This is a genomic window from Streptomyces sp. NPDC054866 (assembly GCF_053610745.1).
On the sequence record NZ_JBSGZA010000003.1, the window covers coordinates 168494 to 226164 of the forward strand.

At 69.6% G+C, this 57671-nt stretch carries 48 protein-coding genes (2 of these 48 running past the window's edge); 31 read left to right on the top strand and 17 right to left on the bottom strand.

Annotated features, from left to right (window positions below; translation table 11 throughout):
- From ACWGI2_RS16145 to recQ, 15 genes are all read left to right on the top strand, one after another.
- Positions 1–113, top strand: the final stretch of a protein-coding gene (locus ACWGI2_RS16145; protein ID WP_003992243.1) for an NADH-quinone oxidoreductase subunit A. 247 nt of this gene lie to the left of the window's left edge; only the last 113 of its 360 coding nucleotides appear in the window; the start codon falls outside the window, past its left edge; it ends in the stop codon at positions 111–113.
- A 21-nt stretch (positions 114–134) separates the two neighbouring features.
- Positions 135–689, top strand: a complete 555-nt coding sequence (locus tag ACWGI2_RS16150) for a NuoB/complex I 20 kDa subunit family protein (protein WP_160506582.1) — start codon at positions 135–137, stop codon at positions 687–689.
- Positions 686–1432: an NADH-quinone oxidoreductase subunit C gene (locus tag ACWGI2_RS16155; RefSeq protein ID WP_453397506.1), complete on the top strand. Its 747-nt coding sequence runs from the start codon at positions 686–688 to the stop codon at positions 1430–1432. Before ACWGI2_RS16150 ends, ACWGI2_RS16155 begins: the two co-directional genes overlap by 4 nt.
- Complete coding sequence (locus ACWGI2_RS16160) at positions 1432–2766, top strand: NADH-quinone oxidoreductase subunit D (protein ID WP_453695940.1); 1335 nt, start codon at positions 1432–1434, stop codon at positions 2764–2766. The genes ACWGI2_RS16155 and ACWGI2_RS16160 overlap by 1 nt, the downstream gene beginning before the upstream one ends.
- 41 nt (positions 2767–2807) lie before the next feature.
- A complete protein-coding gene (gene nuoE, locus ACWGI2_RS16165; RefSeq protein ID WP_453696743.1) occupies positions 2808–3614 on the top strand; it encodes an NADH-quinone oxidoreductase subunit NuoE in 807 nt (268 codons plus the stop codon).
- On the top strand, positions 3614–4975 hold the full coding sequence (gene nuoF, locus ACWGI2_RS16170; RefSeq protein WP_160506586.1) for an NADH-quinone oxidoreductase subunit NuoF: 1362 nt from the start codon (positions 3614–3616) through the stop codon (positions 4973–4975). The genes nuoE and nuoF overlap by 1 nt, the downstream gene beginning before the upstream one ends.
- Complete coding sequence (locus ACWGI2_RS16175; protein WP_453695942.1) at positions 4972–7485, top strand: NADH-quinone oxidoreductase subunit G; 2514 nt, start codon at positions 4972–4974, stop codon at positions 7483–7485. The genes nuoF and ACWGI2_RS16175 overlap by 4 nt, the downstream gene beginning before the upstream one ends.
- Positions 7485–8867, top strand: coding sequence for an NADH-quinone oxidoreductase subunit NuoH (gene nuoH, locus ACWGI2_RS16180; RefSeq protein WP_453397502.1), 1383 nt, complete (start codon positions 7485–7487; stop codon positions 8865–8867). The genes ACWGI2_RS16175 and nuoH overlap by 1 nt, the downstream gene beginning before the upstream one ends.
- Positions 8860–9534 carry an NADH-quinone oxidoreductase subunit NuoI gene (nuoI, locus tag ACWGI2_RS16185; protein WP_453695944.1) on the top strand — a complete coding sequence of 225 codons (675 nt, stop codon included), beginning with the start codon at positions 8860–8862 and terminating at the stop codon, positions 9532–9534. Before nuoH ends, nuoI begins: the two co-directional genes overlap by 8 nt.
- Entirely contained in the window at positions 9531–10346 is an 816-nt protein-coding gene (locus tag ACWGI2_RS16190) for an NADH-quinone oxidoreductase subunit J (RefSeq protein WP_453695945.1), read from the top strand. Before nuoI ends, ACWGI2_RS16190 begins: the two co-directional genes overlap by 4 nt.
- Positions 10343–10642, top strand: coding sequence for an NADH-quinone oxidoreductase subunit NuoK (gene nuoK, locus ACWGI2_RS16195; protein ID WP_016640174.1), 300 nt, complete (start codon positions 10343–10345; stop codon positions 10640–10642). The genes ACWGI2_RS16190 and nuoK overlap by 4 nt, the downstream gene beginning before the upstream one ends.
- A 14-nt stretch (positions 10643–10656) precedes the next feature.
- Entirely contained in the window at positions 10657–12552 is a 1896-nt protein-coding gene (gene nuoL, locus ACWGI2_RS16200) for an NADH-quinone oxidoreductase subunit L (protein WP_453695946.1), read from the top strand.
- 5 nt (positions 12553–12557) lie between these two features.
- Positions 12558–14129 carry an NADH-quinone oxidoreductase subunit M gene (locus ACWGI2_RS16205; protein ID WP_453397499.1) on the top strand — a complete coding sequence of 524 codons (1572 nt, stop codon included), beginning with the start codon at positions 12558–12560 and terminating at the stop codon, positions 14127–14129.
- Positions 14126–15790, top strand: coding sequence for an NADH-quinone oxidoreductase subunit NuoN (nuoN, locus tag ACWGI2_RS16210; RefSeq protein ID WP_453397498.1), 1665 nt, complete (start codon positions 14126–14128; stop codon positions 15788–15790). The genes ACWGI2_RS16205 and nuoN overlap by 4 nt, the downstream gene beginning before the upstream one ends.
- A gap of 167 nt (positions 15791–15957) precedes the next feature.
- Positions 15958–17898, top strand: coding sequence for a DNA helicase RecQ (recQ, locus tag ACWGI2_RS16215; RefSeq protein WP_453695948.1), 1941 nt, complete (start codon positions 15958–15960; stop codon positions 17896–17898).
- 109 nt (positions 17899–18007) lie between these two features.
- Here recQ and fahA read toward each other — a convergent pair whose 3' ends face one another.
- Positions 18008–19303 (bottom strand): fumarylacetoacetase, encoded by a 1296-nt coding sequence (fahA, locus tag ACWGI2_RS16220; protein WP_453695949.1) that lies wholly within the window; start codon positions 19301–19303, stop codon positions 18008–18010.
- A 194-nt stretch (positions 19304–19497) separates the two neighbouring features.
- Between fahA and ACWGI2_RS16225 the strand changes: the two genes are divergently transcribed.
- Both ACWGI2_RS16225 and ACWGI2_RS16230 read left to right on the top strand, forming a co-directional pair.
- Positions 19498–20754, top strand: coding sequence for a carboxylate--amine ligase (locus ACWGI2_RS16225; RefSeq protein WP_453695951.1), 1257 nt, complete (start codon positions 19498–19500; stop codon positions 20752–20754).
- A 57-nt stretch (positions 20755–20811) separates the two neighbouring features.
- Positions 20812–22014 carry an FAD-dependent oxidoreductase gene (locus tag ACWGI2_RS16230; RefSeq protein WP_453695952.1) on the top strand — a complete coding sequence of 401 codons (1203 nt, stop codon included), beginning with the start codon at positions 20812–20814 and terminating at the stop codon, positions 22012–22014.
- A gap of 68 nt (positions 22015–22082) precedes the next feature.
- Here ACWGI2_RS16230 and ACWGI2_RS16235 read toward each other — a convergent pair whose 3' ends face one another.
- The 3 genes from ACWGI2_RS16235 to ACWGI2_RS16245 form a co-directional block, all read right to left on the bottom strand.
- On the bottom strand, positions 22083–23465 hold the full coding sequence (locus ACWGI2_RS16235) for an SUKH-3 domain-containing protein (protein ID WP_453695953.1): 1383 nt from the start codon (positions 23463–23465) through the stop codon (positions 22083–22085).
- Positions 23462–28093, bottom strand: coding sequence for a DUF6531 domain-containing protein (locus ACWGI2_RS16240; RefSeq protein WP_453695955.1), 4632 nt, complete (start codon positions 28091–28093; stop codon positions 23462–23464). The genes ACWGI2_RS16235 and ACWGI2_RS16240 overlap by 4 nt, the downstream gene beginning before the upstream one ends.
- Positions 28094–28277: 184 nt before the next feature.
- On the bottom strand, positions 28278–28652 hold the full coding sequence (locus tag ACWGI2_RS16245) for a hypothetical protein (protein WP_453695957.1): 375 nt from the start codon (positions 28650–28652) through the stop codon (positions 28278–28280).
- A gap of 167 nt (positions 28653–28819) precedes the next feature.
- On the opposite strand from ACWGI2_RS16245, the gene ACWGI2_RS16250 reads away from it, so the two are divergent.
- The gene (locus ACWGI2_RS16250) at positions 28820–29674 is read left to right on the top strand and encodes an HAD family hydrolase (RefSeq protein WP_453695958.1); all 855 of its coding nucleotides are present in this window, start codon (positions 28820–28822) and stop codon (positions 29672–29674) included.
- Here ACWGI2_RS16250 and ACWGI2_RS16255 read toward each other — a convergent pair.
- The gene (locus tag ACWGI2_RS16255; RefSeq protein ID WP_453695960.1) at positions 29671–31659 is read right to left on the bottom strand and encodes a CocE/NonD family hydrolase; all 1989 of its coding nucleotides are present in this window, start codon (positions 31657–31659) and stop codon (positions 29671–29673) included. The genes ACWGI2_RS16250 and ACWGI2_RS16255 overlap by 4 nt on opposite strands.
- Positions 31660–31678: 19 nt before the next feature.
- Complete coding sequence (locus tag ACWGI2_RS16260) at positions 31679–33193, bottom strand: peptide MFS transporter (RefSeq protein WP_453695961.1); 1515 nt, start codon at positions 33191–33193, stop codon at positions 31679–31681.
- A gap of 253 nt (positions 33194–33446) precedes the next feature.
- On the opposite strand from ACWGI2_RS16260, the gene ACWGI2_RS16265 reads away from it, so the two are divergent.
- From ACWGI2_RS16265 to ACWGI2_RS16285, 5 genes are all read left to right on the top strand, one after another.
- Positions 33447–34457 carry a polyprenyl synthetase family protein gene (locus tag ACWGI2_RS16265; protein ID WP_453397488.1) on the top strand — a complete coding sequence of 337 codons (1011 nt, stop codon included), beginning with the start codon at positions 33447–33449 and terminating at the stop codon, positions 34455–34457.
- Between the two features lie 145 nt (positions 34458–34602).
- Positions 34603–35559, top strand: a complete 957-nt coding sequence (locus ACWGI2_RS16270; protein WP_453695963.1) for a CHRD domain-containing protein — start codon at positions 34603–34605, stop codon at positions 35557–35559.
- A gap of 249 nt (positions 35560–35808) precedes the next feature.
- Complete coding sequence (locus ACWGI2_RS16275; RefSeq protein WP_453695965.1) at positions 35809–37071, top strand: LolA family protein; 1263 nt, start codon at positions 35809–35811, stop codon at positions 37069–37071.
- A gap of 91 nt (positions 37072–37162) precedes the next feature.
- Entirely contained in the window at positions 37163–38128 is a 966-nt protein-coding gene (locus tag ACWGI2_RS16280; RefSeq protein WP_453695967.1) for an ABC transporter ATP-binding protein, read from the top strand.
- Positions 38115–39029, top strand: a complete 915-nt coding sequence (locus tag ACWGI2_RS16285; RefSeq protein ID WP_453695969.1) for an ABC transporter permease — start codon at positions 38115–38117, stop codon at positions 39027–39029. Before ACWGI2_RS16280 ends, ACWGI2_RS16285 begins: the two co-directional genes overlap by 14 nt.
- 3 nt (positions 39030–39032) lie before the next feature.
- Here ACWGI2_RS16285 and ACWGI2_RS16290 read toward each other — a convergent pair whose 3' ends face one another.
- The 4 genes from ACWGI2_RS16290 to ACWGI2_RS16305 form a co-directional block, all read right to left on the bottom strand.
- Positions 39033–39629: a flavodoxin family protein gene (locus tag ACWGI2_RS16290; protein ID WP_453695971.1), complete on the bottom strand. Its 597-nt coding sequence runs from the start codon at positions 39627–39629 to the stop codon at positions 39033–39035.
- Positions 39630–39740: 111 nt separating this feature from the next.
- Positions 39741–40682 (bottom strand): M28 family metallopeptidase, encoded by a 942-nt coding sequence (locus tag ACWGI2_RS16295; RefSeq protein WP_453397482.1) that lies wholly within the window; start codon positions 40680–40682, stop codon positions 39741–39743.
- A 110-nt stretch (positions 40683–40792) separates the two neighbouring features.
- Positions 40793–42334, bottom strand: coding sequence for a hypothetical protein (locus ACWGI2_RS16300; RefSeq protein ID WP_453695973.1), 1542 nt, complete (start codon positions 42332–42334; stop codon positions 40793–40795).
- 171 nt (positions 42335–42505) lie between these two features.
- A complete protein-coding gene (locus ACWGI2_RS16305; protein WP_453695974.1) occupies positions 42506–43372 on the bottom strand; it encodes an AraC family transcriptional regulator in 867 nt (288 codons plus the stop codon).
- A 100-nt stretch (positions 43373–43472) separates the two neighbouring features.
- Here ACWGI2_RS16305 and ACWGI2_RS16310 point away from each other — a divergent pair, with 100 nt between their 5' ends.
- Positions 43473–44333, top strand: coding sequence for an NAD(P)H-binding protein (locus ACWGI2_RS16310; protein WP_453695975.1), 861 nt, complete (start codon positions 43473–43475; stop codon positions 44331–44333).
- 100 nt (positions 44334–44433) lie between these two features.
- Here ACWGI2_RS16310 and rarD read toward each other — a convergent pair whose 3' ends face one another.
- The gene (rarD, locus tag ACWGI2_RS16315; RefSeq protein WP_453696744.1) at positions 44434–45363 is read right to left on the bottom strand and encodes an EamA family transporter RarD; all 930 of its coding nucleotides are present in this window, start codon (positions 45361–45363) and stop codon (positions 44434–44436) included.
- Between the two features lie 244 nt (positions 45364–45607).
- A complete protein-coding gene (locus ACWGI2_RS16320) occupies positions 45608–46468 on the bottom strand; it encodes an SDR family oxidoreductase (protein WP_453695977.1) in 861 nt (286 codons plus the stop codon).
- 91 nt (positions 46469–46559) lie between these two features.
- On the opposite strand from ACWGI2_RS16320, the gene ACWGI2_RS16325 reads away from it, so the two are divergent.
- Positions 46560–46931: a winged helix-turn-helix transcriptional regulator gene (locus tag ACWGI2_RS16325; RefSeq protein WP_453397476.1), complete on the top strand. Its 372-nt coding sequence runs from the start codon at positions 46560–46562 to the stop codon at positions 46929–46931.
- A 49-nt stretch (positions 46932–46980) separates the two neighbouring features.
- Here ACWGI2_RS16325 and ACWGI2_RS16330 read toward each other — a convergent pair whose 3' ends face one another.
- The 5 genes from ACWGI2_RS16330 to ACWGI2_RS16350 all read right to left on the bottom strand — a co-directional run bounded on the left by ACWGI2_RS16330 (position 46981) and on the right by ACWGI2_RS16350 (position 53854).
- Complete coding sequence (locus tag ACWGI2_RS16330) at positions 46981–48063, bottom strand: 2-oxoacid:ferredoxin oxidoreductase subunit beta (RefSeq protein ID WP_453397475.1); 1083 nt, start codon at positions 48061–48063, stop codon at positions 46981–46983.
- Positions 48056–49987: a 2-oxoacid:acceptor oxidoreductase subunit alpha gene (locus tag ACWGI2_RS16335; RefSeq protein ID WP_453397474.1), complete on the bottom strand. Its 1932-nt coding sequence runs from the start codon at positions 49985–49987 to the stop codon at positions 48056–48058. The genes ACWGI2_RS16330 and ACWGI2_RS16335 overlap by 8 nt, the downstream gene beginning before the upstream one ends.
- Before the next feature lie 268 nt (positions 49988–50255).
- Positions 50256–50915, bottom strand: a complete 660-nt coding sequence (locus ACWGI2_RS16340; protein ID WP_453397653.1) for a LuxR C-terminal-related transcriptional regulator — start codon at positions 50913–50915, stop codon at positions 50256–50258.
- A gap of 221 nt (positions 50916–51136) precedes the next feature.
- Entirely contained in the window at positions 51137–52495 is a 1359-nt protein-coding gene (locus ACWGI2_RS16345) for a sensor histidine kinase (protein ID WP_453397473.1), read from the bottom strand.
- Between the two features lie 147 nt (positions 52496–52642).
- The gene (locus ACWGI2_RS16350; RefSeq protein WP_453695978.1) at positions 52643–53854 is read right to left on the bottom strand and encodes a sensor histidine kinase; all 1212 of its coding nucleotides are present in this window, start codon (positions 53852–53854) and stop codon (positions 52643–52645) included.
- Between the two features lie 185 nt (positions 53855–54039).
- On the opposite strand from ACWGI2_RS16350, the gene ACWGI2_RS16355 reads away from it, so the two are divergent.
- The 6 genes in view from ACWGI2_RS16355 to ACWGI2_RS16380 are tightly spaced (each overlapping or abutting the next) and all read left to right on the top strand, a layout consistent with a single transcriptional unit that may run on beyond the window.
- Positions 54040–54429, top strand: coding sequence for an NADH-quinone oxidoreductase subunit A (locus ACWGI2_RS16355; protein ID WP_266863289.1), 390 nt, complete (start codon positions 54040–54042; stop codon positions 54427–54429).
- Entirely contained in the window at positions 54420–55097 is a 678-nt protein-coding gene (locus tag ACWGI2_RS16360; protein ID WP_453695980.1) for an NADH-quinone oxidoreductase subunit B, read from the top strand. Before ACWGI2_RS16355 ends, ACWGI2_RS16360 begins: the two co-directional genes overlap by 10 nt.
- Positions 55094–56086, top strand: a complete 993-nt coding sequence (locus ACWGI2_RS16365; protein WP_453695981.1) for an NADH-quinone oxidoreductase subunit C — start codon at positions 55094–55096, stop codon at positions 56084–56086. The genes ACWGI2_RS16360 and ACWGI2_RS16365 overlap by 4 nt, the downstream gene beginning before the upstream one ends.
- Complete coding sequence (locus ACWGI2_RS16370) at positions 56083–57051, top strand: NADH-quinone oxidoreductase subunit H (protein ID WP_160506617.1); 969 nt, start codon at positions 56083–56085, stop codon at positions 57049–57051. Before ACWGI2_RS16365 ends, ACWGI2_RS16370 begins: the two co-directional genes overlap by 4 nt.
- Positions 57051–57611, top strand: a complete 561-nt coding sequence (locus tag ACWGI2_RS16375) for a NuoI/complex I 23 kDa subunit family protein (protein WP_160506618.1) — start codon at positions 57051–57053, stop codon at positions 57609–57611. The genes ACWGI2_RS16370 and ACWGI2_RS16375 overlap by 1 nt, the downstream gene beginning before the upstream one ends.
- A protein-coding gene (locus tag ACWGI2_RS16380; RefSeq protein WP_453695982.1) for an NADH-quinone oxidoreductase subunit J family protein crosses the window boundary here: on the top strand, positions 57608–57671 show its 5' end (the start). 572 nt of this gene lie beyond the right edge of the window; 64 of the gene's 636 nt are visible here — the first part of the coding sequence; its start codon is at positions 57608–57610; its stop codon lies beyond the right edge, outside the window. The genes ACWGI2_RS16375 and ACWGI2_RS16380 overlap by 4 nt, the downstream gene beginning before the upstream one ends.

The window sequence follows — 57671 nt, forward strand, 5'->3', positions numbered from 1 at the left end:
TCACCTTCGACGCCCTTGGGATTTTCGGGCTCGTGGAGATGCTGCTCTTCGTGCTCACCGTCTTCGTCGCGTACGCGTACGTATGGCGGCGCGGCGGCCTGGAATGGGACTAAAGGTCTGAGGGGCCAAAGAGCATGGGACTCGAAGAGAAACTGCCGAGCGGTTTTCTGCTGACCACCGTCGAACAAGCCGCGGGCTGGGTGCGCAAGTCATCCGTCTTCCCCGCGACCTTCGGCCTCGCGTGCTGCGCCATCGAGATGATGACGACGGGGGCCGGGCGTTATGACCTGGCCCGCTTCGGCATGGAGGTCTTCCGCGGTTCACCGCGCCAGGCCGACCTGATGATCGTGGCCGGGCGTGTGAGCCAGAAGATGGCGCCGGTCCTGCGGCAGGTCTATGACCAGATGCCCAACCCCAAGTGGGTCATTTCCATGGGGGTTTGCGCTTCATCGGGCGGGATGTTCAACAATTACGCGATTGTGCAGGGTGTGGATCACATTGTCCCTGTTGACATCTATTTGCCCGGCTGTCCGCCGCGGCCCGAGATGCTGATGGACGCCATCCTCAAGCTCCACCAGAAGATCCAGGGCGGAAAGCTCGGGGTCAACGCCGAGGAAGCGGCCCGCGAGGCGGAGGAAGCGGCCCTCAAGGCGCTCCCCACCATCGAGATGAAGGGGCTGCTGCGGTGAGCGACGCGCACGACGAGCACCGAAACGGGAACGCGAACGGGAGCGCGAACGGCAACGGCGTTCCCGCCCCCCGCGACGAGGCAGGCAAGGTCATCGGCGTCCGCAAGGGCATGTTCGGCGCCAACAACGGCGGCGACACGTCCGGTTACGGCGGGCTCGTGCGGACGGTCACCCTGCCGGGTGCCTCCGCGCGCCCGTACGGCGGCTGGTTCGACGAAGTCGCGGACGAGCTGGAAGGCGCCCTGGAAGAGCAGGGGCTGCTTCCGGAGAACGCGATCGAGAAGACGGTCGTCGACCGTGACGAGCTGACCTTCCACATCGCGCGCGAGCACCTCGTCAGGGTCGCCCAGACCCTGCGCGACGACCCGGCCCTGCGCTTCGAGCTCTGCACGGGCGTCTCGGGGGTGCACTTCCTGGAGGACAAGGGCCGCGAGCTGCACGCCGTCTACCACCTGCGCTCGATCACCCACAACCGCCTGATCCGGCTCGAAGTCAGTGCCCCTGACGCCGATCCCCACGTCCCCTCGCTGGTCGCGGTCTATCCGACCAACGACTGGCACGAGCGCGAGACGTACGACTTCTTCGGCCTGATCTTCGACGGTCACCCAGCCCTTACGCGGATCATGATGCCGGACGACTGGCAGGGCTTCCCGCAGCGCAAGGACTACCCCCTCGGCGGCATCCCCGTCGAGTACAAGGGCGCCCAGATCCCGGCTCCGGACCAGCGGAGGTCGTACAGCTGATGTCTGCCACTCAGGGAACTTCCCACGCTTCTGCCCGTGAGACGACCGAGGGGACTGTATATACAGTCACCGGCGGCGACTGGGACGAGGTCGTCCAGTCCGCGGCCCGGTCCGACGACGAGCGCATCATCGTCAACATGGGGCCGCAGCACCCCTCCACCCATGGTGTGCTCCGGCTCATCCTGGAGATCGAGGGCGAGACCGTCTCCGAGGCCCGCTGCGGCATCGGCTATCTGCACACGGGCATCGAGAAGAACCTCGAATACCGCACCTGGACGCAGGGCACGACGTTCGTCACGCGCATGGACTATCTGACGCCGTTCTTCAACGAGGCGGCGTACTGCCTCGGGGTCGAGAAGCTCCTCGGCATCGAGGACCAGATCCCGGACCGCGCGTCGATCATCCGCGTGCTCCTGATGGAGCTCAACCGGCTCTCCTCGCACCTGGTGTGCATCGCCACCGGCGGCATGGAGCTGGGCGCGACGACGATCATGATCTACGGCTTCCGCGATCGTGAACTCGTTCTCGACATCTTCGAGCTGATCACCGGCCTGCGCATGAACCACGCGTACATCCGGCCCGGCGGACTCGCCCAGGACCTGCCCCCGGGCGCGGTGGACCAGATCCGCGAGTTCGTGAAGAAGATGCAGAAGAACCTCGGCGAGTACGACAAGCTCGCCACCGGGAACCCCATCTTCAAGGCCCGTATGCAGGACGTCGGCTATCTCGACCTCGCGGGCTGCATGGCACTCGGCGCCACGGGGCCCGTCCTGCGCTCGGCCGGTCTGCCGCACGACCTGCGCAAGTCGCAGCCCTACTGCGGCTACGAGAACTACGAGTTCGACGTGCCGACCGCCGACACCTGCGACTCCTACGGACGCTTCCTGATCCGCCTGGAGGAGATGCGCCAGTCGCTGCGCATCGTCGAGCAGTGCCTGGACCGCCTGGAGCCGGGCCCGGTCATGGTCGGCGACAAGAAGATCGCCTGGCCCGCGCAATTGGCGCTCGGCCCGGACGGATTGGGCAACTCGCTCGATCACATCAAGAAGATCATGGGCACCTCCATGGAGGCCCTGATCCACCACTTCAAGCTGGTGACCGAGGGCTTCAGGGTCCCGGCCGGGCAGGCGTACACCGCGGTCGAATCGCCCAAGGGCGAGCTCGGGGTGCATGTCGTATCCGACGGCGGCACCCGCCCCTACCGGGTCCACTTCCGCGACCCGTCCTTCACCAACCTCCAGGCCATGGCGGCGATGTGCGAGGGCGGCCAGGTCGCTGACGTCATCGTCGCCGTCGCGTCCATCGACCCCGTGATGGGAGGCGTCGACCGGTGACCACCACCCCTTCCCAGCAGGGCGCGGGCGTCAGCCTCGGCATGCCCCAACTCCCCGCCCCCGACTACCCGGCCGACGTACGGGCCAGGCTCGACGCGGACGCCAAGGAGGTCATCTCCCGCTACCCGGACTCGCGGTCCGCGCTGCTCCCGCTGCTGCACCTGGTGCAGTCGGAGGAGGGCCACGTCACGCGCACGGGAATGGCCTTCTGCGCGGAGGTGCTCGGCCTGACCACCGCCGAGGTCACCGCGGTCGCGACCTTCTACACGATGTACCGGCGCAAGCCCTCCGGTGACTACCAGGTCGGCGTCTGTACGAACACGCTCTGCGCCGTCATGGGCGGCGACGCGATCTTCGAGTCGCTCCAGGAGCACCTGGGCGTCGGCAACGAAGGCACCACGGAGGACGGCAAGGTCACGCTGGAGCACATCGAGTGCAACGCGGCCTGCGACTTCGCTCCCGTCGTGATGGTCAACTGGGAGTTCTTCGACAACCAGACTCCCGAGACCGCCAAGCGGCTCGTCGACGACCTCCGCGCGGGCGTGCAGGTCGAGCCGACCCGTGGCGCCCCCTTGTGCACGTACAAGGAGACGGCCCGGATTCTGGCGGGCTTCCCGGACGAGCGTGCCGGCGCCGTCGAGGCGAGCGGCGGCGCGGGCCCGGCCTCGCTGATCGGACTGCGCCTCGCCAAGGGCGAGTTGCCGCAGCCCAGGGTGGTCCACCCACGCACCGGCGGTCCGCAGGACGAGGCGCCTGCCGAGCACCTCAGCTCGCACGACGCACCGCAGGAGACCTCGGCATCCGACCCGGCCCACCCGGCCGGACCCACCGCCGAGGAGGGGGAGTGATGACCTTGGCAGCCGAGATCGACCACGAGACGAGCCCGGAGAAACTGCTCGCACCGGTGCTTTCGGCGTTCTGGGACGAGGAGAAGTCCTGGACGCTGGACACCTACCGGCGGCACGAGGGGTACGAAGGCCTCCGCAAGGCCCTGGCCATGGCGCCGGACGACCTCATCGCGTACGTGAAGGACTCCGGTCTGCGCGGGCGGGGTGGCGCGGGATTCCCCACCGGAATGAAATGGCAGTTCATTCCGCAGGGAGATGGAAAGCCGCACTATCTAGTTGTCAACGCCGACGAATCGGAGCCGGGGACCTGCAAGGACATCCCGCTCCTCTTCGCCAATCCGCATAGCCTCATCGAGGGCATTGTGATCGCCTGTTACGCGATCCGCTCGTCGCATGCCTTCATCTACCTGCGCGGTGAAGTCGTCCCCGTGCTCAGGCGGTTGCACGAGGCCGTGCGTGAGGCGAAAGAGGCGGGATTCCTGGGCGAGAACATCCTGGGCAGCGGACTCGACCTCGAACTCACCGTGCACGCGGGCGCGGGCGCGTACATCTGTGGTGAGGAGACCGCGCTGCTCGACTCGCTCGAAGGCCGCCGTGGCCAGCCGCGACTGCGTCCCCCTTTCCCTGCCGTCGCGGGCCTCTACGCATGCCCCACTGTTGTCAATAACGTCGAGTCCATCGCGTCGGTTCCCGCGATCCTGAATCGCGGAAAAGACTGGTTCAAGTCGATGGGGAGCGAGAAGTCCCCCGGCTTCACGCTCTATTCGCTGAGCGGCCACGTCACGAGCCCCGGCCAGTACGAGGCCCCGCTCGGCATCACCCTGCGCCAGCTGCTCGACATGAGCGGCGGGATGCGGGCAGGACACCGGCTCAAGTTCTGGACGCCGGGCGGGTCTTCGACGCCGATGTTCACCGACGAGCACCTCGACGTCCCGCTGGACTACGAGGGCGTGGGCGCCGCCGGGTCGATGCTCGGCACGAAGGCCCTGCAGTGCTTCGACGAGACGACGTGCGTGGTGCGGGCGGTCACGCGCTGGACCGAGTTCTACGCCCACGAGTCCTGCGGCAAGTGCACGCCCTGCCGCGAAGGGACGTACTGGCTGGTGCAGTTGCTCCGTGACATCGAGGCCGGCAAGGGCGTCATGTCCGACCTCGACAAGCTGAACGACATCGCCGACAACATCAACGGCAAGTCCTTCTGCGCTCTCGGTGACGGCGCCGCGTCGCCGATCTTCTCCTCGCTCAAGTACTTCCGCGAGGAGTACGAGCAGCACATCACCGGCAAGGGCTGCCCCTTCGACCCGGCCAAGTCGACTCTCTGGGCCGACAGGCCCTCCGCACATTCGGAGGTGAACGCATGACAGTGACCACCAACAGCGCTCCCTCCGGAGGGGGCGAGGCGGCGGTTCCGCCGGAAGACCTCGTGTCGCTGACGATCGACGGCATCGAGATCAGCGTCCCGAAGGGGACGCTGGTGATCCGGGCCGCCGAGCTCCTCGGCATCGAGATCCCGCGCTTCTGCGACCACCCGCTGCTCGACCCGGCGGGCGCCTGCCGGCAGTGCATCGTCGAGGTGGAGGGCCAGCGCAAGCCGATGGCCTCCTGCACCATCACCTGCACCGACGGCATGGTCGTGAAGTCGCAGCTGTCCTCGCCGGTCGCCGAGAAGGCCCAGCGCGGTGTGATGGAGCTGCTCCTGATCAACCACCCGCTGGACTGCCCGGTCTGCGACAAGGGCGGCGAGTGCCCCCTGCAGAACCAGGCGATGCAGGTCGGCGACACGGACTCCCGCTTCGAGGGCAAGAAGCGGACGTTCGAGAAGCCGGTGCCGATCTCCACGCAGGTGCTTCTCGACCGTGAGCGGTGCGTGCTGTGCGCGCGCTGCACCCGGTTCTCGAACCAGATCGCGGGCGACCCGATGATCGAGCTGATCGAGCGCGGCGCGCTCCAGCAGGTCGGCACGGGCGAGGGCGACCCCTTCGAGTCGTACTTCTCCGGGAACACCATCCAGATCTGCCCGGTCGGCGCGCTGACCTCGGCGGCGTATCGCTTCCGCTCGCGTCCCTTCGACCTGGTGTCGTCGCCGTCGGTGTGCGAGCACTGCGCGGGCGGCTGCGCGACCCGCACCGACCACCGGCGCGGCAAGGTCATGCGGCGCCTCGCGCAGGACGACCCCGAGGTCAACGAAGAGTGGGTCTGCGACAAGGGGCGCTTCGGCTTCCGTTACGCGCAGAAGCCGGACCGGCTCACCACGCCGCTGGTGCGCAACGCGGAGACGGGTGAGCTGGAGAAGGCCAGTTGGCCCGAGGCCCTCGAAGCCGCGGCCACCGGGCTCGCCGCCGCGCGCGGCCGGGCCGGCGTGCTGACCGGTGGTCGTCTCACCGTCGAGGACGCCTACGCGTACAGCAAGTACGCGCGCGTGGCGCTCGACACGAACGACATCGACTTCCGCGCGCGCGTGCACAGCAGCGAGGAGGCCGACTTCCTCGCCGCCCGGGTCGCGGGCCGGGGCCGGGATCTAGACGGCGCCGGAGTCACGTACGCGGAAGTGGAGAAGGCGCCCGCGGTCCTGCTCGTCGGCTTCGAGGCCGAGGAGGAGGCGCCCGGGATCTTCCTGCGCCTTCGCAAGGCCTGGCGCAAGCACGGCCAGCGGACGTTCTCCCTCGCCACACACCAGACCCGTGGCCTGGAGAAGGCGGGCGGCACGCTGCTGCCCGCGGCTCCCGGCACCGAGACGGAGTGGCTCGACGCCCTCGCGGGCGGGGCCGGACTTGAGGGCGACGGCGCCAAGGCGGCCGAGGCGCTGCATGCTTCGGGCGCGGTGATCCTGGTCGGCGAGCGTCTTGCCGCCGTGCCGGGCGGGCTCACCGCAGCCGTACGGGCCGCGTCCGCGACCGGTGCGCGGCTGGTGTGGATTCCGCGCCGGGCGGGGGAGCGCGGTGCCATCGAGGCCGGTGCGCTGCCCTCGCTGCTTCCCGGCGGGCGTCCGTCCACCGACCCGCGCGCGCGGGACGAGGTGGCGGCCGCCTGGCGCGTCGCCGAACTCCCGCACCGCTACGGCCGTGACACCGGACAGATCATCGAGGCCGCGGCGACCGGCGAACTGGGCGCGCTCCTGATCGCGGGTGTGGAGGTCGCCGACCTTCCCGACCCGGCACGCGCGCGTGAAGCACTCTCCGAGGTCGGGTTCCTGGTCTCGCTGGAGCTGCGGCCCAGTGAGGTCACCGAGCACGCCGACGTCGTACTCCCCGTGGCCGCGGTCGCGGAGAAGCCCGGCACCTTCCTCAACTGGGAGGGCAGGGCGCGGATGTTCGACGCCGCGCTGAAGCCCGACCACATGACGCGCACGCTGGCCCCGACGGACGCGCGCGTGCTGCACATGCTGGCCGACGCGGGGGACGTACACCTGGGGCTGCCCGACCTGGCGACGGCCCGGCGCGAGCTCGACCGGCTCGGCGGCTGGGCGGGCACGCACGCCACCGACCCCGTGGAGACGGCAGCTCAGCCGCCGAGGCCCGCCTCCGGAGAGGCCGTTCTCGCGGGGCACCGGCTGCTGCTCGACCAGGGCCGCCTCCAGGAGGGCGACGAGGCACTGGCCGGTACGCGGCACGCCGCGGTCGCCAGGCTCTCCGCGGCCACCGCCGCCGAGGCCGGCGTCAAGGACGGCGACGTCCTTGCCGTCACCGGCACGGCGGGGGCCACGGAACTGCCCCTTGTGGTCACCGAGATGCCCGACCGCGTGGTGTGGCTGCCGCTGAACTCGACCGGGGGAGGCGTCACTTCCGACACCGGTGCGCGCCCCGGCGACCTCGTCCGCATCGGCCCGGCGCTCCTGCCGGAGCCCTCTGAGGCCCCGGAGGTGACGTCGTGATGCACCACATGGTGCCGCTTGCGGCGGAAGACCTGTCCATGTTCGGCCGTGACCCGTGGTGGCTCGTCGCCGTCAAGGCGGTCTTCTGCTTCGCGTTCCTGATGGTGACGGTGCTCTTCTCCATCGTGTGGGAGCGCAAGGTCGTCGCCTGGATGCAGCTGCGCATCGGCCCGAACCGGCACGGCCCCTGGGGCATGCTGCAGTCCCTCGCGGACGGCATCAAGCTGATGCTCAAGGAAGACGTGATCGTCAAGCGCGCGGACAAGGTGGTCTACGTCCTCGCGCCGATCGTCGCGGCCATCCCGGCCTTCATGGCCATCGCGGTGATCCCTTTCGGCCCCGCGGGCAACGAAATCTCGATCTTCGGCCAGCGCACGACGATGCAGCTCACCGACCTGCCGATCGCGATGCTCTACATCCTCGCGGTCGCCTCGGTCGGCATCTACGGCATCGTCCTCGCGGGTTGGAGTTCCGGATCCACCTATCCGCTCCTCGGCGGTCTTCGCTCCTGCGCGCAGATGATCTCGTACGAGATCGCGATGGGCGCCGCGTTCGCCTCGGTGTTCCTCTACTCCGGGTCGATGTCGACCTCGGCGATCGTGGAGGCGCAGGCCGACCGGTGGTACGTCCTGCTGCTCCCGGTCTCGTTCCTGATCTACATCGTGACGATGATCGGTGAGACCAACCGCGCCCCGTTCGACATGCCGGAGTCCGAGGGCGACCTGGTCGGCGGCTTCAACACCGAGTACTCGTCGATCAAGTTCGCGCTGTTCATGCTCGCCGAGTACGTCAACATGGTCACCGTCTCGGCGGTCTCGGTCACCCTCTTCCTGGGCGGCTGGCGGGCCCCGTATCCCATCAGCACCTTCTGGGAGGGCGCGAACCACGGCTGGTGGCCGATGCTCTGGTTCGTGATCAAGGTCCAGCTGCTGCTGTTCTTCTTCATCTGGCTGCGCGGCACGCTGCCACGCGTCCGCTACGACCAGCTGATGAAGCTCGGCTGGAAGGTCCTGATCCCGGTCTCGGTCGTCTGGCTGATGCTCGTGGCGACGGTCAGGGCGATGCGGAACGAGGAGTACGACTTCACCTCGATCGCGCTCTATGTGGGCGGCGGAGTCATCGCGCTCCTGTTGCTCTCCGTCGTCGTCGACATCTTCCGCGACAAGCGCGAGAAGGAAGTGGCGGCACGATCCGAGAGCGCGGAGCCGGTCGCCTTCGACCCGATGGCGGGCGGATTCCCGGTCCCGCCGCTGCCCGGACAGAGCCTGCCGCCCGTACCGCGACGACGCCCGCGCCAGGAGCGGGAGTTGATTGTCAGTGGTGGGCCGGATACTCAAAGTGACGGAACCCGAAGTGACGGAAAGGAGGCGTCCGATGGCTGAGTCGAAGAAAGAGCCGCACCGCGAGCCACACCACGAGTCGAACCAATCGAAGCAGGGGTTCCAGAACCCCGTCGCAGGCTTCGGCGTGACCTTCAAGGCCATGTTCAAGAAGCGGCTGACCGAGCAGTATCCGGAGCAGGAGAAGACCACCGCTCCCCGCTTCCACGGCAGGCACCAGCTCAACCGCCATCCGGACGGCCTGGAGAAGTGCATCGGCTGTGAGCTCTGCGCCTGGGCCTGCCCCGCGGACGCGATCTATGTGGAGGGCGCGGACAACACCGAGGAGGAGCGCTACTCCCCGGGCGAGCGGTACGGCCGCGTCTACCAGATCAACTACGCCCGCTGCATCCTGTGCGGTCTGTGCATCGAGGCGTGCCCCACGCGCGCGTTGACGATGACGAACGAGTTCGAGCTGGCCGACAGCAGCCGCGAGAAGCTCATCTTCACCAAGGAGCAGCTGCTCGCGGGCCTGGAGGAAGGCATGGTCGAGTCACCGCACTCGATCTTCCCGGGCACGGACGAGCAGGACTACTACCGCGGTCTGGTGACGGAGGCCGCGCCCGGCACGGTGCCCCAAGTGGCCCTCTCCAAGGGGGAGACGCCCCAGGAGGCCGCCTCCACCTTCGGGGAAGACGAGCCCGCGTCGGGGAAGGTGATCAACCGATGACGCAGCTCGCCGCCTACACCACGTCCACCGGTGAGGCCGTCCAGTTCTGGGTGCTCGGCACGGTCGCCGTGATCGGCGCCCTGTGCACGATCCTCATGAAGAAGGCCGTGCACAGCGCGCTCTGTCTCGCCGGCACCATGATCATCCTGGCGGTCTTCTACCTCGCCAACGGCGCGTACTTCCTGGGCATCGTCCAGGTCGTCGTCTATACGGGCGCGATCATGATGCTCTTCCTCTTCGTGGTCATGCTCGTCGGTGTCACCGCCGCCGACTCCCTGAAGGAGACCATCAAGGGGCAGCGCTGGCTGGCCGGCCTCTGTGGCTTCGGCTTCGCCATCCTGCTCTTCGCGGGCATCGGGAACGCCTCGGTGAACGAATTCGCCGGACTGAGCAAGGCGAACGCTGGCGGCAACGTGGAGGGCATCGCCGAGATCATCTTCACGAAGTACGTCTTCGCGTTCGAGATCACCGGCGCGCTGCTCATCACCGCCACCGTCGGCGCGATGGTGCTCACCCACCGCGAGCGCACGGAGCGCGCCAAGACGCAGCGCGAGATGTCCGAGGAGCGCGTGCGCGGCAAGCACCTGCCGCCGCTGCCCGCCCCCGGTGTCTACGCCCGGCACAACGCCGTGGACATCGCGGGCCTGCTCCCCGACGGCACCCCATCCGAGCTCACGGTCAACAAGACGCTGCGTGAGCGCGGCCAGATCCGCGATGTGTCGGACGAGGCGCTCGACGACCTGCGGGCCCTCGAACAGCGCTCCACGGAGCGTCTCGAGCGGTCGCCCAAGTCCGAGGAGGCGTCGAAGTGAATCCGGTCAACTACCTGTATCTCGCGGCGCTGTTGTTCGCGATCGGCGCCACCGGCGTGCTGATCAGGCGGAACGCGATCGTGGTGTTCATGTGTATCGAGCTGATGCTCAACGCGTGCAACCTCGCCTTCGTCGCCTTCTCCCGGCTGCACGGCAATCTCGACGGCCAGATCATCGCCTTCTTCACGATGGTCGTCGCCGCGGCGGAAGTCGTGGTCGGCCTCGCGATCATCGTGTCGCTGTTCCGCTCCCGTCACTCGGCCTCGGTCGACGACGCCAGCCTGATGAAGCTGTAAGGGGTCGCTGAAAAGTGGAGAACCTGATCGCGCTGCTCGTAGCGGCGCCTCTGCTCGGAGCGGCCGTACTGCTGTGCGGCGGGCGGCGGTTGGACCGTGTGGGCCACTGGCTCGGCACGCTGCTCGCGGCCGCATCCTTCGTCGTCGGCGTCGTGCTCTTCGCCGACATGCTGGGCAAGGGCGCCGATGAGCGCTCCCTGTCGCAGCACGTGTTCAGCTGGATTCCCGTGGAGGATTTCCAGGCGGACGTCGCCTTCCAGCTGGACCAGCTGTCGATGACGTTCGTCATGCTGATCACCGGTGTGGGCACCCTGATCCACATCTACTCCATCGGGTACATGGAGCACGACGAGCGGCGCCGCCGCTTCTTCGGCTATCTGAACCTGTTCCTCGCGGCGATGCTCATCCTGGTCCTCGCCGACAACTACCTGCTCTTGTACGTCGGATGGGAGGGCGTGGGCCTCGCCTCGTACCTCCTGATCGGCTTCTGGCAGCACAAGCCCAGCGCGGCCACCGCCGCGAAGAAGGCCTTCCTGGTCAACAGGGTCGGCGACATGGGCCTTTCGATCGCCATCATGCTGATGTTCACCACCTTCGGGACGTTCGCCTTCGGGCCTGTCCTGGAGGCCACGGGTGAGACGTCGGAGGGCAAGCTGACGGCCATCGGCCTGATGCTGCTGCTCGCGGCGTGCGGCAAGTCGGCCCAGGTGCCGCTGCAGTCCTGGCTCGGTGACGCGATGGAGGGCCCGACCCCGGTCTCGGCCCTGATCCACGCGGCGACGATGGTGACCGCGGGCGTGTACTTGATCGTGCGCTCCGGAGCGATCTTCAACGGCGCCCCGGACGCGCAGTTGGTCGTCACCGTCGTGGGCGCGGTCACGCTGCTCTTCGGTGCGATCGTCGGTTGCGCGAAGGACGACATCAAGAAGGCGCTCGCCGGGTCGACGATGTCCCAGATCGGGTACATGATCCTGGCCGCGGGCCTCGGCCCCATCGGCTACGTCTTCGCGATCATGCACCTGGTGACGCACGGCTTCTTCAAGGCCGGGCTCTTCCTCGGGGCCGGTTCGGTCATGCACGGCATGAACGACGAGGTCGACATGAGGAAGTACGGCGGCCTCAGGAAGTACATGCCGGTCACCTTCGTGACCTTCGGTCTCGGCTATCTGGCGATCATCGGCTTCCCCGGTCTGTCCGGCTTCTTCTCCAAGGACAAGATCATCGAGGCGGCGTTCGCCAAGGGCGGCACGGAGGGCTGGATCCTCGGCTCGGTCGCGCTGCTCGGCGCCGCGATCACCGCGTTCTACATGACACGCGTAATGATCATGACCTTCTTCGGTGAGAAGCGCTGGCAGCCGGATGCGGACGGCCATGAGCCGCACCCGCACGAGTCGCCCAGGTCCATGACGATCCCCATGATCGTGCTCGCCTTCGGGTCGGTCTTCGCGGGTGGCTTCTTCAGCATCGGCGACCGCTTCATGCACTGGCTCGAGCCGGTCACCCACCACGACCACGGCGACTCTCCGCTGAGCGCCGCCACGGTCACGGGCGCCACCATGGTGGTCCTGATCATCGGTGTGGGCCTCGCCTACGTCCAGTACGGCCGCCGTCCCGTCCCGGTCACCGCCCCGCGCGGTTCGCTGCTCACCCGGGCCGCCCGGCGCGATCTCCTCCAGGACGACTTCAACCACGTCGTCCTGGTCCGCGGCGGAGAGCACCTCACCCGCTCCCTGGTCTACGTCGACCACACCCTGGTCGACGGAGTCGTCAACGGCACGGCGGCCTCGGTCGGCGGGTTCTCCGGACGGCTGCGCAAGATGCAGAACGGCTATGCCCGCTCCTACGCGGTCTCGATGTTCGGCGGCGTTGCGGTACTCATCGCCGCGACCCTGCTGATGAGGGCGGTCTGATACCGATGTCCTTTCCTCTGCTGACAGCGACGGCGGCCCTGCCCGCGGTCGGCGCGATCGTCACGGCGGCCGTCCCGGCCGCCCGGCGCACCGCCGCCAAGTGGCTCGCGCTGCTCGTGTCGCTCGCCACGCTCGCGCTCGCCGTGACCGTGCTCGTGCGGTTCGACCCCGACGGGGCCCGCTATCAACTCACCGAGTCCCGCTCGTGGATCGCGGAGTTCGGGGTGCGGTACGAACTCGGCGTGGACGGCATCGGTGTCGCCCTCATCGCGCTCACCGCCCTGCTGATCCCCTTCATCATCCTGGCGGGCTGGCACGACGCCGACCCCCTGGAGACGAAGTCCTCGCGCTGGCGGCCGACTCAGGGCTTCTTCGCCCTGATCCTGGCCGTCGAGGCGATGGTGATCCTCTCCTTCGAGGCCACCGACGTCTTCCTCTTCTACATCTTCTTCGAAGCCATGCTCATCCCGATGTACTTCCTCATCGGCGGCTTCGGGGACCGCGCCCACGCGGGCACGGACGAGAACGCCTCGGCGCAACGCTCGTACGCGGCCGTGAAGTTCCTCCTCTACAACCTGGTCGGCGGCCTCATCATGCTGGCCGCGGTCATCGGGCTCTACGTGGTGGCGGGGAACTTCTCGCTCCAGGAGATCACCGAGGCGCGGGCCAACGGCACCCTGGAGATGGCGACCAGTACCGAGCGGTGGCTGTTCCTCGGCTTCTTCTTCGCCTTCGCGGTGAAGGCGCCGCTGTGGCCGCTGCACACCTGGCTGCCGAACGCGATGGGCGAGGCCACGGCCCCGGTCGCCGTACTGATCACGGCGGTCGTCGACAAGGTCGGCACCTTCGCGATGCTGCGCTTCTGCCTCGGGCTCTTCCCCGAGGCGAGCAAGTGGGCGACGCCGGTCATCCTCGTGCTCGCGCTGATCAGCATCATCTACGGGGCGCTGCTCGCGGTCGGCCAGCGCGACATCAAGCGCCTGGTGGCGTACGCGTCGATCTCGCACTTCGGGTTCATCATTCTCGGCATCTTCGCGATGACCTCGCAGGGCCAGTCCGGCGCGACGCTCTACATGGTCAACCACGGGATCTCGACCGCCGCCCTGATGCTGGTGGCCGGCTTCCTCATCTCGCGGCGCGGCTCGCGGCTCATCGCGGACTACGGAGGAGTGCAGAAGGTCGCCCCGGTGCTCGCGGGCACCTTCCTGATCGGCGGTCTCGCGACGCTCTCGCTGCCGGGTCTCGCGCCGTTCGTGAGTGAATTCCTGGTCCTGGTGGGCGCGTTCGCGCGTTATCCGGTGGTCGGGATCATCGCCACCATCGGCATCGTGCTCGCCGCGCTCTACACCCTCGTCCTCTACCAGCGGACGATGACGGGCCCGGTGAAGCCGGAGGTCTCGGCCATGCCGGACCTGCGGGCGCGTGAACTCGTGGTCGTCGCACCGCTGATCGCGCTCCTGATCGGCCTCGGTGTCTACCCGAAGCCGCTCACCGACCTGGTGAACCCGGCGGTCAAGCACACCATGTCCGACGTACAGCAGAAGGACCCGAAGCCCGACGTGGAGGCGGCCAAGTGAGCGCATCAGCCGTCCACAGCCTGTGGACAATGGCGTCGGCCGCGGCGCCCCAGGATCAGATCGACAAGATCGACACTCCCACGATCGAGTACGGGCAGCTGTCACCGACGTTGATCGTCATCGGCGCGGCGGTCCTCGGGATCCTCATCGAGGCCTTCGTACCGCGCAAATCCCGTTATTACGCGCAGGTGTTCGTGGCGGTCGTCGCCCTCACCGCGGCCTTCGCCGCGGTGGTCGGGCTCGCCGCCACCGGGTACGGCACGACGAAGGCCAAGATCGCGGCGATGGGGGCGATCGCGGTCGACGGACCCGCGCTCTTCCTCCAGGGCACGATCCTCCTGGCGGGCCTCGTCGCGATCTTCACCTTCGCCGAGCGGCGGCTCGACCCGGTGGCGCACGGCAAGCGGGTGGACTCGTTCGCCGCGCAGGCCGGATCGACGCCGGGCAGCGAGGGCGAAAAGGCCGCCACGAAAGCCGGGTTCACCACCACCGAGGTGTTCCCGCTGGCGCTCTTCGCGATCGGCGGGATGCTCGTCTTCCCGTCGGCGAACGACCTCCTGACGCTCTTCATCGCCCTTGAGGTCTTCTCGCTGCCGCTCTATCTCCTGTGCGCGCTCGCCCGCCGCAAGCGCCTGATGTCGCAGGAAGCCGCCGTCAAGTACTTCCTGCTCGGCTCGTTCTCCTCGGCGTTCCTGCTCTTCGGGATCGCCCTCCTCTACGGGTACGCGGGCTCGGTGTCGTACGGCACGATCGCCAAGGTCATCGACGGCAGCGTCCAGGAGGTCAACCCGGCGCTCGCCGACACGATGGGCAACGACGCGCTGCTCCTGATCGGCGCCGCGATGATCGTCATGGGTCTGCTCTTCAAGGTCGGCGCGGTGCCGTTCCACATGTGGACCCCGGACGTGTACGAGGGCGCGCCCACCCCGGTCACCGGCTTCATGGCCGCGGCGACGAAGGTGGCCGCCTTCGGCGCGCTGCTCCGGCTCCTCTACGTGGTCCTGCCGGGCCTCCGCTGGGACTGGCGGCCCGTGATGTGGGGCGTCGTGATCCTCACGATGCTGGCCGGCGCGATCGTCGCGATCACGCAGACCGACATCAAGCGGCTCCTCGCGTACTCCTCGATCGCCCACGCGGGCTTCATCCTCGCTGGTGTCATCGCCATGACACCGGACGGCATCTCGTCGGTCCTCTTCTATCTGGGGGCCTACTCCTTCGTGACGATCGGCGCGTTCGCGGTGGTCACGCTGGTGCGGGACGCGGGCGGCGAGGCCACGCACCTGTCGAAGTGGGCGGGGCTCGGGCGGCGCTCGCCACTGGTCGCCGCCGTCTTCGCGGTGTTCCTGCTCGCCTTCGCCGGCATTCCGCTGACCTCCGGGTTCTCCGGAAAGTTCGCGGTGTTCAAGGCGGCGGCGGAGGGCGGCGCCGGTGCCCTTGTCGTGGTCGGTGTGATCTCGTCCGCGATCGCCGCGTTCTTCTACATCCGCGTGATCGTGCTCATGTTCTTCAGCGAGCCGAAGGCGGACGGCCCGACCGTCGCCGTGCCCTCGCCGCTGACCATGACGGCGATCGGCGTGGGCGTCGCGGTGACGCTGGTCCTTGGCGTGGCCCCGCAGTACTTCCTGGATCTGGCGAACCAGGCGGGGGTCTTCGTCCGGTAGCTGGTTCGTCGATCTGTTCTACTCGCCGCCGCCCGGCACCCCGTCCGACAAGGGTGCCGGGCGGCGGCCTGTGGATAACTGTGAGGGGTGTCGGTGGGGAGCCCTATCGTGGAGGCAGTGGTCGAAGCGCGACGCACGGGGGCAGGGCGATGGATGGGATCGATGGCATGAGTGAGGTGGCCGTACCGAGCGCGGTGGCGGAGAGTGACGCCCTGCGGACGCTGCACCGCGTCTTCGGGTATGACGCGTTCCGCGGTGAGCAGGAAGCGATCATCGAGCATGTGGTCGCGGGCGGGGACTCCGTCGTACTGATGCCGACCGGTGGCGGCAAGTCGCTCTGCTATCAGATCCCGGCCCTGGTGCGGCCCGGCACCGGCGTGGTGATCTCGCCCCTCATCGCGCTCATGCAGGACCAGGTGGACGCGCTGCGGGCACTCGGCGTGCGGGCCGGGTTCATCAACTCCACGCAGGACTTCGACGAGCGGCGCGTGATGGAGGCCGAGTTCCTCGCGGGGGAGCTCGACGTGCTGTATCTGGCGCCGGAGCGGCTTCGCCTGGAGGGGACGCTCGATCTGCTCTCCCGCGCCAAGATCTCCGTCTTCGCGATCGACGAGGCGCACTGCGTCGCGCAGTGGGGCCACGACTTCCGCCCCGACTATCTGGCGCTCTCCCTGCTCGGCCAGCGCTGGCCCGACGTGCCGCGGATCGCCCTGACGGCGACGGCGACGCACGCCACGCACCGGGAGATCACCGAGCGGCTCGGCATGCCGGACGCCAAGCACTTCGTGGCGAGCTTCGACCGGCCCAACATCCAGTACCGCATCGTGCCGAAGGCCGAGCCGAAGAAGCAGCTCCTGTCCTTCCTCAAGGAGGAGCACGCGGGCGACGCGGGAATCGTCTACTGCCTCTCGCGCAATTCGGTCGAGAAGACCGCCGAGTTCCTGTGCAAGAACGGCATCGAGGCCGTGCCGTACCACGCGGGTCTGGACGGCGGGACGCGTGCGAGGCACCAGTCCCGCTTCCTCCGCGAGGAGGGCCTGGTCGTCTGCGCCACGATCGCCTTCGGCATGGGCATCGACAAGCCGGACGTCCGGTTCGTCGCCCACCTCGACCTGCCGAAGTCGGTCGAGGGGTACTACCAGGAGACGGGCCGCGCGGGGCGTGACGGCCTGCCCTCCACGGCCTGGATGGCGTACGGCCTGCAAGACGTCGTCCAGCAGCGGAAGATGATCCAGGGCAGCGAGGGCGACGAGGCGTTCCGCCGCCGGGCGGCCTCACATCTGGACTCGATGCTGGCGCTGTGCGAGACGGCCCAGTGCCGCAGGGCCCAGCTCCTCACGTACTTCGGCCAGGACGCGGACGGCTCGTCCTGCGGCAACTGCGACACGTGCCTCACACCCCCGGAGACCTGGGACGGCACGGTCCCGGCCCAGAAGGTCCTCTCCACGATCGTGCGGCTCCAGCGTGAGCGCGGTCAGAAGTTCGGCGCGGGCCAGATCATCGACATCCTGCTCGGCAAGAAGACCGCCAAGGTCATCCAGTTCGACCACGACCAGCTCTCGGTCTTCGGCATCGGCGAGGAACTCGCGGAGGCCGAATGGCGGGGCGTGGTGCGGCAGTTGCTCGCGCAGGGTCTCCTTGCGGTCGAGGGGGAGTACGGCACGCTGGTCCTGACCGAGGAGAGCGGTTCCGTCCTCGGCCGGGAGCGGGAGGTGCGGTTGCGCAAGGAGCCGAAGAGGCCCGCCGCGGCGAAGGCCCCGAAGGGGGAACGGAAGGCGAAGGCCGCTGCGGCCGTTGCCGAGCTGCCTCAGGAAGCGGTGCCGGTGTTCGAGGCGCTGCGGGCGTGGCGCGGTGCGCAGGCCAAGGAGCTGGGCCTCCCGGCGTACGTGATCTTCCACGACGCCACGCTCCGGGAGATCGCCACGCTGCGACCCACGTCCCTGGCGGAGCTGGGCGGGGTCAGCGGCCTCGGCGAGAAGAAGCTGGCGACGTACGGGGAGGGCGTGCTGGAGGTCCTGGCGGAGCTGGACGGCACGGCTGCTCCGGCGCCGACCGAGGCTCCGGCGCCTCCTGAGGAGGAGTGGCCGGAGCCCCCGGAGGACTTCTGAGACCGGGCCCCGAAGGGGCGCGGGGAACTGCGCGCCCAGCCACGACGGTGGTGCGGACGAACCCGGTGCACGAGGGGCCGGGGGTGACTCCACCCCCGGCCAAGCAGTACTAGCGAGCCGAGGCGACCCTGCCAGAAACCTCGCCGAGGCCCACCCGGGTCCCGTCCGGGCCCGGGGCCCACGCCGTCAGCGTGACCTCGTCACCATCCTCGAGGAACGTCCGCTTCCCGTCCGGAAGGACAAGAGCGTCGCGGCCGTTCCAGGTGATCTCGATCAGGGAGCCGTACTGCCCCTCGGAGGGGCCGCTCACCGTGCCCGAGCCGTACAGGTCGCCCGTGCGCAGGGACGCGCCGTTCGCCGTCATGTGGGCCAGCTGCTGGGCGGCCGTCCAGTAGACGGTGGAGAAGGGGGGCTCGGAGATGACGTGGCCGTTCAGGGCCACGGTGATGCGCAGGTCGTAGCCGCCGGGCTCGTCGGCGACGGACTCCGCCGAGTCGTCCAGGTAGGGGAGGAGTTCGTGTGTGCGCTCCGGAGGGGCGACCCGCGCCGCGTCCAGGGCCTCCAGGGGGGTGATCCACGCCGAGACCGAGGTGCAGAAGGACTTGCCGAGGAAGGGCCCGAGGGGCACGTACTCCCAGGCCTGGATGTCGCGCGCGGACCAGTCGTTGAGGAGGGTCAGCCCGAAGACGTGCTCCCGGAAGTCCGCGAGCGGCACCGGAGTGCCGAGCTCCGACGGCGTACCCACGACGAAGCCGACCTCGGCCTCGATGTCGAGGCGGACGGAGGGTCCGAAGACCGGCGCCGTCTCCGCGGGAGCCTTGCGCTGCCCTGTCGGGCGTACCACTTCAGTCCCGGAGACCACAACGGTGCCGGACCGGCCGTGGTAACCGATGGGCAGGTGCTTCCAGTTGGGGGTCAGCGGGGACGGTGCGTCCGGGCGGAAGATCTGCCCCAGGTGGGTCGCGTGGTGCTCGGAGGCGTAGAAGTCCACATAGTCCGCGACCTCGAAGGGGAGGTGCAGCGTGACCGCGGACAGGGGGTGCAGCAGGGGGCGCACGACCTCGCGGTGCGCCGGGATCGTCACCCACGCGGTGAGCGCGCGTCGCACATCGGACCATGCCGTGCGGCCCGCGGCGAGCAGCGGGTTGAGCGTGGGCCTTGCGAGCAGCGAGACATAGGGCGAGCCGAGCGCCGCGGCAGCTGCGCCCGCGTCGAGGACATGATCACCGAGTCGTACGCCGACCCGGCGCTCCGCGGCCCCGGCGGCGTCCCCGGCCAGGGAGAACACGCCGTACGGGAGATTGTGCGGCCCGAAGGGATCGCCCTCCGCGAGAGCGAAGGGGTCGCCTACGGAGCGGACGGAAGGGTCGCTCCCGGCCGGATCGAGCGGGGTGTGCTCGGACATGCGTACCTGCCTCGCTTTCCATATGGGTGTGCCACACGTTACGTGGGAACCTCCGGTTGGGGCAGTGTCTAAAGAGTTCGCAATGTCCGAATAAACCTTGCTGGAGTGGTCAGTTCCGGCTTAGCGTCCTTTTGGGGGACGCGGACGGGGTGGGTCCGGGTCATACGGAGGGACACGTGGGGGGACCCGTGGCCATGAGGAATGACAGCGTGCCCTTCGCGGTGGACCGTGAGGTGCCCGGCCTGATCGTGAAGTTCGGCAGTTATCCGCTGCACCACGGCGGTGTGGGAGCGATCCGCAGCCTCGGGCGGCTCGGCGTGCCCATGTACGCGATCACGGAGGACCGTTACACACCGGCCGCGGCCTCCCGCCATCTCACCGGCGCCTTTCCCTGGCCGACCACCGGGGCGGAGGAACCGGAGCGGCTCGTCGACGGGATGCTGCGCGTCGCGCGCCGCATCGGCAGACCCACGGTCCTGATCCCGACCGACGAGGAAGCGGCCGTCCTCATCGCCGAGCACCAGGAGCCGCTGAGCGGGGCGGGGTTCCTCTTCCCCCGCGTGGAGCCGGAGTTGCCCCGCCGCCTCGCCAGCAAGCAGGGCCTGCACGAGCTGTGCGTCGAGCACGGCATCGCCTCGCCTGCCGCGTCCTTCCCCGAAAGTTACGGGGACATAGAGAAGTTCGCCGCCGATGCGGCCTTCCCTGTGGTCGCCAAGAACCGCGAGGCGTTCACGCGCCGCTCCCGGCCCGCGGTGAACGGGACGACGCGCATAGAGACCCTTGAGGGCCTGCTCGGCCTCGCCCGTGACTGGGGCGAGCGGCCCGGCGTGATACTCCAGGAGTATCTGCCGCGGGAGCAGGCCGAGGACTGGATCGTGCACGCGTACTTCGACGCGGATTCGGAGCCGCGCGCGCTGTTCACGGGCGTCAAGGTGCGCTCCTGGCCGCCGCACGCGGGAATGACGGCGAATGCGTACGTCGTCGACAATCCGGAACTCGCGGACCTCGCCGCACGTTTCATCAAACAGATCGGCTTCACCGGCGTCATCGACCTCGACCTCCGCTTCGACCGGCGCGACGGTCAGTACAAACTGCTCGACTTCAACCCCCGCATGGGCGCGCAGTTCCGGCTCTTCGAGAGCGAGTCCGGGATCGACGTCGTCCGCGCGATGCACCTGCACCTGACCGGCCGCCCGGTTCCCGAGGGGGAACAGCGCGCCGGCCATCGGTACATCGTGGAGAACATCGACCTGCCCGCTCTCCTCGCCTACCGCCGCAGTGGTTACACGACGCCGCACGCGCCCCCGCACGCGAGCGGCACGGAACTGGCGTGGCTTGCGGCGGACGACATGAAGCCGTTCTTCACGATGCTCGCGCGGTTCGTGCGGCCGGGCGCGAAGCATCTGTACCAGCTGTGGCGGACCAACCGCCGCGGCAGCACGACCAGTTAATACTGCTCCACCACGAAGTAGGCACACGCGGTAAGTGACGTCCTGGGGAGGGACTTCGTGATCCATCCAGTAGCAGTCATCGGGGCGGGGCCGTTCGGCCTGTCCACCGCGGCCCATCTGCGGGCCCGGGGCATTCCGGTGCGGGTCTTCGGCGACCCGATGGTGAGTTGGCGCGCGAACATGCCCGCGGGCATGCTCCTGAAGTCGACCCCCGTGGCCTCGAACATCGACGCGCCGCAGCGCGGCCACAACCTCGTCGACTACTGCGACGCGGCGGGCATACCGCGCCTGGTCACCGACGAGGACATCATCCCGGTCGAGACCTTCGTCGGCTACGGGGAGTGGTTCAAGGAGAAGCTCGTGCCCGACCTGGAGCAGGTGCGGGTGGTGTCGGTCGACCGCAGGGGCACGGCGGGCTTCGACCTGAAGCTGGACTCCGGCGAGCAGTTCACCGCCCGCGCGGTGGTGGTCGCGACCGGCCTCTCGGGCCTGGCGCAGCTGCCGCCCGCGCTCGCCGCCGCCGTGCCGGACGGGCCGACCCCCACAGGGCCCGTCTCGCACAGCTCGCAGCACAGCGACCTGTCGCGGTTCGCGGGGCGTGAGCTGATCGTGGTCGGCGCGGGGCAGTCGGCCCTGGAGACGGCCGCGCTCGCCGCCGAAGCGGGCGCGAACGTACGGGTGGTGGCGCGCGGCAAGGGATCGGTGGCCTTCGGGGCGCCTCCGTGGGAGCAGCCGAAGCTGCGCCCCGAGTCGCCCTTCGGCCGCGCCTGGTCGCTGTACGCGATCAGCTACTACCCCCACCCGTACCGCTATCTGCCCCCGCAGGCCCGCCACTTCCTGGTCCGCCGCATCCTCGGCCCGCTGGGCGCGTGGTGGCTGCGCGAGCGCTTCGAGGGCAAGGTCGAGACGCGCGAGGTCCGCCGCCTCATATCGGCGGACATCCGGGACGGCAGCCCCGTCCTGCGCCTGGAGACCCTGGGCGGCCGAATCCGCGACCTCTCCGCCGACCACGTCATAGCGGCGACGGGCTACCGCGTGGACATCGCCGCGATGGACTTCCTGGGCCCGGCCCTCCGCGCCCGCCTGGCGGTGAGCCGAGGCACACCGAAGCTGGGCCCGGGCTATGTCTCATCGATCCAGGGCCTCTACTTCACGGGCCTTCCGGCGGCGGCGTCGTACGGCCCGGTGATGCGCTTCGTATGCGGCACGGAGTTCGCTTCGCCGCGGTTGGCGGGGCATTTGGGGCGGGCGCACGGCTGAGGGTCGGCGGCTAGGAGAAGGGAAGGCGTCGTCGGCTCACCGCCACGAAGATCAACGGTGGCGTCCTCCTAGCGGACGCCTTCGATGAGCTTTTCCAGAGCCCTGTCACCGTTCTCCGCGATGAACTGCACGCTGTCCATGCCCACATGGACCGCCCCGTCCGCGGCCATGCCGAGGTAGGTGACACCGCGGCCGGTGTCACCGATGGGGTAGAGGTAGACCCCCGCTTGTTCGCCGAGGTCGTCGAAGATCTCGCAGTCCCACTTGGCCACCAGTGGATCGAGGCGGAACGGAGAGCGGGGCGCCGTCCGCCCCGGGCCCTTCTGGTTGATCTCCAGGCCGCCGAACTCACGCAAGAAGTTCCTCGCCGCCTCGTGCATCTCGAAGTCCTCGTCGGCTTCGTGGAGCGTGCGCTCCCACGTCTCGGTGGAGACCGACCGGCCGGGGTACCAGCCGGCGAGCCGCAGAACGCGGTCGGTCTCCGCCGACCACCGTCGCCCGATCTCCGCGCTCAGGTCGTGCTCAGGGCTGTGCGGGAGCACGAGGTCGTCCCCGGCCGGGACGAACGGCAGCGGGGCGTCGGTGCGGCGCTCCATGACGAGCTTTTCCAACGCCTCGTACCCGCTGTCCGCGAGGTGCTCGACGCCGTCGGAGACGATGCGGACGGTGCCGTCCGCCGCGATGCCAAGGAGGCTCTCCCCGCCGTCGACCTCTCCGACGGGAGTCAGACCCGCGTACGCCTCGCGGCTCTTCCCGGAGGCCGTGAGCGGGTCGAACCGGAAGGGTGACTGGGGCATGATCGGACCCGGCGTCCACTCGTCGGTCCGCAGCCCGCCGAACTCGGCGAGGAACACCCGGGCCGCGTCGTGCACCTCGCATCCGAGCTCGCGCAGCGCGTCCTCCCAGCCCGACGTCGGCACTCGGCGGCCGGGATGCCAGCCACAGGACCGCAGGACGCGCTTGGTCAACGGGGACCAGCGGGTGTGCAATGCGTCCTCGGAGCCCGGCACGCCTTCCTGGGCGCGGGTGCGGCTGCCCGTGACGAGCCTCTCCAGCGCCTCGTCAGCCGAGGACGCGAGCGGCCAGACGCTGTCGCGGCCGAGATAGACCGTTCCGTCGGTGGCCATGCCCAGGGCGTCACCGCGATCGTCACCGCCGAGGGGGTACAGATACGACGGGGCATCCGGTTCGCCACCCGGCACGTCAAAGACCTTGTCGTCCCACTGAGCGGCGAGCGGGTCGCACCGGAACGGACCCGTGGCCGTCTCGACCACCAGGTCCCCGAATTCGGCCAGGAAGCGTCGCGCGGCCTCGTGCATCTCGAAACCGCCGCGCCCGCGCAACGTACGCAAGTAGTCCTCGGTGGGCACCGAGCGGCCGGGGGACCAGCCTGCCTTCCGTAGCGCGTGATCGGTCTCCTCGGACCAACGCTGCCGGCGTTCATCGCTCATGCCCAGTCCGCTCCTCTGACCCCGAGTTCGTCGAGCACATGCTTGCACGAGTCGCAGATGGGCTTGGGGGTCTGGTGTGCGGCATTCCCCGCGGCACGGACGTTCACAGCGGCCATCACACCACCCCGGGGATCGACGCCCGCCTTCATGGCGTTCGACAGAGCCTCGGCCTCACCGCACTTCCCGTGCTGGTTACCCGCCCGGAGATTCTCCGGCACACGGTCGTACGCGGCCCTGATGTCGGGGTGCAGGTCGTGCTGCACGTCGGGGCCGCCCTTGGCGTTGGCCCCGGTGAAGGGTGTGTTGTGTCCCGGCACCGAAAGCCCCGCCGCACTGGTCGGCCTGGTCTTCTTGCTCGCACCCGTCGGTGCGTCCTGTTCCTCCTGGGCCCGCCTCTTGGCGGCGTCCTTGGCCGCCGTCTCACAGTCCGGGGCGAGCCCCAGCGGGTCCACTGCGGTGAACGGATTCGGCACGTACGCACGCGGGTTGGGGCCGGGAGCCAGACCGAGCGGGTCGACGGAGGCGTACTGCCCCGTCTCCGGGTCGTAATGGCGGTGGTAGTTGTAGTTGAGCGCCGACTCGGGGTCGTGGTACTGACCGGGGAAGCGCAGGGGGCAGTACGCGCCGTCAAGGCCGGCGTCGCCGAGCGGGGCGCCCCATACCGTCGTACGGGAACGCCAGGCCAACTCTCCTTGCTCGTCGACCAGTTCGGTGGGGGTGCCGACCAAGTCGGTCACGATCGAGTAGAACTGGACGTCCACCCATTCCTGCGCGCTCTCGCCCGTGGCGATCCGGTCCACCTGGGTGACCGGGCTGAACCGGTCCCTTTCCCAGTTCCACACCGTGCACTTCGGCGCTTCGTCGCCCGCGCGCGTAGCCTGCTCGGCCAGGACGAACCCGTCCCAGGCGAACGTCGTTTCCTCCACCACGGTCGCGCCGTCCGGGCCGAACCGCTGCTTGGCGACACGACGCCCGAACGGGTCGTACCGATAGCCCCACTGGGTGCCGTCCGGTGTCGTGACTCCGACGAGCCGGTCCTGGCTGTCCCAGCTGTACTTCCAGACGTCCGGCTTCCGTGAGAGCCGCTTCTTGCGTCGCACGACGACCCGGCCCTGTGCGTCGAACTCGTAGCGAACGTCGGCCGACCCGCGAGGCGCCGGTTCACCCCCGGAAGGCTGCGTGGGCCGAGCCGAGTCGTGGCCGCGCCATTCGGACCGGGTGAGGTTGCCTGCGGTGTCGTACGCGTACCGCTCCGACCAGGTCGCCGCCTGTACGCCGGTGACCCGCCCCGTGCCGTCGACGTCGACCACGCGGTCGCCGCCCAGCAGATCGCTGATCGCGGTGACCGAGCCGTCCTGCCGGTAGCGATACGCGCGCTGCTGGAGACGCCGCGGTTCGGGCGAGCCCGAAGGGCCGCCGTCCGCGGTCAGCGTCTGCGTGCTCAGCCTGCCGTCCGTGTCCCAGGTCTGGCTGAGCACGGTGGACCCGGTCCGGCGTTCCACCTCGCGCCCGGCCTCGTCGTACCCGAAGGTGACGGTCCTGCCCGCGGTCCGCAGGAGCACCGGCCGGTCACGGCCGTCGTACTCCCAGATGCTCTCGGCGCCCGACGGGGAGACCCGGTGGGTACGCCGGCCCAGCAGGTCGTAGGCCGAGCGGACGGTGGCGCCGTTGCACGTCTCGGCGAGGACGCGGCCACGGGCGTCGCGTTCGTAGGCCAGCTCCGTGTGGCCGTCGCTCACCCGCAGGACATTGCCGACCGGGTCGTACGTGTACGCCGTGGTCCCCTCGGCGGACCGTTCCTCGAGCACCTTGCCGAACGGGTCGCGCACGTACTCGGTGGCCTGTCCCGCCCCGTTGGTCCGGCCGACGAGGCGGCCGGCGGCGTCGAAGCGGTAGCTCTGGGTGCGTCCGTCGAAGTCCCGCTCATGGACCAGGCGTCCCGCCTCGTCGTAGAGGTAACTCCAGACGGCGCCGAGCTGGTTGGTGATCGACGTGACGCGCAGTTCGCGGTCGTAGGCGAATTCCAGGCGTGATCCATCGGGGTCGATCCGCGCCGACGGCAGATCGAATCCGGAGTACTCGAAGCGGGTGACCTGCCCCAGAGTGTCCGTGTGCTCGACGAGGTTGCCCTCGCCGTCGTAGACGCGGTGCTCGGTGCTGCCGTCGGGCAGGGTGCGTCGGCTCAGCTTGCCCTCGGGGGTCCAACTGGTCCGGGTGACTGAGCCGTCCGGGCCGGTCTGCGCGATCACCCTGCCGAAGGCGTCGCGCTCGAAGTGCGTCGTGGAGCCCTCGGCGTCCGTGCTCGATGTGGGGTCCCCCGTCGCGGCGGGCTCCAGAAGCGCTGTGCGTCCCGCGGCGTCCGTGATCGAGGTGAGAGCACCGAAGCCGTTGTAGCGGTAGGAGATCCGGGCGCCGGTGGGGTCGGTCTCCGCGGTGAGGTTGCCGCGTTCGTCGTACTCCAGGTGCCAGACGTGACCGTCCGCCTGCGTCACGGCGACGGGCTGGCCGTAGATGCCGTTCTCGGCATGCTCCTGGCTGCCGTCCGGACGGATGACTGCCGTGGGGGCGCCGTCGGTGTCGTAGACGTACCGGGTCGTCTGGCCGAGCGGGTCGGTGCGCGAGAGCAGGCGGTTGTAGCGGTCCCACTCGGAGTACGTGGTGTGGCCGAGCTGGTCGGTCTGAGCGATGAGTTGACGGAGTTCGTTGTGGCGGTAGGTGGTGGTGTTGCCCAGGGAGTCGGTGTAGCGCGTTGTCCGGGTCTCGTCGTCGTACGCGATGGAGCACGAGAGTCGGCCGTCGGCTCCTTCGCCGCTGACGCAGCGGTTCTGATCGTCGTAGGTGAAGCGGTACCAGCAGCCGATGCGGTCGGTCCAGGAGGTGATGCGGGAGCGGCCGTCGTAGGTCAGCGTCAGGGGCAGGCCACTGGAGTTGTAGATCTCGGTGAGATTGCCGTCGGCGCCGTAGCCGAAGCGCCGCAGGGAGGTGCCCTCGGGGCCGGCCTGCGGGTCGTGCAGGCGCAGGCCGACGACGCGGTCGCGTTCGGTGTCGACGTGGAGGTGGCGTCCTGCGGAGTCGCGTACGGCGGTGGGTGTGCCGTTCCGGTCACGGTCGAAGTCGACCCGCAGGCCATTACGGTCGGTGATCGCCACCAGCGGCATCGTGAAGGCGGCATCGGTCGACGCGGGCGACTCGGCCGGTGCGAAGTGACGTGTGGTGCCCGTGGCCGGGTCGGTGATGCGGATGGGGGCGCCGGGCGCGCCGTCCCAGTCCAGCGGCCAGCGCGGTCCCTCCAGGGGCATGACGGAGGTGCCGGGCCGGGGCACCGGGTAGAGCAGCAGCATGCCGTCCTCGGTGGCGAAGACGGCTCCTTCCCTGTCGAGTTCGAGGCGTTCGTCGAGCGTGGACGCCCAGGACGCACCGAACCACCGTCCCCAGCGGTATGTCGACAGATGCGTGCGTCGCAGGGCGATCGGGAGCAGCCCCGGCAGGTCGACATCGGTCTCCTGCATGATCATCTCGCCGGAGACCATGTCGATGGGGTCGCCGTTCTTGCAGCGCCCCTCCGCCTTCTTGCTGGAGGCCGCGGCATCGTCGGCGCCCTTGCGCAGTCCGCCCTTGCCGAGGCCCTTGGCCATTCCCTTGAGGCCGGCCTTGAGTCCCTTCATGCCCTTGGCGAGGCCGCGGAGGCTGGTGAGGCCCTTCATGCCGGGTATGCAGTCCAGGGCGGCGAAGGCGACGTCGAGTAGGCCTGCTTCTCCGTTGGCGTATTTATGGAGGGTGTCGGCGAGGACGACGAGGGCGGCGATGAGGACGATGGCGCCCAGGATCGGGCCGCCGATGATCATGGCGATGACGCCGAGGACGGCGACGACGACCTTGCAGACCGCGACGATGGTGTCCCAGTTGTCGGTGACCCAGTCCCCGACCTCCTCCCACCACTTGCGGTTCTGAATGCCCGCGTCCGAGGCCTCTTCGAGCTTCTTCTTCGCCGTCCCGGCCGCGTCCTCGCGCATCTTGCGCGCGTCCTCGGCCATCTTCTTCGCCGCGTCGAGGTTGCTCTTGGCGGCGGAGACGTCCGACTTGGCGGTCGTCTGGGCCTTCTCGGCGGCGGTGGCGTTGCGGGTAGCGGCCTTGACCTTGTCCGGGTCCGGCTTGGGAACGTCCTTGCCGGCTTTGGAACCGCCGTCGTCGTCCTTGTACTTGTCGGCTTCCTTGCCCGCCTTGTCCACCCACGAGTCGGCCGATGACAACCGTGTCTGGGCGGAGGACAAGTCCCCTTGCGCTTCACGGCCCTTGACCAGGGCCTTGTCCGCAAGGGCCTGGGCGCGCTCCAGCTCCGGCCAGTACGTCGACAGGGCGTCGCCCGCCATCTCGTAGCTCTTCTTGAGCTTCTTCAGTTTGCCCGGCGCGTCCTCGAACTCCGACGTGAAGGACTCCGCCGTCTTGCCCGCCCAGGTGAGGATCGCGTCCTCGCCCGCCATCCCCTTGATGTCACGGAGGACCTTCGACACGTCGTCGGCGAAATCGTGCAAGTTCTTCGCCAGGTTCCGCACCCGGTCCGGGTCTCCCGGCGTCGGGTCCTTGTCCAAGTCCAGGACATGCCAATCCGCCGGACGATTCCCCGCCATCCCACAACCCCCGTCACGCGGTCCCCGCTAACTGCTCAGTGCGGGCGTAAAGTTACTAGTTTTGCTGGTGGGGAGGGGTGGTCGAGGGGATTGGTTACCAGATGCGTACGTTGCGGCCGGGGGCCGGGGGCCGGGGGCCGGGGGCCGGGGCCGTGGCCGGTCCCGATCCCGGGCGCGTTCGCCGTCAGCTCCCTGGCGCCGCCCTTTCGAGCGTCCAAGCCGACGAGCCCTCCGGCGGCGCCGGCCAACGTTTTAGTGCGGCGAAGTCGATCCCCGCGTCGGCCTCTTCGTCGCCCGTGGGGACGCGGCCCTCGCTGTCGGACTTGTAGTAGAGGCCGTAGGCCCAGAACTCGGGGAACTCGTGGCCCATGATCTCGTGCGCCGACGCCTCCGTGTCCGCCCGCGCGTACCGCTCATTGATCCTCGCGACGGCCTCTGCCCGGGGCATCCCGAACAGCTCCACCATGACATCCGCCATGTCGCGGTAGTACTCGAGCATGGTGTCGCTCAAGGGGGCGAGGAATTCGTGCGGTAGCGGGTGCGGTGGCTCCTGCGTCATGTCGTCTCCCGGGGTGAGGTCCGGGCCAAGTACTACCTCAGCGTCGGTTCGCGGCGACACGTCCCGGTGAATCCCGCGAGCGCCGGTAGTGCGACCAGCGCACGTTGCTCGTCACAGCTCCTGTGACGTTGCTTTCAGCATCGCCCGGGATCCGTATTCTCTGGATCATGGCTGCACCCCTCGCATATTCACTCATCGCCACTGACCTGGACGGAACGCTGCTGCGCGGTGACGACACCGTCTCCGACCGGTCGTTGGCCGTGCTGGCGGCGACGGCCGCGGCGGGGGCGCGCCACCTGGTGGTGACCGGGCGGCCCGCGCCGCGCGTGAAGCCGCTCCTCGACGATCTGGGGGGCGGCGGCCTCGCCGTCTGTGGACAGGGGGCGCAGTTGTACGACTCCGGGACCGACCGCATGATCTGGTCCGTGACGCTCGACCGCGACCTCGCCGAGGCCGCGCTCGGGAAGATCGAGGCGGAGGTCGGGCAGGTCTACGCCGCCGTCGACCAGGACGGCGTGGACGGGCTCACTCTCATCGAGCCCGGATATCTGATGCCGCACCCCACCCTGCCCGCCGTGCGCGTGAAGGGGCGGGACGCCCTGTGGGCCGAGCCCATCAGCAAGGTGCTCCTGCGCCATCCCGAGCTGACCGACGATGAGTTGGCCGCCGTCGCCCGCGATGCCGTCGGGCCCCTCGCCACCGTCACCATGTCCGGTCCCGGCACCGTCGAGCTCCAGCCGCGCGGGGTTACCAAGGCGACCGGGCTCGCCCTCGCCGCCGAGCGGCTCGGGATGACGTCACAGGACACCATCGCCTTCGGCGACATGCCCAATGACGTACCGATGTTCGTGTGGGCGGCCCGCGGTGTCGCCATGGCCAACGCCCACCCCGACCTCAAGTCGGCTGCCGACGAGGTGACTTCGTCGAACGAGGACGACGGGGTGGCCGTCGTGCTGGAGCGACTGTTCCCGCGCGAGGCCCGCGAGGGGAGCGAAGTCCGCGCGGGGAGCGAAGGCCGTTAGCCCGCCGTCCTCGGGATGCGCTTCTCCCATGTGCGGTGGAAGACGACCTCCTCGCCGTCCTTGCACACCACCTCGTTCGACGTGATGAAGTCCGCCGCGTCGCACGTGATCTCCGAGCGGGACTCGATGGACACGTCCCAGGCCAGCTCGGGGCGGTGCAGGCGGATCTTCCAGTCGGAGCGGGTGCGGGCGCTGAGCGGGTCGGACTCGTTGATCGTGTACGTCTCCACGGCGTCCTCGGTGAATTCGAGGCCGTCCGGGTAGACCCGCGTACCGCCGTAGCGCGGGTCCACCTCCAGGCGCCACTCGCCCTTCGCCACATCGCGTACGACCAGGCGCTCGGGCCGCGGCTCGTCGAGCGTCGCCGGGTGGACCACCCCGAGCGGCTCCGACTGCTCGGGGGCGGCGAAAGTGATGGAGGGGTCCAAGTCGCCCTCGCGCACCGGGAGTTCCAGTGTGCTGCCCGCCGGGTCCAGGACGAAGCCCGCCGAGTCCGCCTGCGGCCAGATCCACGGCCAGTACGCCGACGACACCGCCAGCCTGATCCGGTGTCCCGGCGGGAACGTGTGGCCGATCGCGTTCAGTTCGAACGTGACGTCCTCCGTCTCGCCTACCGGCCACGGAGTCACACGGTCACGGCCGTTGCGGGCGGAGAGGTTCAGTACGCCCCTCGTCACCAGGGTCGACGAACCGTCCGGGGCCACGTCGCACACCCGCGCGATCGCCTGGCCGGCCGGGACATCCATCTTCAGGCGCAGCGTCACCTTGGGGCGGCCCAGGATGCGTACGGCCGAGGGGACCTCGAACTCGAAGCACGCCGACTTCGCGTCCTCGTCGCGCTGGTCCGGCGGCAGGTCCGCGTCGTTGCCGAAGGGGAAGTAGCGCCCCGCATCCAGGCCCGTGTGCTGCGGGGAGTTGACCAGCATGGGCGCGCCTTGGAGGGCGTACGAGGTCGGCGTGACGTTCGGCGAAGGCCAGGACGGGTCGCCGACCCAGCCGCCCGGCAGCTCCGCGTACACCGTCGCCGGCGGGTGTGAGTCGCTGATCCAGGAGCGGAGCTTCGGCTCCGCCATGACGTCGTTCTCGACGCCCTTCAGGTGGTGGTCCCACCAGCGCAGCGTCTCCTGGAGGAAGCCGATCGCCGGGCCCGGCGGCAGGCCGCGGTCCGGGTACTGGTGCGACCACGGCCCGATCAACCCCCGTACGTCGCCCGGCAGATGCTCGACCAGGCGCAGGACCGTGTCCCGGTAGGGGTCGTGGAAGCCGCCCACCGCGAGCACCGCCGCGTTGATCGCCGAGTAGTCCTCGCAGACGCTGCCGTGCTGCCAGTACGCGTCCCGGGTCTGGTGGTCGAGCCAGGTGTGAATGAACGGGTCGACCGCTTCGAGGCGAGCCAGCCACATGTCCCGCCAGGCGTCGCCGACGAACAGCGGGTCCGGCGGGCGGGAGACGAAGGCGAGCATCGTCGCCGCCCACGCGTGCATGTCCACGGCCAGGACGGAACCACCCATGTAGTGCACGTCGTTGTCATAGCGGTCGTCCGCGGAGCAGACCGTGATGATCGCCTTGAGCGGCTCGGGCGCGAGGGCCGCGATCTGGAGGGAGTTGAAGCCGCCCCAGGAGATGCCGAACATACCGACCTTGCCGGAGCACCAGGGCTGCGCGGCGAGCCAGTTGACGACCTCGACCCCGTCGGCGAGCTCCACCGTGTCGTACTCGTCGCCCGGCATGCCCTCCGAGTTGCCGTGGCCCCGCACGTCCACGCGCACGGAGGCGTAGCCGTGGCCCGCGTACCAGGGATGGCGCTGCCAGTCGCGCGGCGCCGTCCAGTCGCTCAGGCGGTAGGGGAGGTACTCCAGGAGCGCGGGGACGGGTTCGTCCGTCACCGGGCGCCAGACGCGCGCGTACAGCTTGGTCCCGTCCGGGAGGGGTACCTGGACGTCCTCGTGGGTGGTCTCGTACGGGAAGGAAGTGCGAATCTGCATGGGGGGAACCTCAGTGTCCTCAGTGGACGGGGTGCATGGTGCGGCGCAGCCACGGTGCGAGCAGGACGACGGCCACACCGGCGGCCACCGCGATCGCGCCGTTCACGCCGAAGTACGCCGGGTTGGAGACCTCTCCGTAGAGCTTCACGATCTGCGCCTGGATGCCGTTGGCGAGGGCGAGCGAGAGGAACCAGAGGGCCATGGTCTGACTGGCGAACGCCTTGGGGGCGAGCTTCGTCGTGGCCGACATGCCCGAGGTCTCCACGAGGATGTCGCCGAGACCGAGCAGCAGGTACGAGCCGACGATCCACCAGACCGCCATCTTGTACGTGTCGTCGCTGTGTCCCGAGGTCGGCAGGACCATCAGGAGGAACGACAGGCCGCCCAGGATCACGCCGAACGCGATCTTGTTGGAGGCGTGCGGCTGGCTGTGGCCCATCCGGGCCCAGACCGCGGCGACGACGGGGGCGAGCGCGACCTCGAACGCCCCGAGCGCGGAGGCGTACCAGCTCGCGGGGAACGTGAAGCCGAAGATCGCGGTCTCGGCGTTCGTCGACGCCAGCAGGATCATCGTCGAGTACGCCTGGAAGAGGATGAAGTTGAAGACGACCGAGGCGAGGAAGAGCACCACGTACGGCTTGAGGCGGCCGCGCTCCTCGGACGTCACCCGTGGGCTGCGGAACATCACCACGAAGTAGACGATCGGCGCGATCACCGAGATCAGGGTGAGCAGGTCGACGAAACGGTCCATCGTCAGCCAGCCGACGGCGGCGAGCAGACCCGCGAGGGCGGCGAACACGACGACGCCCGCGACGATCAGGACGACCGCGCGGCGCATCGCGTCCTTGGGCAGCGCGAATTCCGCCGCCGCCTTGCGCCCGGCGAGGTGACGGCGGCCGAGGACGTACTGGATCAGACCGAAGGTCATGCCGATCGCGGCCGCCGAGAAGCCCCAGTGCCAGCCCTTGTGGTCGCCGAGCCAGCCGGTGATCAGCGGTCCCGCGAAGGCGCCGATGTTGATGCCCATGTAGTACAGCGCGAAGCCCGCGTCGCGCCGGTCGTCGTCGGTGCGGTAGAGCTTGCCGACCATCGAGGCGACGTTCGGCTTGAGCAGGCCGGTGCCCGCGCTGATCAGGCCGAGCCCGACCCAGGTCATCGTCGCCGTCGGCACGGCCATCGAGTAGTGGCCGCAGGCGATGAGGATGCCGCCCCACAGGACCGCGCGGTACGAGCCGAGGATGCGGTCGGCGAGCCAGCCGCCCGCCACCGACACCAGATAGACGAGCGTTCCGTACGCCGCCGACACCGAGGCGGCGGTTCCGGAATCCATGCCCATTCCGTCGTCTCCGACGGAGTCCGCGAAGTACAGGACGAGGATGGCCTGCATGCCGAGGAACGAGAAACGCTCCCAGACCTCGAGACCCGACAGGGTGAGCAGACCGCGCGGCTGCCCGAAGAAGGCGTGGTCGTCGCCGGGCGGTGGCTCCGTCGGCGGCTCCGCGGGGGGTTCGGTGTCGGGCTCAGTGCGGGACAAAGGGTCTGCTCCCGGTAGTTCTGGGTCGTATCAGCTGATCAAGAACATACCGGTGGTCACCACGCGTCGCCTGGGCGGCATTGCACAGGCGGGTGCCCACTGTGATCGAAAGGCGACCGGATACGCTGACTTGAGTGATGGCAGCGACACATCGACAAACCGTGTCATCGACGCGATCATCACGCAAAGATCGACCGAGTGATGATCGACCGAGTGACCGACTTGTGATCGTCAGCAGACAGGAGAACCCCTCGTGACCGTCGTCGGGCCCTTCGGCCTCAGCGTGCGGGACCAGGCTCTCGAAGCCGATGTCCAGGCCGGATTGGCGGCCGTCGAGGAAGGTCTGCTCGACGCCACCAAAAGCGGGGTCCCCTTCATCACGGAGGCCGCGCAGCACCTGGTGCGCGCGGGCGGCAAGCGGTTCAGGCCGCTCCTCGTGATGCTCGCCTCGCAGTTCGGCGATCCGTACGCGCCGGGCGTCGTGCCCTCCGCCGTCGTCGTCGAGCTCACGCACCTCGCGACGCTCTACCACGACGACGTGATGGACGAGGCGGACGTGCGCCGCGGGGTCGAGAGCGCCAACCAGCGCTGGGGCAATTCCGTCGCCGTCCTCACGGGTGACTTCCTGTTCGCCCGCGCCTCGTACATCCTGGCCGACCTCGGCCCGGACGCCGTCCGCATCCAGGCGGAGGCGTTCGAACGCCTGGTCACCGGCCAGATCCTGGAGACGGCGGGGCCGAGCGAGGGCCGTGACCCGGTCGACCACTACCTCGACGTGCTCGGCGGCAAGACCGGCTCGCTCGTCGCCGTGGCGTGCCGTTTCGGCGCCATGATGTCGGGCGCGGACGAGACCGTCGTGGACGTCCTGACCCAGTACGGCGAGCGGCTCGGTGTCGCCTTCCAGCTCGCCGACGACGTACTGGACATCGCCTCCGACTCGCACGAGTCGGGCAAGACGCCCGGCACCGATCTGCGCGAGGGCATTCCGACGCTGCCGGTCCTGCGCCTGCGTGAGCGGGTGGAGAAGCTCGGGCTCCCCGAGGACATCGCCCTGTGCGAGCTCCTGGACTCGGACCTGACGGACGACGCGCGGCACGCGGAGGCGCTGGCGCGACTGCGGGTCCACCCCGCCTTGGAGCAGGCGCGCAAGGACACCGTGCGGTACGCGGAGGAGGCGCGGGACACGCTCGCGCCGCTGCGGGACTGCGACGCGAAGACGTCGCTCGTCGAGCTCTGCGATCTGGTGGTGCACCGGGCGGGCTGAGGCCCGCTGAGGGACGTGACCGATGTGTGACGGAGGTCACACCCCCTCGTCCGCCTTGGATTGAGTCCAGGATCGGATCCATTCCGTACCTATGTCCGGAAGCCGACGCATTGGGGCGTCGGCTCAGGTACGGGGGAGATTTCGGATGATGGGCTCTCTGAGCACTTTGGGTACGCGCAGCACTCTGGGCACTTTTGGCACCGTCGCCGTGGTGGCCGCCGCGGGCTTGGCGGTCGCGGCGCCGCCCGCGGCCGCGCACGGCGGCAGTGACACCGGCGGGGCGATCTTCGCGGCGAGCATGAACGGCGCGAACGAGGTGCCGGTGCCGGGCGGCCCCGCGGTCGGCGACAAGGACGGCCGGGCGCTCGAATTCGTCAAGGTCGATGGCGACAAGGTGTCGGTCACCGTCAAGTGGCGCGGCACCGGCAAGCCGACCGCCCTCCACATCCACCAGGGCGCCAAGGGCACCAACGGCGGCGTCAAGGTCGACTTCACCAAGCTGCTCGCCGAGAGCAAGAGCAAGAGCAACCGCGTCACCGGCTCGGTCAAGGTCCACGACGCGGCGCTGCTCGAGCAGTTGAAGGCGAACCCGAACAGCTTCTACGCCAACCTGCACACCGCCCAGTTCCCCGGCGGCGCGGTCCGCGGCCAGCTCCACAAGGTGACCACGGACTTCGACTTCCGTGACGCGGCGGCCAGCTTCCAGGCGCCCGTGCTCCAGGGCGAGCAGATCTACGAGTGCAAGAAGGCCGATGACGGTTCCGGCAAGTTCGCCTTCGCGCAGCGTGACGTGCGGGCGAGGCTCGGCGCCGGCATCGCGCACGACTTCGTCGCCCCCAACTCGGGCACCCCGCGCTGGACCGCCCCCGACCGCAGCCAGGTCACCGGCAAGCTGATCTCCAGGACCCCGAACGGCGACAAGAACATCCCCGAACTCGACCTGGCCGCAACGCAGACCGGAAAGCCGCGCGGGCTACTCGCGGGCACTGCGGAGATCCTGCGCCTGAACACGGTGGGCGGGGTCGCACCGGCGGGTTCCTGCAAACCGGGCGCCATCGCGAAGGTGCCGTACAAGGCGGACTACGTGTTCGTGCAGCGCTGAGCCCCTGAGACAGAAGCGGCGCTTCCCCTACTGGTTGGGGGAGGTGCCGCCCCTCTGTGTCATCCCACAGCAGTACGTGGAGTTGATCCCGGGGTCTGACGCTTCTGGCTGGCCGATTTGGTCGTATGGAGAACAACAAGGTCCAGCAAGAACAACCACTCCTGACCTATTCGGGTGAGAATGGCGGCGCGGAGTGGACGCACGCACGTACTGGGAAGGCCGCCGCCGACCACGGAGGTAGGGCACACAATGGCACCGTACGAACCGGAGCAGAACACCAGCGATACCGGAGAGCTGCGCGCGGCCCGCCGCAAGGCGGCGCGTTACGTGGTTCCCGTCGCGGTGGCGGGGGTGGCGGCGGCGACCATCGGGCTCGTCCCGGCGCTCGCCACGTCGGGCGACCCCAAGCTGCCCGACGTCACCGCACAGGAACTCATCGAGAAGATCGCCGCGTCGGACACGGAGCAGCTCTCGGGCACCGTGAAGATCAGCACCGACCTCGGCCTTCCGTCCTTCGGCGGCGACATGGCCGGCGGCTTGGCTACGGGCAGCGGCTCGGGCGGCGATGGCGGCGGGGACGGCGAGGGCTCGGCAGCGGACCCGCGGTCCAAGCTGATGGAGCTGGCCACCGGCACGCACACGCTGCGCGTCGCCGCAGACGGCCCCGACAAGCAGAAGCTGTCCGTCCTGGACGACGCGGCCGAGTACAGCCTGATCCACAACGGCGACGACGTATGGGCCTACGACAGCAAGTCGAACGAGGCGTACCACTCCAAGTCGGCGGGCAAGGACGCCAGTAGGGACTCCGGCAAGAAGGACCTCCCCAAGGGTGTCCCCTCCACCCCCAAGGAGCTGGCCGAGGAAGCGCTGAAGGCGGCCGACGACACGACGTCGGTGAAGGTGGACGGCACCGCGCAGGTCGCGGGCCGTGACGCCTACCGCTTGGTCATCAAGCCCAAGCAGTCCGGCTCGACGGTCGGCCAGATCACGGTCGCCGTGGACTCCAAGACCGGTACGCCGCTGAAGTTCACGCTCACCCCGGCGGGCGGCGGCAGCGCGGTCGTCGACGCGGGCTTCACCAAGGTCGACTTCGGCAAGCCGGCCGCGTCGACCTTCGACTTCACGCCGCCCAAGGGCGCGAAGGTCACGGAGGGCGATGACGCCAAGGCCGAGCAGCACGGCTTCAAGGACGGCGGCAAGGAGTTCAAGGGCAAGGAGTTCAAGGGCGAGGAGGACCTGAACGGTCTGAACGTCATCGGCAAGGGCTGGACCTCCATCGCCGAGCTGGAACTGCCGGGCGGCCAGGGCATCCCGTCGGGCGGCTCCGGCGACGTCCCGCCGGACGCGCAGCGGCTCCTCGACTCGCTCGGCGACAAGGTGTCGGGCGACTTCGGCTCGGGCACGGTCTTCAAGACGCGCCTGATCAACGCCCTCATCACCGAGGACGGCAAGGTCTACGCGGGCGCGGTCACGAAGGATGCGCTGGTGAAGGCAGCGAACGCGGCGAAGTAGCACGGTGCGGTACGGCGATCGAGCGGCGGGTCCGAGGTGCCTGGCAGGTACCTCGGGCCCGCCGTCACGACTTCGAGCGGGGGAGGACAAGGTGCCGCCCAGCAACGGCAGCCCGGCGCAAAGCGTGATCGAGACGGATGCCCTCACCAAGCGCTACGGCAAGCAGTTGGCCGTGGACGGGCTGAGCCTCACCGTTCCCCAGGGCAGCGTCTTCGGGTTCCTCGGTCCGAACGGCTCGGGCAAGACGACCACCATCCGGATGCTGATGGGCCTGATCGAGCCAACGTCCGGCCAAGCACGGGTCCTCGGCAGCGCGATGCCGCGAGCGGCCCGCTCCGTGCTCCCGCACGTGGGCGCGCTCATCGAGGGCCCCGCCCTCTACGGCTTCCTCTCCGGCCGCGACAACCTCCTGCGGTACGACGCCGCCGACCCGACCGCGGACCCCCGCACCCGCCGCTCCCGCGCCGAATCGGCCCTGGAACGGGTGGGGTTGTCGGCCGCCGCGGGCAAGAAGGCGAAGGCGTACTCGCTCGGTATGAAGCAGCGCCTCGGCCTCGCGGCCGCGCTGCTTCAGCCGCGCAGACTCCTCGTACTCGACGAGCCGACCAACGGCCTGGATCCGCAGGGCATGCGCGAGATACGGGCGCTGGTAAGGGAGTTGGCGTTCGAGGGCACGACCGTCTTTCTCTCCTCGCACCTCCTGGACGAGATCGAGCAGGTCTGCACGCATGCCGCGGTGATGGCCCAGGGCCGCCTGATCACCCAGGGCCCGGTCGCCGAACTCGCCGCCGGTGCGCGGGGACGCCTCGTGGTGACGACGCCGGACACGGGCGACGCGGCCCGCGTCCTGAAGGAACTCGGCGTGACGGATCTCGTCGTGACGGAGGACCGCGTGACGGGCGAACCGCCGGGCGCGGAGACCGGCACGGACCTCGCGGAGCTGAACGCCGCCCTGGTCGGCGCGGGCGTACGAGTGCGGGGCTTCGGCGTCGAACGGGCCTCGCTGGAGGACGCGTTCGTGGCGCTGACGGGGGAGGGTTTCGATGTCGCGGGCTGAGGTCGACGACGTAACTGAGATCGAAGGCGTACGAGAGGTGAGCGGCCCACGGGAAGTGCGGCGGATCTGGACCTTCGGGCTCTTCCGCAGCGAGCTGGGCATCACCTTCCGCCGCTGGCGCACCCTCGCCCTGCTCGGCGTGCTCGCCGCCGTGCCGATCCTGGTGGGCGTCGCCGTCAAGATCGAGACCAGCGACGGCTCGACGATGGGCGGGGGCGGCGAGGCGGGGGGCCCGGCGTTCATCGCGCAGGTGACCAACAACGGCCTGTTCCTGGTCTTCACCGCGCTCGCCGCGACCCTCCCCTTCTTCCTGCCCATGGCGGTCGGCGTCGTCGCGGGCGACTCCATCGCGGGCGAGTCCAGCGCGGGGACGCTGCGCTATCTCCTGGTCGCCCCCGCGGGACGTACACGGCTGCTGCTCGCCAAGTACGCGACGGCGATGACGTTCTGCCTGGTCGCGACGCTCGTCGTGGCCGTCTCCGCGCTCGCGGTCGGGGCGTTGCTCTTCCCGGTCGGCGAGGTCACCACGATCTCCGGGACTCGGATCGGCTTCGGCGAAGGCTTGCTGAGAGCCCTGCTCATCGCCCTCGTGGTCGCCGCGTCACTGATCGGTGTGGCGGCGCTCGGCCTCTTCGTGTCGACGCTGACCAGCAGCGGCATCGCGGCGATGGCGACGACCGTCGGCCTGCTCATCACGATCCAGATCCTCGACCAGATCCCCCAACTGAGCGCCGTCCAGCCGTACTTCTTCTCGCACTACTGGCTGTCCTTCGCGGACCTGATGCGCGAGCCCGTCTACTGGGACGAGCTGGTCAAGAACCTCGGCCTCCAGGGCCTGTACGCGGCCCTGTTCGGCTCGGCGGCGTGGGCGAGGTTCGGGGCGAAGGACATCACTGCCTGAGCATCAGTCTTTGTCGTACGGGTAGCGGGCGAGCGGCGGCTCCTGCGCGAAGAACGTCTTGGCGCGGGCGAGGGCCTCGGCGTCGTCGAGCACGTTGCCCGGCCTTGAGCCGTTGCCGAGCAGGACGCCCCCGAAGCGCATCGGGAAGAAGGCGGCGGTGTGGTTCAGCGTGCCGATCAGGGGCTCCGCGACCTCCTCCTCGCTGTGTGCGAGCGCCGTCACGCCCCACAGGGCACGGCCCTCAAGGGCGTTCTTGAAGTCGACCTCCGGGACCTCCAGCCAGGCGTCCCAGTAGTCGAGGTAGCGCTTGGTGGTGGCCGACAGCGAGTACCAGTACAGGGGCGACACGATGACGATGTCCGTGGCGTCGAGGGTGGCGTCCAGGAGCAGCGCCTCGTTGTCGCCGACGGGCCGGGGCCGTGCGCGGGGGCGGGTGCCCTCGTGGCGCCGGTCCTCGAAGTCGGGCAGCGGATGGTCGGCGAGGTGCAGCCAGCGCTGCTCGGCGTCCGACGGGAGCTGCTCGGCGGCCTTGCGGGCCAGGGTCTCGGAGTTGCCGTCGGCGCGGGCGCTGCCGAGCACGAACAGGAACTTGCGGGTCATGGGGTCCCCCTGGGTGTGAGGCGTGCGATTACCTGCGCATGCACTATATGCACGCGCAGGTAATTGCGTCCAGGGGGTACCCGGGCCGGGGGCCTCAGGGCCTCAGGAGCATCAGGCGGAGAGCCCCCACACCGCGTACGCCACGGCGTCGCTGTTGCGGTCGAGTGCGGTCCCGTCGATGTTCGACTCCGTGTCGCACGCGGAGTGGTAGCACTTGTCGAACGGCTCACCGGCCGTGCCGCCCCAGTTCTGGGCCTGCTCGGCGGTCTTCTTGTAGTCGGCGCCGCTGAACAGGCCGCCGACCGGGATGCCCGCGTCCTTGAACGGCGCGTGGTCCGAGCGGCCGTCGCCCTCCTCGTCGGGCTCCGTGGCGAGGTCGAGGCCGCCGTAGAAGTCCTTGAAGGTCTTCTCGATCGTGGGGTCGTCGTCGTAGACGAAGTAACCCGGGTTCGGCGAGCCGATCATGTCGAAGTTCAGGTAGTCCTTGATCTTCGAACGCTCGCCCGCGGGCAGCTTGTCGACGTAGTGCGAGGAGCCGACGAGCCCCAGCTCCTCCGCTCCCCACCAGGCGAACCGCAGGTGTTTGGTGGGCTTGTACTGCTCGCGCGCCACGGTGAGCGCGGTCTCCAGGATCGCGGCCGAACCGGAGCCGTTGTCGTTGATGCCGGGACCCGAATCGACGCTGTCGAGGTGCGAGCCCGCCATGACGACCTGGTCGGCGTCGCCGCCGGGCCAGTCCGCGATGAGGTTGTAGCCGGTCTTGCCGTTGGAGGTGAACTCCTGGAGCGAGGTGGTGAATCCGGCCTCGTCCAGCTTGCCCTTCACGTAGTCGATCGAGGCCTTGTAGCCCGCGCTGCCGTGGGCACGGTTGCCGCCGTTGGACGAGGCGATGGACTGAAGCTGCGAGAGGTGGGCCTGGACGTTGGCCACGGAGATGTCGGGGGCGGCGGCCGCGGGGGTGGGGGCCGCGGAAGATATGGCGCTGGTGGTGAAGAGTCCGGTGACGGCTATGACGGCGGCTGCCGTGGCGCGTCCGGGAACGGAGAGCTTCATGTGGGGGGCTCCGTGTTCTGTTGGATCGTTCGTTGCGTGGGGGGACGCCAATTCCGTGAACGTCGAACGGAATTGGCGTGCCTGATGGTGCGGGTGAGCTTGACCGTGCGTCAAGAGCGCATATCGGTCGACGCGTTCCGCAAGGCGGTCGTCGGCGGCACGAGCACGGTCCAGCCGGGGGCGTAGGTGTCCGGCACGGGGTGGCGCCGCCAGTCGCGTGCCCAGCGCGGGGGCTCCTGCCCGCGCAGGACGAGGGCGGCGGGCTGCCGCCGGTCGCTGTGGTCGGCGGCCGAGCATCCGGAGACGTACGCGATGGGGATCACCGAGGTGTTGCCCTTCAGGAGGCAGGGGGCGCGGACCCCGTGCTCGTACAGGACGTCGGTGATGCGGGCCCAGTCTCCGCGGGCACCGGCCTGGATACGGGCGTTGCCGAAGGCCAGGGGGAGTTGGACCGCCAGGTGGGCGATGAGGAGGGCGGCGATGGCGACGGTGACGCCGCGCTTCGTCCGGTCGAGGAGGGCGAGGAGTCCCAGGGCCGCGGGGATCGCGAGGAGGGCGTCGGCGGGGAGGAGGAAGCGGGGGGCTCCGTAGGGGACGAGGAGGAAGTAGGGCAGGGCGACAGCCACGGCGACGGCCACGGTCAGCCAGAGGGCGCGGCGGGTCGCCTGCCGGGTGGTGTCGGGTGTCCCCCGGTCGGCCGCCCCCTGCTCGGTCCGCCCTGCGGCCCACAGCCCCGCGGCCACGAGAATCGGCAGCAGGATCCACCACCCCGCGGCCACGATCCTGAGCTGGTCGGCGGCGCACGGCCTGCAGAGCAACGGGCCGTCCAGCGCGGTGAACTGGGCCTCGATGGCCGCGAGGGGACGCAGCCCGCCCTGCACGTCACTCGCGGCGCTGAGCCGTTCGCGTACGCCGCCGAAGCGCACGTATGCCTCGACCACCCACGGCAGCAGACCCGCCAGGACGCCGCCCGCCACGGCGAGGACGCGCCCCCGTGTCCGCCAGGCGGGCACGAGCAGGGCGGCGGCGAGCAGCGGGGCGGCGACGGCGGCACCGTCGTTGGGGCGCATGAGGGCGGCGAGGGCGAGCCCCGCCGCGATCCCCGCGAGGGCGAGGCGTCCGGGGCGTGCCCCGAGGAAGAGCCCGACCGCCGCCGTGACGCCCATGGCGGTGTAGTGGTTCGGCATCGCGGCGTTCGCGTAGAACAGCGCGAACCAGAGGCTTCCGTAGAGCCCGGCAGCCACGCCGACGGCGGCGGGACGGTGCGCGACGACGCGCAGCCAGGGGCGGAAGCCCAGGTAGAGGGCGGCGGTCGAGAGCAGCGTCAGCCACACCCTGAGCAGGACGGTCGAGTCGCTCCAAGCCGCCACGGGGGAGATGAGCAGCGGGACGCCACGGGTGCGGGGAGCGCTGAAGGGGGTGGCGGGCGCGTACGGCGGGAAGCGGCTCGCGTAGACGATCTCGTCCCAGCCGAGGGAAAGGGTGAGCGGGACGAGAGCCGACGAGAGGATGGCGAAGGCGGCGCAGACGGCGAGGAGGGGGAGGTCGTCGCGGCCGGAGAGACGCTCGGGGATGCGGTCGAGGAGGCGTCCGGGGAGGCGGCCGGAGGAACGGCAGGGGAGGCGGCCGGTCGGACTCGTCGTCTCGGACACGAGGGTCTCGACCTCCCGCCGGCTCGGTCAGATCATGTCGCTTTCGATCACTTCTGGTCCCTTATGGGTGAAGGTAGCGACGATGACGCCCGAATCGCAGGAGGTGGGGCCGACGTGTTTCGCCGGGCGGCCAGGCGACCCGGTGGCCCGGGGGGCCTCCCGCTCAACCGGTCACCCCACCGCCCGCAGCGAGCCGGGCCCCGGCCGCCCCGCCGTCAGTGAGGCGCGGTAGCCGCTGGGTGCGATACCTCGAAGTCGCTTGAAGGCGTCGCTGAAGCCGAACGCGTCGGCGTATCCGACCTGTCCGGCCACCGACGCCACCGTCGCGCCCGGCTCGGCGAGCAGTTCGGCGGCGAGCGTCATGCGCCACTCGGTGAGGTACGCCATGGGGGGCCTGCCGACCAGCTCGGCGAAGTTGCGGGCGAAGGCCGCGCGCGACACCTGGGCGCGCGCGGCCAGCGACGCCACCGTCCACGGCCGCGAGGGCTCGTCGTGCATGGCGTGCAGGGCGGGGCCGACCACCTCGTCGCCGAGCGCGCGGTACCAGGTGGGCGGGCAGGCGTCCGGCAGGTCGAACCACTCCCGCAAGGTGCAGGCCAGCATCCAGTCGAGCATCCGGTCCATCACGTACTGGCGGCCGGGCCGGTCGGCGGCCACCTCCGCCGCGATCAGCTCCAGGATGGGCATGCAGTCGTCGCCGGACGGCACCACGAGGAGCGGCGGCAGCATGCTGATCAGACGGCGCCCCACCGCTCCGTCCAGCTGGTAGGCCCCGGTGATGAGCTCGCTCTCGCAGCCGTCCTCCGTGGAGGCCAGCGTGAACGGAGCCGTCGTGCAGACCACGGCGGCGCCCCCCTCCCGCAGGGTGCGCGGCTCACCCGAGGCGGCGGCGACCCGCGCCGTGCCGTGCATCACCGCGATCAGCGTCAGGGCCGCTCCCTCGGTGTGGCCGGTCTCCCAAGGCCCGGTCAGTACCGTGCGGTTGAACAGCGCGCCGTCCGCGCGCACCCCTCGCAGCAGATCCCCCAGAGCGTCCATGCCCCCACCGTAGACGGCGCCGTGAGGGTGTGGACGTACTCCCATGCGGGCGAGACGAGCACCCATGTGCCCAGCTCCGCTGAGGCAGTTGGCTGTACCCATGACCGACAACGCGAAGAACCTCAACGCTCCGGCGTCCGACGACCTCATCCTCGTACTCGGCGCCACCGGCAAGACAGGCCGACGCCTTGTGGCCCGGCTGCGGGAGCAGGGCCGGACCGTGCGCGCGGCCTCCCGCTCCGGCGAGACCCGCTTCGACTGGAACGACCGCGCCACCTGGGCCCCGGCCCTTCAGGGCGTGGCCGCCCTGTACCTGGTCGGCCCGCCCGGCCCCGAGCCGATCGCCGACTTCGTCGACCAGGCAGCGGCGGCGGGCGTACGCCGCTTCGTGGTCCTGTCCGGGCGGGGCGTCGAGGTGTTCGGCGACTCCTTCGAGCCGTCGATGGCGGAGGCCGAGCGCGTGGTGCGCGAGGCGGGCGTGGACTGGACGGTGATCCGGCCCAACAACTTCTCGCAGAACTTCGACGAGGACATCTTCGCCGCACCCCTGCGCGAAGGCCGCCTGGCGCTGCCCGTGGGCGACGTGCCCGAACCCTTCATCGACGCGGAGGACATCGCGGACGTGGCCGCCGCGCTGCTCACCGAGGACGGACACACGGGCAGGGTCTACGAACTCTCCGGGCCCCGCGCGCTCACCTTCGCCGAAGCGGTCGCGGAGCTGGCGGAAGCGTGGGGGCGCCCGATGCGCTTCGAGCACATCACGGCGGACGCATACGCGAGCGAGCTGACCGCCGCCGCCGTGCCCGCCGAAGCGGCCCGCGCCCTCGCGGACGTACTCGACTGGCTCAGGGAGGGCCACAACGCGGCGCCGACGACGGGCGTACGGGATGTCCTGGGCCGGGAGCCGCGTGACTTCAGCCTCTACGCGAAGGGCGCGGCGAAGGCGAAGGCCTGGGGCTGATCTTCCTGCCGGGGGGCGCCCCGTCAGGGGCGCGGGGAACTGCGCGCTCAACCCCCACGTGCCCGCAGCCACACAACAGCAGGCGGCAGCATCGGGCCGCTCAAGCCGCAGGCTCAGTCTCCCGCCCGGCGGCGGAGGAGGAGGCGGCGGAGGCGGGAGCCCCCGTAACAGCAGCCCGACGCCCCGCGGCAAGCCGAACCGCATTACGCCGAGCGCCGCGCACCGCGTCCCAGGTCAGCAGAGTCAGCGCCAGCCACACAAGCCCGAACCCGGCCCACCGCTCGGGCGGCATCGCCTCATGGAAGTACAGGATGCCCAGCAGGAACTGGAAGACGGGCGCGAGGTACTGCAGCATCCCCAGCGTCGCGAGCGGCACCCGGATCGCCGCGGCGCCGAAGCAGACCAGGGGAATGGCGGTGACCACACCGGTCGCCGCCAGCAGGGCCCCGTGCCCGAAGCCCTCCGCGCCGAACGTGGCGTCACCCCGCACGCTCAGCCACACCAGGAATCCGACCGCGGGCAGGAACTGGATGGCGGTCTCGGCGGCGAGGGACTCCAGACCGCTGAGCCCGACCTTCTTCTTCACCAGGCCGTACGTGGCGAAGGAGAAGGCGAGGCAGAGCGAGATCCACGGCGGCTGCCCGTACCCGAAGGCGAGGACGAGGACCGCCGCGAGGCCGACGGCGACGGCCGTCCACTGCACCGCACGCAGCCGTTCGCCGAGGAGCAGGACGCCCATGGCGATGGTGACCAGGGGGTTGATGAAGTAGCCGAGGGAGGCTTCCACGACGTGGCCGGAGTTCACGGCCCAGATGTAGACGCCCCAGTTGAGCGTGATGACCGCCGCGGCGATCGTCACGAGGCCCAGCTTGCGCGGCTGCCGGATCAGCTCGCCGGCCCAGGCCCAGCGCCGCACGGCAAGGAGCGCGATGCCCACCACGACGAGCGACCACGTCATGCGGTGCGCGAGGATCTCGCCCGCCCCGGCCGGCTTGAGCAGCGGCCAGAAGAGGGGTACGAGGCCCCACATCCCGTAGGCCGCGAAGCCGTTCAGGAGCCCTATGCGCTGCTCGCCCTTCGACTGCTCGGCTGCGGCAGCGTTCACGGCCCCTCCTTGGTGCGCGGCAGCCCCACGCTGCCCCCAAGAAGGTAGCGGCACGGACACCCCCGTGTCATGCCCGTCTCACGAGAACGGTCATGACGAGAACCGTACGGTCATGACGAGAACCGTACGGTCATGACGAGAACCGTCATGACCTCCGTCTCGCCGCGCCTCAGCCCTTGAGCGCGGCCGAGATCGCGTCGGCGACAGGCGTCGTGGGCCGTCCGATGAGCCGGGCCAGATCGCCGCTCGTACCGGCGAGCAGGCCCCGCTCGATCGCCGAGTCCACGTCCACGAGGATCGCGGCGAACTGCTCGGGAAGCCCGGCGCCGGTCAGGATCGCGAGGTTCTGCTCGGCGGGGACGTTCGCGTACGAGATGTCCTTGCCGGTCTGCCGGGCGACCTCGGCGGCGTACTCGGCCAGGCTCCAGGCGACATCGCCGCTCAGCTCGTACGCCTTGCCCTCATGCCCCTCACCGGTCAGCACGGCGACGGCGGCAGCCGCGTAGTCGGCGCGCGCGGCGGAGGCGACCCTGCCCTCGCCCGCGGAGGCGACGACGGCGCCGTGCTCCAGGACGGGGGCGAGGTTGGCCGTGTAGTTCTCGTGGTACCAGCCGTTGCGCAGGAACGTGTGCGGAAGCCCGGATTCGAGGATGAGCCGCTCGGTCTCCTTGTGCTCGGCCGCGAGGTCGAAGTCGGCGTCGGGCCCGCCGAGGACACCGGTGTACGCGAGCAGCGCGACGCCCGCCGCGCGGGCCGCGTCGATCACCGCCGCGTGCTGCGGCACGCGCTGCCCGACCTCGCTGCCGGAGATCAGCAGGACCCGGTCGCCGGCGGCGAAGACACCGGCGAGGGTCTCGGGCGCGCTGTAGTCCGCGATCCGCAGCTCGACGCCGCGCGCGGCGAGATCGGCGGCCTTCTCCTTGTCGCGGACGACGGCGGCGATCTGCCCGGCGGGTATCCGCGCGTCGAGCAGTCCGTCGATGACGAGACGGCCGAGGTTTCCGGTGGCTCCGGTGACGACGATGCTCATGTCTGGTATCTCCCTTAGGTGTGGTTGTGACGATGAGCGTACGTCTGGCGCTAACTTATGGAAAGTACCCACTTTGAAGTAAGGTACTGGCATGGCAGTAAGTAACTGGAACCTCGGGGACGAGGGGATGTGCCCGCAGCGCCTCGTCCTGGAGCACGTCACGAGCCGCTGGGGCGTGCTCGTCCTGATCGCCCTGGACGAGCGCTCGTACCGCTTCAGTGAGCTGCGCAGAGCCCTCGGCAGGGTCAGCGAGAAGATGCTGACGCAGACGCTTCAGACCCTGGAGCGCGACGGCCTCGTGCACCGCGACGCCAAGCCGGTCATTCCGCCGCGCGTCGACTACTCGCTCACCGACCTCGGACGTGAGGTCGGTACGCAGGTCCGGGCGCTCGCCGAGTGGACCGAGCAGCGCCTGGCGGACGTACAGGAAGCGCGCCTTGCGTACGACGAAGCCCGGTCCTGAAGGATCAGAACCGGGCTTCGGGGACAGCGGGTCGAGGTAGCCGACGTAGCTAGCCGACGACGGTCCAGGTGTCGCCGCCCGCGAGGAGCGCGGCCAGGTCGCCCTTGCCGTTCTGCTCGATGGCGGTGTCGAGCTGGTCGGACATCAGCGTGTCGTAGACCGGGCGCTCGACGTTGCGGAAGACGCCGATCGGGGTGTGGTGCAGGGTGTCGGGGTCGGCGAGCCGGGAGAGGGCGAAGGCTTGGGTGGGCGACGTCGAGTGCGCGTCGTGGACCAGGATCTGGGACTCGGTCTCAGGCGTGACCGGGACAACCTTGAGATCACCGGTCGCCGGGTCGCGTACGACACCCTTGGAGCCGTCGGTGCCGAAGCGGATCGGCTGCCCGTGCTCCAGGCGGATCACCGCCTCCTCGGCCTGCTGCTTGTCCTTCAGCACCTCGAAGGCGCCGTCGTTGAAGATGTTGCAGTTCTGGTAGATCTCGACCAGGGCGGTGCCGGGGTGTTCGGCGGCCTCGCGAAGGACCGAGGTGAGGTGCTTGCGGTCGGAGTCCACGGTCCGCGCCACGAACGACGCCTCCGCGCCGATCGCCAGCGACACCGGGTTGAAGGGCGCGTCGAGGGATCCCATCGGCGTCGACTTCGTGATCTTGCCGACCTCGGACGTGGGGCTGTACTGGCCCTTGGTGAGTCCGTAGATCCGGTTGTTGAAGAGCAGGATCTTCAAGTTGACGTTGCGGCGCAGGGCGTGGATGAGGTGGTTGCCGCCGATGGACAGGGCGTCCCCGTCGCCGGTGACCACCCACACGCTCAAGTCCCGCCGCGATGAGGCGAGTCCGGTGGCGATGGCGGGGGCACGGCCGTGGATGGAGTGCATCCCGTAGGTGTTCATGTAGTACGGGAAGCGGCTTGAGCAGCCGATGCCCGAGACGAAGACGATGTTCTCCTTGGCCAGGCCCAGTTCGGGCATGAAGCCCTGCACGGCCGCCAGGACCGCGTAGTCACCGCAGCCGGGACACCAACGCACCTCCTGGTCGGACTTGAAGTCCTTCATGGACTGCTTGGCCTCGGCCTTGGGCACCAACGAGAGCGCTTCGATCGTGCTCCCCGTGCCTTCGGTCTTCGTGTCAGCCATTGATGGCCTCCTTGAGAGCCGTGGCGAGCTGCTCGGCCTTGAACGGCATTCCATTGACCTGGTTGTACGAGACCGCGTCCACGAGGTACTTGGCGCGCAGCAGCGTGGCGAGCTGCCCGAGGTTCATCTCGGGAATCACCACCTTGTCGTAACGCTTCAGGACCTCGCCCAGATTCCGCGGGAAGGGGTTGAGATGGCGCAGATGGGCCTGCGCCACGCTCTCGCCGACCGCCCGCAGGCGCCGTACCGCGGCGGTGATGGGGCCGTAGGTGGAACCCCAGCCGAGGACGAGCAGCTTGGCGTCGCCGGTCGCGTCGTCGACTTCGATGTCGGGGACCTCGATGCCGTCGATCTTGGCCTGGCGGGTGCGGACCATGAAGTCGTGGTTGGCGGGGTCGTAGGAGATGTTGCCGGTGCCGTCCTGCTTCTCGATGCCGCCGATGCGGTGTTCGAGGCCGGGCGTGCCGGGGATCGCCCAGGGACGGGCCAGGGTCTGCGGATCGCGCTTGTAGGGCCAGAAGACCTCGGTGCCGTCGTCCTCGGTGTGATTGGTCCCCGAGGCGAACTGCACGCGCAGGTCCGGGAGTTCATCGGTGTCCGGGATGCGCCACGGCTCGGAGCCGTTGGCGAGATAGCCGTCCGACAGCAGAAACACCGGAGTGCGGTAGGTGACCGCGATGCGGGCCGCCTCCAGTGCCGCGTCGAAGCAGTCGGCCGGCGTCTTCGGTGCCACGATCGGCACCGGCGCCTCGCCGTTGCGCCCGAACATCGCCTGCAGCAGATCCGCCTGCTCGGTCTTGGTCGGCAGACCGGTGGAGGGCCCGCCGCGCTGGATGTCCACGACAAGGAGCGGCAGTTCGAGCGAGACCGCGAGCCCGATCGTCTCCGACTTCAGCGCCACACCGGGCCCCGAAGTCGTCGTCACCGCGAGCGAGCCGCCGAACGCCGCGCCAAGCGCGGCGCCGATCCCGGCGATCTCGTCCTCCGCCTGGAAGGTCCGCACGCCGAAGTTCTTGTGCTTGGACAGCTCGTGCAGGATGTCCGAGGCCGGAGTGATCGGGTACGAGCCGAGATAGAGCGGCAGATCCGCCTGCCGGCCCGCGGCGATCAGGCCGTAGGAGAGGGCGAGGTTCCCCGAGATGTTGCGGTACGTGCCGGTCGGGAAGGCGTGGGCGGCGGGCGCGACCTCGTACGAGACCGCGAAGTCCTCCGTCGTCTCGCCGAAGTTCCAACCGGCGTGGAAGGCGGCGATGTTCGCCTCGGCGATGTCCGGCTTCTTCGCGAACTTCGTCCGCAGGAACTTCTCGGTGCCCTCGGTCGGCCGGTGGTACATCCACGACAACAGGCCGAGCGCGAACATGTTCTTGCTGCGCCCCGCGTCCTTGCGCGAGAGGTCGAACTCCTTGAGCGCCTCGACCGTCAGCGTCGTCAGCGGCACCGGGTGGACGCTGTATCCGTCCAGCGAACCGTCCTCCAGCGGCGAGACCTCGTAGCCGACCTTCTGCATCGCCCGTTTGGAGAACTCGTCCGTGTTGACGATGATCTCCGCGCCGCGCGGCACATCGGCGATGTTCGCCTTCAGCGCCGCCGGGTTCATCGCGACCAGGACGTTCGGCGCGTCGCCCGGCGTGAGGATGTCGTGGTCGGCGAAATGCAGCTGAAAGGAGGAAACACCCGGCAGGGTCCCGGCAGGAGCACGGATCTCGGCGGGGAAGTTCGGCAGTGTCGAGAGGTCGTTCCCGAAGGACGCCGTCTCCGAAGTGAACCGGTCACCGGTGAGCTGCATACCGTCACCGGAGTCACCCGCGAAGCGAATGATCACCCGGTCCAGACGGCGTACATCCTTCTCACCAGCAGGCTTGCGCTGCTCTCCGACGACTGCCCCATCGGCCTGATCGGCTGTGCTACTGACCTGGCTGGTCACTGAACTGGACCTCCCTCGGGCGGCTGAGCGGGAAGGGCTGGGCGACCGGCCTTCCCAAGGCCCACCCTACGTCGGTAAGGGTCGCCTTCCTGGGGTTGATCGCATGACGGACGCACTTTTGAGACGCTTCAATGCCCCGTTTTGTCATGGTCTGCCTCGCCCTCCACTCCGTCATGGAAGACGCCCCCCACTCATCCTTTGGTTCTAGGACTGTTCTCCGTGCTCGTGCTAAACGCGGGTTTCAAATATCTGACAGGGTGTCAGATTGTTAGGAATTGAGATAGGTGAGGACCGCCAGTACGCGCCGGTGGTCCCCGTCACTCTGGGAGAGCCCCAGCTTCAGGAAGATGTTGCTGACGTGCTTCTCCACCGCGCCGTCACTCACCACCAACTGCCGGGCCACCGCCGAGTTCGTCCGCCCCTCGGCCATCAGACCGAGTACCTCGCGCTCGCGTGGAGTAAGCCCCGCGAGCACGTCCTGCTTGCGGCTGCGGCCGAGCAGCTGCGCCACGACCTCCGGGTCGAGCGCGGTGCCACCCTGCGCGACACGCACCACCGCGTCCACGAACTCGCGCACCTCGGCGACGCGGTCCTTGAGCAGATAGCCGACGCCACGGCTGGACCCGGCGAGCAGCTCGGTGGCGTACTGCTCCTCGACGTACTGCGAGAGGACGAGGACCCCGAGCCCCGGGAACTGGTGGCGCAGATGCACCGCGGCCCGCACGCCCTCGTCGGTGTGCGTCGGAGGCATCCGCACGTCGGCGACGACCACATCGGGCAGCTCGCCCGCCGAGGAGAATTCGTTGATCGTCTTGATCAGCGCTTCCGCGTCGCCCACCCCCGCGACGACGTCGTGCCCGCGGTCGGTCAGCAACCGGGTCAGGCCCTCCCTGAGCAGCACCGAATCCTCGGCGATGACGACCCGCACTTTGTCCTCCACGTTCACGGCCCCCCGGCATATGTGGTTCTGGGTGTCCCCCGGCACTCAGTATCGCGCGTACGAACGCGTACGAAGGGGCGTTACGGCGTTCGAGGACAACCGCTTGCCTGTGTTCGCTCGCGGTCGGCACGGCGAAACCCACCCGATGGCCCTGTGCTGCGGGGTAATCGGGTGGGTGGGAAAGATCCGCCGCGAGGCGACGGGACGGGCTAGGCCCGCCAGGGCAGCTCGGCCGTCACGGTGGTGGGCCCGCCCGCGGGCGAGTCCACGACCAGGATCCCGTCGACCGCGTCGAGCCGCTCGGCGAGCCCGGCAAGACCGGAGCCACCGCTCACATCCGCGCCCCCGGCCCCGTCGTCGGAGACCTGAAGCATCAGCCGGTCCTCGACCTGCCACACGTCGACCGACCCGCGGGAGGCCCGCGCGTGCTTGCTGATGTTCTGGAGGAGCTCGGAGACCGTGAAGTACGCGATGCCCTCGATCGCGGCGGCGGGACGCGCGGGCAGGTCCACCTCGACCTGCACCGGGACCGTGCACCGGGCGGCGAGCGCGGAGAGCGCCGCGTCCAGGCCGCGGTCGGTCAGGACCGCGGGGTGGATGCCGCGGGCCAGGTCGCGCAGCTCCTGGAGGGCCACCTTCACCTCGCCGTGCGCCTCGCCCACCATGCGCGCCGCGGCCTCCGGGTCCTCCGTCAGCTTCTCCTTGGCCAGGCCCAGGTCCATGGCGAGCGCCACCAGGCGGGCCTGCGCACCGTCGTGCAGGTCGCGCTCGATGCGGCGCAGGTCGGCCGCCGCCGTGTCGACGACCACACCGCGGTCCGACTCCAGTTCGACGACGCGCGACGCCAGGCTCGACGGGCCGAGCAGACCGGCCACCATGACGCGGTCGACGGTGGTCAGGGCCCGGATGATCCAGGGCGTGGCGAGCGTGATCAGCAGTCCGGTGAGGGCGGTGGCGCCGATCTCGAAGGGGTTGTCCAGGTAGATGCGGTGACCGTCGTCGCCGTAGAGCTGGATGCCGTCCTGGCCGGCGTAGACCGGGAAGAGCCACTGCCACAGCGGGTACGTGAGCATCGCCCAGCCGTACGTCCAGAAGACCACCGACACGGTGAAGGAGAAGACCGCCCACGGCATGTGGAGGATGGCGAACAGGACGTGCCGCCAGGAGACGCCGCTCTTGAGCACGGCGCCCATCCACGCCATGAGCCCGCCGCCGTTCTTGGGCCGCAGCGGCTCGGGATTGGCCACCTCGACGCCCAGGAGCGCCCGCGCCCGCACCCTTTCGAGAGAGCCGATGCCGCGGCAGGCGGCGAGCCCGGCGGCGAGCACCGGGATGCCGATGAACGTGATCAGCAGCCCGGCGCCGAGGGACAGCATCGTGACCGCGAACGTGAACGTGACGATGCTGATCGGCAGGCTCAGGAGCACATAGCCGAACTCTTTCCAGGCGCGGGCCTCGATCGGCGCGCGCAGCCCGGCGGGGATACGGGGCCGCCGCTCATCGAGGTCGGATCCCCGGAACTCCGAACGGTCCATGCGCCCGTACTCCTGTCCGTACTCCGTGGCCATCGGTGCCGTCCGTTTCTGCTTGGTCGTGCGCTGCCTCTTGGGTTACGCGTTTGGGTTACGCGCTGGTTCGGCGTCGTATCTCAAGAGTGCTGGGCGCGGGTGATCCGGACCATGTGGTGCGTAGGTGTCTTCGGCCGGGGGTTTTCCCTACCCCCGGGAAGTGTGGTCCTGGTCGTGGTCCCGGTCCCGCCACGGCAGTTCCGCCGTGATCGTCGTGGGCCCGCCCTCCGGAGAGTCGATCACGAACAGGCCGTCGACCGCGCCGAGCCGGTCCGCGAGCCCCGCCATGCCCGAGCCCCCGTCCAGGTTCGCGCCGCCCCTGCCGTCGTCCCCCACCTGGATGAGCAGCCGCTGATCGGCACGCCACACGTCCACGGTCGCCGTACGCGCCCCACTGTGCTTGCTGACGTTCTGCAGCAACTCGGAGACCGTGAAGTACGCGATGCCCTCGATCGCGGCGGCCGGGCGCGCCGGCAGATCGGCGGTCACCTTCACCGGGACCGTGCACCGCGAGGCCACCGAGGACAGCGCCGCGTCCAGGCCGCGGTCGGTCAGGACCGCGGGATGGATGCCGCGGGCCAGGTCGCGCAGTTCCTGGAGGGCGAGCTTCACCTCGCCGTGCGCCTCGTCGACCATCGCCGCCACAGTGTCGTCGGCCTGGCCCTCCAGGAGCTTCTCCTTGGCCAGACCGAGCCCCATGGCGAGCGCCACCAGGCGGGCCTGCGCGCCGTCGTGCAGGTCGCGCTCGATGCGGCGCAGGTCGGCTGCCGCCGTGTCGACGACGACACCGCGGTCCGACTCCAACTCCACGATTCGCCGCTCCAGTTCGTCGGAGGGCGAGAGCAGCCCGCGCACCATCACGCGGTCGGCGTTGGTCAGGCCGCGCACGATGTAGGGGAGCACGGGCCAGAGCACGAAGAGCCCGACCATGCTGACGGCGAACGTCACCACGCCCCAGGGCAGCCGCATGAACGAGTACAGCATCGTGCGCCAGCCCACCGGATCCTTCAGGCTCGACCACAGCCAGCTGAAGAAGCCGTGCCCGCGCTGCTTCGGCATCGGGCTCGGCTCGTCGATCCGCAGCCCGAGCAGCTTCCGCGCCCGCGCCCGCTCCCACTTGCCGATGAGGCGCGCACCGAGCAGCGCGCCCGCGAGGAGCGGCAGGCCCACGACCGTCACGGAGAGACCGCCGCCGGCCGCGAGGGTCACGACCACGTAGACGAAACCGGCCACGCCGATCGGCAGGTTGGCGAGGAGATGCGCGATCTCCTTCCAGGTCTGCCCGTCGTACGCCGCGAAGCGAGCGGGGGGCGGCGAGGACGTGGCTGACGTGGCTGAGGACATGGCGCGTGCGGTCATAAGCGCTAGGGTGCACGGCTCGCAGCGGCGATGCCATGAGGAGGGCCGCCCGGACTCCCGGGGGATAACCCCACCCGATGCGTGACGCTCTGCTTACCCATTCTTTAGCAGGCCCTAGACTCCCGTGCGTACAGATCGTCGAACAGTGATGAGTGTCAGAGGCGGTCAGGGAGTGAGGGGCTGACGTGCACGTGACGAATGTCGCGGCGAGCTACTACCAGTCGTACTCCGTCGTCGGACTGCTCGCCGTCGTCGGCGTGCTGTTCGTCGCCGTCGCCTTCGGCGCGGGGCGGTTGTTGCGTCCCGTCGTGCCGACACCCGAGAAGCTCCTGACGTACGAGTGCGGCGTCGACCCCGTCGGCGAAGGCTGGGCCCACACCCAGGTCCGCTACTACGTCTACGCGTTCCTCTACGTCATCTTCGCCGTCGACTCGATCTTCCTCTTCCCCTGGGCGACGGTTTTCGCCGCGCCCGGCTACGGTGCGACGACGCTGGTGGAGATGTTCATCTTCCTCGGCTTCCTGACCGTGGGCCTGCTGTACGCATACAAGAAGGGCGTCCTCACATGGACGTGACCCCCGCTTCCGCTTCCGCCTCCGACTCCGCCCCCGTCGATCTGCCGGAGCCGGTGCTGCGCGCCGAGCCGGAGAAGCTCGGCGTGCTGTCCCGCCTCGCGCCCGAGCCGATGAAGGTGGTCCTCAACTGGGGCCGCCGGTACTCGTTGTGGGTCTTCAACTTCGGCCTCGCCTGTTGCGCCATCGAGTTCATCGCCGCCTCCATGGCCCGGCACGACTTCATCCGGCTCGGCGTGATCCCGTTCGCGCCCGGTCCGCGCCAGGCCGACCTGATGGTGGTGTCGGGCACGGTGACGGACAAGATGGCCCCCGCCGTGAAGCGCCTGTACGAACAGATGCCCGAGCCCAAGTACGTCATCTCCTTCGGCGCCTGCTCCAACTGCGGCGGCCCGTACTGGGATTCGTACGCGGTGACCAAGGGCGTCGACCAGATCATTCCGGTCGATGTGTACGTCCCCGGCTGCCCGCCCCGGCCCGAGGCGCTGCTCCAGGGCATCCTCAAGCTCCAGGAGAAGATCGCGGCGGAGTCGCTCGGCGAGCGGTACGGCCGCGGGAAGGACAATGGCAACCGGCCTTCGACGGCAGCTCTCCAGAGCGGACTTGTGAAGCCGCCGACGGCGACGGGATCCTCGGCCTCGGCCTCGGCTCCGGGGGAGGGCAAGGCATGACCGGCTGGCTGCCGAGCGCCGTCGAGGAGCTCTTCGGCGCGGATGCCACGGCGGACGAGTCGTACGACCTCCTGACGGTCGACGTCCCGCCGAGCTCGTGGATCGCGGCGCTCGAAACCGCCCGCACGACCCTGACCTGCACCTACTTCGACTGGCTGAGCGCCGTCGACGAACCGGGCACGGGCTTCCACGTCTCGGCCCACGTCGTCGCCCTCTCTCCGGTACGTCGCCTCCTCATCCGTACGACCGTTCCGCACGACGCCCCGGTCCTACCGACCGCGGTCGACGTCTACGCGGGCGCGGCGTGGCACGAGCGCGAGACGCACGAGATGTTCGGCGTCGCTTTCGAGGGCCACCCGCACCTGGTGCCGCTGCTCCTGCCGGACACCTTCGAAGGCCACCCCCTCCGCAAGGACTTCGTTCTGGCGGCCCGGGTCGCGAAGGCGTGGCCTGGCGCGAAGGAGCCGGGGGAGTCGGAGCACGGCGGGCCGAAGCGCCGCCAGATGCTGCCGCCCGGCGTACCCGACCCGAACGAATGGGGCCCCCTCAAGGGCCAGCTCCCCGCAGCTCCCGCCCGCCCGGCCCGCGGCGCCGCCCGCGCGGCAGGCGACCGCCCGGCCCGCCGGGCACGCACGGCGGGGGAGGGCTCGGCGAGCCAGGCGGCGGGCGCGCAGCCGGCGGCCGACCAGGGCGAGGCACCGACTCCGCGCCGGGCGCGGAGTGTGAGCCAGGGCTCGGCGTCGCAGCGGGCGGCGGAGGAGACAACGCCGAAGCCCGAGCCGAAGCCTGATTCAGAGGCCGCCCCGGCACCCGAGACGAAGCCCGAGAAGCCAGCGGCCAGTTCCGACGCCCCGTGGCACCAGGCCCGCCCGGCGTTCGAGGACACGGAGAAGCCCGCCGAAACTGCCGAAGACAACAGCCCCAAGGACAACGGCCTCGAAGCCAACGACCACCCCGAAGACAACGACCGCCCAGGAGGCTCGGAGTGACCGACGCGCTCGACGTCGCCCTGCGTCTCCTGATCGTCTTCGCGGTCTTCCTCGTCCTGCCCCTGGTCATCGGCCAGACCGAGCACAAGGTGATGGCCCACATGCAGGGCCGCCTCGGCCCCATGTACGCGGGCGGTTTCCACGGCTGGGCCCAGCTCGTCGCCGACGGGGTCAAGTTCGCGCAGAAGGAAGACGTCGTACCGGCCGAGGCCGACCGCCGCATCTTCCAGCTCGCCCCCGCCGTCGCCCTGCTGCCCTACCTCCTCGTCCTGGTCGCCATCCCCATCGGCCCGAGCGAAGGCGCCGTCGGCCAACTCGTCGACGCGGGCATCTTCTTCGTGCTCGCGGTCATGGGCGTCGGCGTACTCGGCTCGCTCATGGCGGGCTGGGCCAGCGCCAACAAGTTCTCCCTCCTCGGCGGCCTGCGCACCGCCGCCCAGCTCCTGGCGTACGAGCTCCCGATGCTGCTCGCCGCGGCGTCGGTCGCGATGGCGGCCGGGACGGTGTCGCTCCCCGGCATCCTCAACGCCTTCGAGTGGTGGTGGCTGCCCTGGCAGATCGTGGGCGCCCTCGTCTTCTTCGTGGCGGGCCTCGCCGAACTCCAGCGCCCTCCCTTCGACATGCCGGTCGCCGACTCGGAGATCATCTTCGGCGCGTACACCGAGTACACGGGCCTCCGCTTCGCCCTCTTCCTCCTCGCCGAGTACGCCGGAATCGTCGTCCTCTGCGGCCTCACCACCGTCCTCTTCCTCGGCGGCTGGCACGGGCCCTGGGGCGCCGACGGCCTCGGCTGGGTCTGGACCCTCCTGAAGACGGCGGTACTCGCCTTCCTCGTGATCTGGCTGCGCGTCAGTTACCCCCGTCTCCGCGAGGACCAGCTCCAGAAGCTCTCCTGGACCCTCCTCGTCCCGCTCGCCCTCGCGCAGATCGCGCTCACCGGAATCGTGAAGGTGGCGATCAACTGATGGCTCCCATCCCCGGGTCCGGCCTGGCCAAGGGCCTCGCCGTCACCCTCCGCACGATGACGAAGAAGACCGTCACCGAGCAGTACCCGGAGCACCAGCCCGAACTCCCGCCCCGCACCCGCGGCGTCATCGGGCTCTTCGAGGAGAACTGCACGGTCTGCATGCTCTGCGCCCGCGAGTGCCCGGACTGGTGCATCTACATCGACTCCCACAAGGAGACGGTCCCGCCGGCCGTCGAGGGCGGCCGCGAGCGCAGCCGCAACGTCCTCGACCGCTTCGCCATCGACTTCTCCCTCTGCATGTACTGCGGCATCTGCATCGAGGTCTGCCCCTTCGACGCACTGTTCTGGTCCCCGGAGTTCGAGTACGCCGAGACCGACATCCACGAACTCACCCACGAACGCGACAAGCTCCGCGACTGGATGTGGACGGTCCCCGCCCCGCCCGCCCTGGACCCCGCGGCCGAGGAGCCCAAGGAGATCGCCACCGCCCGCAAGGCGGCGGAGAAGCTGGCGGCGGCGCAGGAGACCCAGTCCGGCGCGCGGGAAGGGGAGTCGTGAACATCGCTGCGGAGGCCCAGGGCTTCCTCTCCCCGACAGGAGTGGAGATCGCCTTCCTCC

Bases quoted from the DNA above. Each gene is read 5' to 3' on its own strand.
- ACWGI2_RS16150 (WP_160506582.1), top strand. From the start codon at position 135: ATGGGACTCGAAGAGAAACTGCCGAGCGGTTTTCTGCTGACCACCGTC.
- ACWGI2_RS16160 (WP_453695940.1), top strand. From the start codon at position 1,432: ATGTCTGCCACTCAGGGAACTTCCCACGCTTCTGCCCGTGAGACGACC.
- nuoE (WP_453696743.1), top strand. From the start codon at position 2,808: ATGCCCCAACTCCCCGCCCCCGACTACCCGGCCGACGTACGGGCCAGG.
- nuoF (WP_160506586.1), top strand. From the start codon at position 3,614: ATGACCTTGGCAGCCGAGATCGACCACGAGACGAGCCCGGAGAAACTG.
- ACWGI2_RS16175 (WP_453695942.1), top strand. From the start codon at position 4,972: ATGACAGTGACCACCAACAGCGCTCCCTCCGGAGGGGGCGAGGCGGCG.
- nuoH (WP_453397502.1), top strand. From the start codon at position 7,485: ATGCACCACATGGTGCCGCTTGCGGCGGAAGACCTGTCCATGTTCGGC.
- nuoI (WP_453695944.1), top strand. From the start codon at position 8,860: ATGGCTGAGTCGAAGAAAGAGCCGCACCGCGAGCCACACCACGAGTCG.
- ACWGI2_RS16190 (WP_453695945.1), top strand. From the start codon at position 9,531: ATGACGCAGCTCGCCGCCTACACCACGTCCACCGGTGAGGCCGTCCAG.
- ACWGI2_RS16205 (WP_453397499.1), top strand. From the start codon at position 12,558: ATGTCCTTTCCTCTGCTGACAGCGACGGCGGCCCTGCCCGCGGTCGGC.
- recQ (WP_453695948.1), top strand. From the start codon at position 15,958: ATGAGTGAGGTGGCCGTACCGAGCGCGGTGGCGGAGAGTGACGCCCTG.
- fahA (WP_453695949.1), bottom strand. From the start codon at position 19,303: ATGTCCGAGCACACCCCGCTCGATCCGGCCGGGAGCGACCCTTCCGTC.
- ACWGI2_RS16225 (WP_453695951.1), top strand. From the start codon at position 19,498: ATGAGGAATGACAGCGTGCCCTTCGCGGTGGACCGTGAGGTGCCCGGC.
- ACWGI2_RS16235 (WP_453695953.1), bottom strand. From the start codon at position 23,465: ATGAGCGATGAACGCCGGCAGCGTTGGTCCGAGGAGACCGATCACGCG.
- ACWGI2_RS16240 (WP_453695955.1), bottom strand. From the start codon at position 28,093: ATGGCGGGGAATCGTCCGGCGGATTGGCATGTCCTGGACTTGGACAAG.
- ACWGI2_RS16245 (WP_453695957.1), bottom strand. From the start codon at position 28,652: ATGACGCAGGAGCCACCGCACCCGCTACCGCACGAATTCCTCGCCCCC.
- ACWGI2_RS16250 (WP_453695958.1), top strand. From the start codon at position 28,820: ATGGCTGCACCCCTCGCATATTCACTCATCGCCACTGACCTGGACGGA.
- ACWGI2_RS16255 (WP_453695960.1), bottom strand. From the start codon at position 31,659: ATGCAGATTCGCACTTCCTTCCCGTACGAGACCACCCACGAGGACGTC.
- ACWGI2_RS16270 (WP_453695963.1), top strand. From the start codon at position 34,603: ATGATGGGCTCTCTGAGCACTTTGGGTACGCGCAGCACTCTGGGCACT.
- ACWGI2_RS16275 (WP_453695965.1), top strand. From the start codon at position 35,809: ATGGCACCGTACGAACCGGAGCAGAACACCAGCGATACCGGAGAGCTG.
- ACWGI2_RS16285 (WP_453695969.1), top strand. From the start codon at position 38,115: ATGTCGCGGGCTGAGGTCGACGACGTAACTGAGATCGAAGGCGTACGA.
- ACWGI2_RS16290 (WP_453695971.1), bottom strand. From the start codon at position 39,629: ATGACCCGCAAGTTCCTGTTCGTGCTCGGCAGCGCCCGCGCCGACGGC.
- ACWGI2_RS16295 (WP_453397482.1), bottom strand. From the start codon at position 40,682: ATGAAGCTCTCCGTTCCCGGACGCGCCACGGCAGCCGCCGTCATAGCC.
- ACWGI2_RS16305 (WP_453695974.1), bottom strand. From the start codon at position 43,372: ATGGACGCTCTGGGGGATCTGCTGCGAGGGGTGCGCGCGGACGGCGCG.
- ACWGI2_RS16310 (WP_453695975.1), top strand. From the start codon at position 43,473: ATGACCGACAACGCGAAGAACCTCAACGCTCCGGCGTCCGACGACCTC.
- rarD (WP_453696744.1), bottom strand. From the start codon at position 45,363: ATGTGGGGCCTCGTACCCCTCTTCTGGCCGCTGCTCAAGCCGGCCGGG.
- ACWGI2_RS16320 (WP_453695977.1), bottom strand. From the start codon at position 46,468: ATGAGCATCGTCGTCACCGGAGCCACCGGAAACCTCGGCCGTCTCGTC.
- ACWGI2_RS16325 (WP_453397476.1), top strand. From the start codon at position 46,560: ATGGCAGTAAGTAACTGGAACCTCGGGGACGAGGGGATGTGCCCGCAG.
- ACWGI2_RS16330 (WP_453397475.1), bottom strand. From the start codon at position 48,063: ATGGCTGACACGAAGACCGAAGGCACGGGGAGCACGATCGAAGCGCTC.
- ACWGI2_RS16345 (WP_453397473.1), bottom strand. From the start codon at position 52,495: ATGGCCACGGAGTACGGACAGGAGTACGGGCGCATGGACCGTTCGGAG.
- ACWGI2_RS16350 (WP_453695978.1), bottom strand. From the start codon at position 53,854: ATGACCGCACGCGCCATGTCCTCAGCCACGTCAGCCACGTCCTCGCCG.
- ACWGI2_RS16360 (WP_453695980.1), top strand. From the start codon at position 54,420: ATGGACGTGACCCCCGCTTCCGCTTCCGCCTCCGACTCCGCCCCCGTC.
- ACWGI2_RS16365 (WP_453695981.1), top strand. From the start codon at position 55,094: ATGACCGGCTGGCTGCCGAGCGCCGTCGAGGAGCTCTTCGGCGCGGAT.
- ACWGI2_RS16375 (WP_160506618.1), top strand. From the start codon at position 57,051: ATGGCTCCCATCCCCGGGTCCGGCCTGGCCAAGGGCCTCGCCGTCACC.